Annotated in this window: 47 protein-coding genes; 26 read left to right on the forward strand and 21 right to left on the reverse strand. The window is 61.1% G+C overall.

Annotated features, from left to right (window positions below; genetic code table 11):
- The first annotated feature begins 92 nt into the window (after positions 1-92).
- Together PCS43_RS31545 and PCS43_RS31550 are read left to right on the forward strand one after the other, a co-directional pair.
- The gene (locus tag PCS43_RS31545; protein ID WP_270923208.1) at positions 93-521 is read left to right on the forward strand and encodes a hypothetical protein; all 429 of its coding nucleotides are present in this window, start codon (positions 93-95) and stop codon (positions 519-521) included.
- Between the two features lie 193 nt (positions 522-714).
- On the forward strand, positions 715-960 hold the full coding sequence (locus PCS43_RS31550) for a hypothetical protein (protein ID WP_064075217.1): 246 nt from the start codon (positions 715-717) through the stop codon (positions 958-960).
- 14 nt (positions 961-974) lie between these two features.
- On the opposite strand, the gene PCS43_RS31555 is transcribed toward PCS43_RS31550, so the two are convergent.
- From PCS43_RS31555 to PCS43_RS31575, 5 genes are all read right to left on the reverse strand, one after another.
- Positions 975-2,261, reverse strand: coding sequence for a hypothetical protein (locus PCS43_RS31555; protein ID WP_064075218.1), 1,287 nt, complete (start codon positions 2,259-2,261; stop codon positions 975-977).
- Between the two features lie 427 nt (positions 2,262-2,688).
- Positions 2,689-3,012: a hypothetical protein gene (locus PCS43_RS31560; RefSeq protein ID WP_231915149.1), complete on the reverse strand. Its 324-nt coding sequence runs from the start codon at positions 3,010-3,012 to the stop codon at positions 2,689-2,691.
- Positions 3,009-3,563: a hypothetical protein gene (locus tag PCS43_RS31565; RefSeq protein WP_064075220.1), complete on the reverse strand. Its 555-nt coding sequence runs from the start codon at positions 3,561-3,563 to the stop codon at positions 3,009-3,011. Before PCS43_RS31565 ends, PCS43_RS31560 begins: the two co-directional genes overlap by 4 nt.
- Positions 3,560-3,955, reverse strand: a complete 396-nt coding sequence (locus tag PCS43_RS31570) for a hypothetical protein (RefSeq protein WP_064075221.1) — start codon at positions 3,953-3,955, stop codon at positions 3,560-3,562. Before PCS43_RS31570 ends, PCS43_RS31565 begins: the two co-directional genes overlap by 4 nt.
- Positions 3,952-4,542, reverse strand: a complete 591-nt coding sequence (locus PCS43_RS31575; protein WP_156525075.1) for a hypothetical protein — start codon at positions 4,540-4,542, stop codon at positions 3,952-3,954. Before PCS43_RS31575 ends, PCS43_RS31570 begins: the two co-directional genes overlap by 4 nt.
- A 296-nt stretch (positions 4,543-4,838) precedes the next feature.
- Here PCS43_RS31575 and PCS43_RS31580 point away from each other — a divergent pair, with 296 nt between their 5' ends.
- Both PCS43_RS31580 and PCS43_RS31585 read left to right on the forward strand, forming a co-directional pair.
- Positions 4,839-5,429 (forward strand): helix-turn-helix domain-containing protein, encoded by a 591-nt coding sequence (locus tag PCS43_RS31580; RefSeq protein WP_064075223.1) that lies wholly within the window; start codon positions 4,839-4,841, stop codon positions 5,427-5,429.
- Positions 5,422-5,790: a hypothetical protein gene (locus tag PCS43_RS31585; protein ID WP_033236844.1), complete on the forward strand. Its 369-nt coding sequence runs from the start codon at positions 5,422-5,424 to the stop codon at positions 5,788-5,790. The genes PCS43_RS31580 and PCS43_RS31585 overlap by 8 nt, the downstream gene beginning before the upstream one ends.
- On the opposite strand, the gene PCS43_RS31590 is transcribed toward PCS43_RS31585, so the two are convergent.
- The 10 genes from PCS43_RS31590 to PCS43_RS31635 all read right to left on the reverse strand — a co-directional run bounded on the left by PCS43_RS31590 (position 5,747) and on the right by PCS43_RS31635 (position 17,345).
- Entirely contained in the window at positions 5,747-6,766 is a 1,020-nt protein-coding gene (locus PCS43_RS31590; RefSeq protein ID WP_064075224.1) for a DUF6545 domain-containing protein, read from the reverse strand. The two genes, PCS43_RS31585 and PCS43_RS31590, sit on opposite strands and share 44 nt — an antisense overlap.
- Positions 6,763-7,347 (reverse strand): hypothetical protein, encoded by a 585-nt coding sequence (locus PCS43_RS31595; RefSeq protein ID WP_156525076.1) that lies wholly within the window; start codon positions 7,345-7,347, stop codon positions 6,763-6,765. The genes PCS43_RS31590 and PCS43_RS31595 overlap by 4 nt, the downstream gene beginning before the upstream one ends.
- Positions 7,299-8,192: a nucleoside hydrolase gene (locus tag PCS43_RS31600; RefSeq protein WP_064075225.1), complete on the reverse strand. Its 894-nt coding sequence runs from the start codon at positions 8,190-8,192 to the stop codon at positions 7,299-7,301. Before PCS43_RS31600 ends, PCS43_RS31595 begins: the two co-directional genes overlap by 49 nt.
- 237 nt (positions 8,193-8,429) lie before the next feature.
- Positions 8,430-9,020 carry a hypothetical protein gene (locus PCS43_RS31605; protein WP_064075226.1) on the reverse strand — a complete coding sequence of 197 codons (591 nt, stop codon included), beginning with the start codon at positions 9,018-9,020 and terminating at the stop codon, positions 8,430-8,432.
- Entirely contained in the window at positions 9,017-10,618 is a 1,602-nt protein-coding gene (locus PCS43_RS31610) for a peptidoglycan DD-metalloendopeptidase family protein (RefSeq protein WP_064075245.1), read from the reverse strand. Before PCS43_RS31610 ends, PCS43_RS31605 begins: the two co-directional genes overlap by 4 nt.
- Positions 10,618-11,415, reverse strand: a complete 798-nt coding sequence (locus tag PCS43_RS31615; RefSeq protein WP_064075227.1) for a hypothetical protein — start codon at positions 11,413-11,415, stop codon at positions 10,618-10,620. The genes PCS43_RS31610 and PCS43_RS31615 overlap by 1 nt, the downstream gene beginning before the upstream one ends.
- 1 nt (position 11,416) lies before the next feature.
- A complete protein-coding gene (locus PCS43_RS31620; protein ID WP_231915148.1) occupies positions 11,417-13,552 on the reverse strand; it encodes a hypothetical protein in 2,136 nt (711 codons plus the stop codon).
- Entirely contained in the window at positions 13,549-16,581 is a 3,033-nt protein-coding gene (locus PCS43_RS31625; RefSeq protein WP_064075228.1) for an ATP-binding protein, read from the reverse strand. The genes PCS43_RS31620 and PCS43_RS31625 overlap by 4 nt, the downstream gene beginning before the upstream one ends.
- A complete protein-coding gene (locus tag PCS43_RS31630) occupies positions 16,581-16,985 on the reverse strand; it encodes a hypothetical protein (RefSeq protein ID WP_054801789.1) in 405 nt (134 codons plus the stop codon). Before PCS43_RS31630 ends, PCS43_RS31625 begins: the two co-directional genes overlap by 1 nt.
- A gap of 48 nt (positions 16,986-17,033) precedes the next feature.
- On the reverse strand, positions 17,034-17,345 hold the full coding sequence (locus PCS43_RS31635) for a hypothetical protein (RefSeq protein WP_046380314.1): 312 nt from the start codon (positions 17,343-17,345) through the stop codon (positions 17,034-17,036).
- Between the two features lie 681 nt (positions 17,346-18,026).
- On the opposite strand from PCS43_RS31635, the gene PCS43_RS31640 reads away from it, so the two are divergent.
- The 9 genes from PCS43_RS31640 (at position 18,027) to PCS43_RS31680 (ending at position 27,285) form a co-directional block, all read left to right on the forward strand.
- Positions 18,027-20,102 (forward strand): FtsK/SpoIIIE domain-containing protein, encoded by a 2,076-nt coding sequence (locus PCS43_RS31640; protein ID WP_331712746.1) that lies wholly within the window; start codon positions 18,027-18,029, stop codon positions 20,100-20,102.
- Positions 20,103-20,201: 99 nt separating this feature from the next.
- Complete coding sequence (locus tag PCS43_RS31645) at positions 20,202-20,555, forward strand: hypothetical protein (RefSeq protein WP_064075230.1); 354 nt, start codon at positions 20,202-20,204, stop codon at positions 20,553-20,555.
- On the forward strand, positions 20,555-21,121 hold the full coding sequence (locus PCS43_RS31650; RefSeq protein ID WP_082893277.1) for a hypothetical protein: 567 nt from the start codon (positions 20,555-20,557) through the stop codon (positions 21,119-21,121). Before PCS43_RS31645 ends, PCS43_RS31650 begins: the two co-directional genes overlap by 1 nt.
- A 122-nt stretch (positions 21,122-21,243) precedes the next feature.
- The gene (locus PCS43_RS31655) at positions 21,244-22,608 is read left to right on the forward strand and encodes a hypothetical protein (RefSeq protein ID WP_064075231.1); all 1,365 of its coding nucleotides are present in this window, start codon (positions 21,244-21,246) and stop codon (positions 22,606-22,608) included.
- 78 nt (positions 22,609-22,686) lie between these two features.
- On the forward strand, positions 22,687-23,919 hold the full coding sequence (locus PCS43_RS31660; protein ID WP_064075232.1) for a hypothetical protein: 1,233 nt from the start codon (positions 22,687-22,689) through the stop codon (positions 23,917-23,919).
- A 106-nt stretch (positions 23,920-24,025) separates the two neighbouring features.
- Entirely contained in the window at positions 24,026-24,688 is a 663-nt protein-coding gene (locus PCS43_RS31665) for a hypothetical protein (RefSeq protein ID WP_064075233.1), read from the forward strand.
- A gap of 38 nt (positions 24,689-24,726) precedes the next feature.
- Positions 24,727-25,524 (forward strand): N-formylglutamate amidohydrolase, encoded by a 798-nt coding sequence (locus PCS43_RS31670; protein ID WP_064075248.1) that lies wholly within the window; start codon positions 24,727-24,729, stop codon positions 25,522-25,524.
- Complete coding sequence (locus tag PCS43_RS31675) at positions 25,525-26,649, forward strand: hypothetical protein (RefSeq protein WP_231915238.1); 1,125 nt, start codon at positions 25,525-25,527, stop codon at positions 26,647-26,649.
- A 132-nt stretch (positions 26,650-26,781) separates the two neighbouring features.
- Positions 26,782-27,285: a hypothetical protein gene (locus tag PCS43_RS31680; protein ID WP_152688101.1), complete on the forward strand. Its 504-nt coding sequence runs from the start codon at positions 26,782-26,784 to the stop codon at positions 27,283-27,285.
- Positions 27,286-27,596: 311 nt separating this feature from the next.
- On the opposite strand, the gene PCS43_RS31685 is transcribed toward PCS43_RS31680, so the two are convergent.
- Positions 27,597-27,740: a hypothetical protein gene (locus PCS43_RS31685; RefSeq protein WP_156525077.1), complete on the reverse strand. Its 144-nt coding sequence runs from the start codon at positions 27,738-27,740 to the stop codon at positions 27,597-27,599.
- A 558-nt stretch (positions 27,741-28,298) separates the two neighbouring features.
- Here PCS43_RS31685 and PCS43_RS31690 point away from each other — a divergent pair.
- The 3 genes from PCS43_RS31690 to PCS43_RS31700 all read left to right on the forward strand — a co-directional run bounded on the left by PCS43_RS31690 (position 28,299) and on the right by PCS43_RS31700 (position 29,730).
- Positions 28,299-28,445, forward strand: coding sequence for a hypothetical protein (locus tag PCS43_RS31690; RefSeq protein WP_156525078.1), 147 nt, complete (start codon positions 28,299-28,301; stop codon positions 28,443-28,445).
- Between the two features lie 66 nt (positions 28,446-28,511).
- A complete protein-coding gene (locus PCS43_RS31695) occupies positions 28,512-29,273 on the forward strand; it encodes a hypothetical protein (RefSeq protein ID WP_231915239.1) in 762 nt (253 codons plus the stop codon).
- Positions 29,274-29,370: 97 nt separating this feature from the next.
- Positions 29,371-29,730, forward strand: coding sequence for a histone-like nucleoid-structuring protein Lsr2 (locus tag PCS43_RS31700; protein ID WP_064075235.1), 360 nt, complete (start codon positions 29,371-29,373; stop codon positions 29,728-29,730).
- 88 nt (positions 29,731-29,818) lie between these two features.
- Here PCS43_RS31700 and PCS43_RS31705 read toward each other — a convergent pair whose 3' ends face one another.
- Positions 29,819-30,067, reverse strand: coding sequence for a hypothetical protein (locus PCS43_RS31705; protein ID WP_054801566.1), 249 nt, complete (start codon positions 30,065-30,067; stop codon positions 29,819-29,821).
- 269 nt (positions 30,068-30,336) lie between these two features.
- Between PCS43_RS31705 and PCS43_RS31710 the strand changes: the two genes are divergently transcribed.
- Positions 30,337-30,891: a hypothetical protein gene (locus PCS43_RS31710; protein WP_152688099.1), complete on the forward strand. Its 555-nt coding sequence runs from the start codon at positions 30,337-30,339 to the stop codon at positions 30,889-30,891.
- A gap of 1,139 nt (positions 30,892-32,030) precedes the next feature.
- On the opposite strand, the gene PCS43_RS31715 is transcribed toward PCS43_RS31710, so the two are convergent.
- The 3 genes from PCS43_RS31715 to PCS43_RS31725 all read right to left on the reverse strand — a co-directional run bounded on the left by PCS43_RS31715 (position 32,031) and on the right by PCS43_RS31725 (position 37,077).
- Positions 32,031-33,914 carry an AAA family ATPase gene (locus PCS43_RS31715; RefSeq protein ID WP_064075249.1) on the reverse strand — a complete coding sequence of 628 codons (1,884 nt, stop codon included), beginning with the start codon at positions 33,912-33,914 and terminating at the stop codon, positions 32,031-32,033.
- A gap of 905 nt (positions 33,915-34,819) precedes the next feature.
- Positions 34,820-35,377 (reverse strand): hypothetical protein, encoded by a 558-nt coding sequence (locus PCS43_RS31720; protein WP_064075236.1) that lies wholly within the window; start codon positions 35,375-35,377, stop codon positions 34,820-34,822.
- Positions 35,378-35,472: 95 nt separating this feature from the next.
- Positions 35,473-37,077 (reverse strand): exonuclease domain-containing protein, encoded by a 1,605-nt coding sequence (locus PCS43_RS31725; protein ID WP_064233881.1) that lies wholly within the window; start codon positions 37,075-37,077, stop codon positions 35,473-35,475.
- Between the two features lie 420 nt (positions 37,078-37,497).
- On the opposite strand from PCS43_RS31725, the gene PCS43_RS33575 reads away from it, so the two are divergent.
- From PCS43_RS33575 to PCS43_RS31750, 6 genes are all read left to right on the forward strand, one after another.
- Positions 37,498-37,926, forward strand: a complete 429-nt coding sequence (locus PCS43_RS33575) for an AAA family ATPase (protein WP_082893280.1) — start codon at positions 37,498-37,500, stop codon at positions 37,924-37,926.
- Between the two features lie 107 nt (positions 37,927-38,033).
- Positions 38,034-38,621 (forward strand): hypothetical protein, encoded by a 588-nt coding sequence (locus tag PCS43_RS31730; RefSeq protein ID WP_054801557.1) that lies wholly within the window; start codon positions 38,034-38,036, stop codon positions 38,619-38,621.
- Positions 38,587-40,122, forward strand: a complete 1,536-nt coding sequence (locus PCS43_RS31735; protein WP_064075238.1) for a restriction endonuclease — start codon at positions 38,587-38,589, stop codon at positions 40,120-40,122. Before PCS43_RS31730 ends, PCS43_RS31735 begins: the two co-directional genes overlap by 35 nt.
- Positions 40,123-40,304: 182 nt before the next feature.
- Positions 40,305-41,150: a hypothetical protein gene (locus PCS43_RS31740; protein ID WP_064075239.1), complete on the forward strand. Its 846-nt coding sequence runs from the start codon at positions 40,305-40,307 to the stop codon at positions 41,148-41,150.
- Entirely contained in the window at positions 41,135-44,638 is a 3,504-nt protein-coding gene (locus PCS43_RS31745; RefSeq protein ID WP_064075240.1) for a DEAD/DEAH box helicase, read from the forward strand. Before PCS43_RS31740 ends, PCS43_RS31745 begins: the two co-directional genes overlap by 16 nt.
- Before the next feature lie 642 nt (positions 44,639-45,280).
- Positions 45,281-46,672, forward strand: a complete 1,392-nt coding sequence (locus PCS43_RS31750; RefSeq protein WP_064075241.1) for a hypothetical protein — start codon at positions 45,281-45,283, stop codon at positions 46,670-46,672.
- Positions 46,673-46,823: 151 nt separating this feature from the next.
- Here the strand turns inward: PCS43_RS31750 and PCS43_RS31755 are convergent, their stop codons facing one another.
- On the reverse strand, positions 46,824-47,435 hold the full coding sequence (locus PCS43_RS31755) for a hypothetical protein (RefSeq protein ID WP_156525079.1): 612 nt from the start codon (positions 47,433-47,435) through the stop codon (positions 46,824-46,826).
- 603 nt (positions 47,436-48,038) lie between these two features.
- Between PCS43_RS31755 and PCS43_RS31760 the strand changes: the two genes are divergently transcribed.
- From PCS43_RS31760 to PCS43_RS31770, 3 genes are all read left to right on the forward strand, one after another.
- Positions 48,039-48,473 carry a GNAT family N-acetyltransferase gene (locus PCS43_RS31760; protein WP_064075244.1) on the forward strand — a complete coding sequence of 145 codons (435 nt, stop codon included), beginning with the start codon at positions 48,039-48,041 and terminating at the stop codon, positions 48,471-48,473.
- A 197-nt stretch (positions 48,474-48,670) separates the two neighbouring features.
- On the forward strand, positions 48,671-49,834 hold the full coding sequence (locus PCS43_RS31765) for an IS30 family transposase (protein WP_248671241.1): 1,164 nt from the start codon (positions 48,671-48,673) through the stop codon (positions 49,832-49,834).
- Between the two features lie 15 nt (positions 49,835-49,849).
- The gene (locus PCS43_RS31770) at positions 49,850-50,221 is read left to right on the forward strand and encodes a DUF3024 domain-containing protein (RefSeq protein WP_270923209.1); all 372 of its coding nucleotides are present in this window, start codon (positions 49,850-49,852) and stop codon (positions 50,219-50,221) included.
- The last annotated feature ends 255 nt before the right edge of the window (positions 50,222-50,476 follow it).

The raw sequence follows: 50,476 nt of genomic DNA on the forward strand, positions 1-50,476 counted from the left end.
CACCCGCTGAGCCCGACGAATCAAGCGAAACGGAGGTCGCCTGAAACACCCTCATCCACAGGTCTTGACAATATCTCATCACCGGATTCTTGGTGTGGAAAGCGAATACTGGAGCAACCGATCAGTGTGAGCTGCAGGCTAAACGTGAAGAGTGGTGGCGGCGGTTTCAGTACGCCGCTGAGCTTGCTTTGGACGAGAGTAACGAGCGCCGCGCCAACATCGGTGTTCTGATGGTGCGGGAGATGGTGACCAGCACTCTTGCTGGTCCGGATGAGTTGGCCGCTGCGGACGTCATTCTTGATGAAGTGCTCGCATTGGGCGATACTGACAGTGAAGACTCTCCAGGATCAGTCATGACGGACTCGACACCACAAGGCGCGGCGCATGTAACTGAAGCGCAGATCAATGCGGCGCGGACCAAGTTGTTCATCGACAAGAAGTTGAAGAGGGCGTCGAAGCCTCAGATCAAGCGGTTGGCTCAGCCCAAAACCAGTGGTGAGCGGCGCCTCATCGCCAGCTGACCTCTCAATTCAACGCTCGGCCGGCAATCCGGCCGCATCCTGAAAAGAACCAACGCCGCCCCGGTTCCGGGACGGCGTTGGTGTTGTCTGTAGGGCCTTTGCTCTGACGCCGTCACCGCCTACCACGGTACTTCCGTCGCGAGTGTGTGACGGATGGTGCGCGCGAGTGGGTGTGGTCGGGGAGAATCCGTGAATGAACGAACAGAACGGCCGAACCAATAGCGCGACGGGTGTTGGCTCTCGGGTCAAGGTCACTGTGCCCGGTCCTGACAGCGGCGGCGTGGCATATACCGGTGTGGTGATCGAGGACTACGCGAGCATGGTCATCGATTCGGAGTCGGTGGGGCGCGATTGGGCCCCAGTACATCGGTGGGCGATCGCACTCGATGACGGAAGACTGGTCTTTGCCGATGACGAAGATCTTGCGGCCGCCGACTGATGGATAGCTCGGGCTCATGCGGGCGTTCTCGTCGAGAACTGCTCCCGCAACTGCCGCATGATCTGGGCACGAGTGTGAGCGTGAGCGACATGTGAGTCCCGCTCCCGCGTCTCGCGGTGTCGCGCTGCTTGTTCGGCTAGACGAGTTTGATCGTTTTGACGGGAACGTTCTGTCGGGGAGAGTTTCGACCAGTCGATGTGTGCCAGTCTCCAGCGTAGGAACGCGGTGGGTCGTGTGAGTTGTGTGGGCCATACCCAGCCTCGAGTTTGGGTGTCTGCGGTGAGTTCACGTGCGATGTCGCGACCGGTCCATCGGGCGGGGGCGATGCCAGCTCGGTCGAGGACATCGCAAATCTGGCCCACGTGCCTGCCCGTTTTCAGCGCGGGAATGTGGGCGATCAGTTGGGCTGCGGTGCGTTGCAACTCGATTGGTCGTGGTGTGGAACTTTGTGTGTTCTTCGGCTTGCCCGCTCGCGTGTGCGCGTGCGTTGGTGAGAACTTGAATACAAGAGATGGAAGAACAAATCCCCCAGAGGGGGATAGGGGGCCACGACCGCTCGGGTGTGGAGAAGTCCGCGGCGCTGTGCGGGCGCGGTGCGCGGCGGTGCGAAGTGTTGCGCGAGAGGGCTTTCTGGACTTCTTGAAGGGCGCGGTGATGGTTGTGACAGCAGCGCGAGGGGAGGTCAGTGCCCAGACGGACGCTGCACGGAACTGCCTGTGCCCGTGGTGCGCTTCTGCGGCCGTCGATTCGAGGGTGGTGAGGTAACGGCCTCGTTCTTGTTCGACGGCCATGCCGAGGGCGCCCAGGACGCGCCTGGCTCGTTTGACGACAGTAACGCTGACTCCGGCGCGGTTGGCGATGGTCTCGCGGGAGGCGGTGACGCCGCGCCCGGTCTTTCCCTCTGCCAGGGAGGCATGTGTGACGGCGATAGCGAATGCTGCTTCGGTGCTGATGGTGTTTTTCTTGCAGAGTTCGGTGCCGGTGGGGGAGTTGAGCAGGGTTCGGACTTGGTGCTGCCATTGGGCACGGCTCGTCCAGATGGGGGTTCGGGCATGCTTGCCAGTGGTTACTGGCAGAGCCCAGGAGTTTCCTCGCTGCCCGCTTTCGGCGTTCAGCGTTTCGATGCGGGCGACGTTTTCGGTGGCCTCACGTACTGCTGTGGCCCATGCGTCGGTGTCTTCTGTCGTGCGTCTGGCAGCACTCGTGGCGGCGGCGTTGGTATGCGACGCGCCGAAAGTGCTGTTTTTGTGAACTGTTGTGCCTGGTTCAGGGTGTGCGCTACCCTGAGACAAGACCTGCACGGTTTTGTCCCTTCGGGGATATGCAGTACCGAAGTGGAAGCGGCAAACTTCTTCTTCACCAGTTACGACCGGAGCCCGGCCAGGCTCTCGTTTAGCTCGACGAACTTTGTTTCACAAACCCCCGCAAGGGGGTTTCGTCGTATCTGGGGTGGTACTGCGGCTATGGAGTTAGATATCGAGGTCGTTCACATGCGCGTACTTAGTGGTGTGCAAAAAGCCTTTCGGTAGATGGACATAGCCACCCCACATCACAGCCCGCGCAAGGACCTTTTTCGGGGAGCCACGCGGAGCCGGATTCAGCCGTCGGGGCAGCTCAAACACCGTTCCGGAGATGGTGTAATGCATCGTCATGAGTGAGCCTCGGACAGCGGAAACAGTGCTCCCACAACGCCTACCAGCCCGAGGGCCACAGTGAGAATCAGTGCCGTCATCGTTGACCAACTTCCGCGAGAGCTTCGCGAAGATCGAGGAGTCCTCGCAGCGCGATCGCGACTTCTCTGATCTGGTCGACCGAGGCTGTTTCGGGATCGCTCGCGACGAGGTTGGTGACGTCTGTGAGGGTGCTGTACGCGAGGCCGTCGCGGGAGCCGGCGAGCATGTCGATGGTCTCTCGAATGATGGTTTCGGCGAGTCGCCGGACTTCTTCGGTTTCGTTCCCTGCGGGGGAGTTGATGCTGCTTTCCCTCAACAGTGAGTTCGCGACGGTGGTGATCATGGAGTCGATGACGCGGGAGCGGTAGATGGTGGTCATGATGCAACGCCTAGATATTCTGTTTGGACGGTGATCGTGGGCGGCTGTGCCCAGTGCTCGACAGCGGCTGTGATGGTTGAGCGGGCGGTATTGGCATCCTGGGCGTTGATGATCGCGGTGAAGGCGGATGCGGCGGCCTCACTGCCGGAGACGTCGAGTCCTTCGCAATGGTCGAGTCCATCAGTGATGAGGTCGATGGCAGCGCTGAGTGCTTCCCAATGGCCGGTTGTGCCTGGAGTGTGATCGGCTATCTGTTCTTTCGCGGGCAACTGCTCGGCGGACCACAATTCACGCAAGTTCAGGGGGTGGATTGCATTGGCTGTCAGCTGGCAGAGCCGGGCGACCGGCACACAGACGTCGTCGATGCCGTCGACGATCGCAGCCATTCCCCACGTCGGATGCGTAAGAAGGTCCGCCAACCACAGCCACCGATCGGCCGCCAGACCGGTGGACGCCGGGGAAGTTAGTTCTCCACTGCTCAATCCGAACACGATCTCGGAAAGAGGACGTCTTCCGTCCTCGAGTTCGCACAGCAGTCGGTCGGCACTCATACCAGGGACTCCGATCCGGTGGCACCGACCGCACGGGGTACGAGCCTTGCGCACAGGGGGAGATCGCTGTATCCCAGGTGCAATGGCATAGGGACCGGCGAGTGCGTGGGCTCGACCGTCAAAAGTCCGTGTGCATCGATCAAATCGTGGGCGCTGAGTACGGCTCGGGAATCGACATCGATCAGGCCGTAAATGTCGGGCGAGTCGTTGACCTGTGGAGTATCGCGAACAAACGCACGCCTACTGCGGAGCCGTCCGGTGACTTCCACGAGTACCCACCGACGGTGATAGCGGTCCCGAACGGGTACGTGACCTGCGGAATCTGCAAGCATTAGGTACGCACCCCATACCGCGTCGAAGGTCTCGACGATCAATGTCGGCGTTTTGTTCATGCTGCTGCACCCGACCGCTGAGGCGAGGTCCGCTTGGCTGAGCTGGAGCGACCGTCGCGGCGAGCGATGAACTCTTTGAGGAAATCGATGCGGATTTCAGTTCCGAACTCGTCGTAGGGAATTGCTGCCCAGATCATTGAGCTGGGCGGGCGGCCGGTCGCGAACTCATGAGCTGCAGCGATCTGACACATCGTCAGTAGCGGGCAGGTGGTGCAGGTGCCGATGGCAGCGAGTGCGCCTCGATGAGTGGTTTGATCCATATCCCACAGCGCCGGATTCGCCTGACACGGCCGCTGCTCGCGTGCGATCATCCGCGCGTCGGCGGCGGGGGAAAGTGGGCGCGGGTGGGGTGTGATCGAGAACTCGCCCCGACGATTGAACTCCTTGCGGACACATCGCAATGTGGGGCAGTCGATCAGCTCGTCGGTGTAGACGAATCCACAACGCGCGCAACGCCCGCCACCCGGGACTGGGCAGTGCTGCGCAGCGATACGAAAGAGTTGATCCGATGACGAAGCGTGGAGAACATTCGCCTGACCTCGCGTTTGGATCTTCTTAACGTGCGGAGCGTCAGCTAACCTGGGCATAGCAGAACTCGCTTTCTGCGTAGAGGAAACCGCTGGACGGGCTGTAACCCGTGTGGCTTGGTCCCCTGGCCGTTGGAGCGGCTGGGGGACTCCTTTTCATCTCGTTTCAATCATCTGGCGGGACGGTTGCCTTTGGGCGTTCGACTCGCTGCTAGCACTTACGTAAAGCGCACATATTGATGTTGTGAACATATCTAATGCACATACGTTTACGCAACACTTATATAGTTGAATATGTGATGACGTGTGAAGCGACAGTTTCAAGCAATTGGGTTTTCTTTAAGTACGCTGCTCCCATGCCCGATATGCAGCAGTTCGCCGACGTGGTCCACGTGCGTCGACGACAGTTGGGCCTGAGCCTTGCTGCAGTCGCTGCACAGGGTGGCCCATCTGAACCGACGATGGTGCGGATCGAGAGTGGCGAGTCGCCCCCTCTCCGAATGGCCACGTTCTCCAAACTGGACCGTGTACTGCAGTGGACTGAGGGCAGTGCGGCCACTGCCTACGAAGGTGGCCACCCGACACCGCGCGGATCGGAAGTCGTGGGTGCCCCCGCCGGTGAAGTTGTTATTTCATATTCGGCGTTGGGTGATTTCGTTGAGGTGAGTGCGGAACTTAGGCGATTGGCCGATGAGATCGACAACTCTGAACTTTCGGACGTAGTCGACCGGTTGCGTACTCTCATCTCGCCACATATCGGCAAAGTAGCGTCAGCGATGCTCCGCAGCCAGGGTGAAAGCGGCCATGTCAGCCCCGCCTGGGTTGCCCAAGCGCTTGAGGATTTCTGGGCAGTGCCGCCGGACGACATCACTCCGGCGCGCACGAACGCCAACAAGCGACGTCGCGCATTGGCTCGGGAACTAAGACGGGAGGAGAGCGATGATTGAGGAAGTCACCACCAAGCAGAAAGTCGAGCTTCTGCTGAGTGTGACCGGCTTGAGTAGTGGAGAGGTCGCGCAGGCTCTCGGGTGCTCCGAAGCGCAGCTCCGCGCCGGAGACCTCACGGCCGAACAGCAACAACATTTTGTTGATTTCAGTGAGGTTTTCAAAAGCAGCAGCACGGCCAACGCCACCTATTTCGGGGTTTCTGGAGAAAATGAGGCGTACACAGAGCTGCGGTTATTGCAGGTGCTTGTTGCCGCCGGACCGGAATGCGTGATGTTGCGAGGTTCTGCCAACGCCAGCCAGCGCAAGGCGCTTCTTGTCAGCCTTGAAGGGATTTCGCATCCCACCGCTTCGCAAGATTGAACACGTCACGAGCGCTGATGTGCGTCTCTGCGAGAAGCTCGGATCGGTTGCCGTCGAGATTGCGTTCCAGAAGATCAGAGCGGGTGGCTGTTTCGGGATCAATTCCTAGTTCGTAGATGGCATCGATGCACTCGGTGATCATCCGGACAACCCGGGCGTCAGGCTCGAAGTGCCGCATATCGAACTTCACACCTGGTGCCGCATCAGTGAGGTCTTCCCATAGTCGTCTTAGCTCTGTGACGTTAACGGCGGATCGAACAGACGACCGCTCTGCCGTGCGTCGGATTACGGCGGCAGAACCCACGAGTGCGACAACCAAGGTGAAGTACGCAAACAGGTTGCCATTTGTGTTTCGCTGCAATTGCTCGGCAGGACCGATGTCACCAGTCGCTGCCCGCACGGCGTACCAAAGCAGACTTATTGCATTGAGGCCTGTCGCCAGAAAGAGCGCAGCTGTCGCCGCGGCCGGCGCAAGCAGCCCCGCATGTGGCTTGTCGGTTCGAATGGCAGCGGCGAGGACTATCACTGCGTAGACCTCGAAGACCACGATCGCGCCGGCGTAAATGGTGAAGTAGGACAGCGAGAACACCTCAGGATCGACGGATTCGATGACCTGCGCCCGATTGCCGGCAAAAGCATCAAGAGATGCCAGACCGACTGTCGCGGCAACGAGGCCGAAGATCAGAAGCCCTGGCCGAAGCCGTCCTACCGCGCTGGCAGCCGCCCATGCAGCGGCGGCCGCGGCCGCTACACAGAGAATGTGAGCTATCAGTCGGACGGCCCGGGCGTCTATCGCTGAGGTCAGTACATCGTTGATCGGTCCGAACTTCAGAGTGTTCACTGCGGTGAAGCACAGAATCAATACGGTGACAATCTGCGCATGCCGTGTGCGTACCAGCACAAATCGAGCGGAAACAACGAGCCAGGCAAAGACAAGGATGGCAAGATCAATCGAAAGTGGGAGGTGGTTTCTCATCGGCTTCCATACGCTTGAATCATGTTGTTGGCACAAATTACCTGTACCGAGCTGCGCAGAGCCTCGAAGTCGAGATCATCGAAAAGCGTCAAGAGTAGGAGCTTTGTCGCCAGATACTCGGCACCATGTTCTGTGGTCGTGTCGTAGTCAGTGCGTTTGAGGGCGTTTTTCAACAGTGCCGGTGACAATGACGGAAACCATGCGCTGAGCATCTGGTCGTCTAAGACTTCGGTCATTGCACAGCTGTGATCGAGAAGGATGTGCGCGAGTTCGTGACAGATGATCAATGTCGCGCGCCAGGATCCCGTCCTGTGGTCGTAGAACACATAGTCGACATTGTTGCGAGCGCGGAGCAGGAATCCGGAAGGGCGATCTTCTACTTCGGTGACCGGGAACGGAACTAGAACGACGGTTCTGCCAGTGCGATCGAAACAAAACTGACGCAGGTCGTCGATGGTGACGACTTGCCGTTTCATTGCTTGAGCAACGATCCGACGGGCCTTCAGTCGGGTGAGTTGCTTTCTTATTCCTGTCATGTCGCACTCCTGAGCATTGCGCGGACGGAGTCCGGGGCTATCCATTCCGCGACCTCATGCGGTCCGGTACCCACCCTGCGTAGCACCGGGCCTTGGCCTTCGTCGAGGACAGTCATGCGGCCGGTAACGGTCGACAGGCCTGCCCTGAGAGGGTCGACTAGGCAGGCAGCGGTGACGCCGTCGTGTGCCGGGACTTTCCACAGCACCTGAGCGTTGTATCCGTACGTACCGCCTCGTTGGACCCCATATGCGTGGTGGATACGGCGCAGCGAGCCGCCGAGAGTGCCTTCACCGAAATCTCCGTCCTCGAGGAGGACTGCGCGGGTGACGTCGATTCCCACCCAGACCACCGGAAGCGCAGAATCCGCGACAGTCTGCGTAGCTCGAGGATTGTGGCGGGTATTGGTATCTCCTACCTCGTTCAGCCAATCGTCGCGGTTCTGTCCGTGGCCGGCCATGACCACCACACGGGCCAATAACTCGGGTAGCTGAGGTTCGAGCGTGAGTGCAGCTGCCAAATTGGTCAGTGGGCCGATACACAGCACTTCCGCCTCGCCGGCATGGTCTCTGGCGAATTGCACAATCCTCTCAGCTGCACCTTGCGGGCCAGTCCAGGAAGGCCGAGGCTGCTCGGTGTCACCGAGCCCGTCAGAGCCGTGCGCATCACCGCGCTGCCACGAAGCCTTCGGAGGGGAACCGGCGACAACAGGAATGTCGATCGCGCCGGCCATATCCAAGATGTACTTCGCATTGGATGCGGCTTCGGTCGCTGTGCAGTTGCCCCACGTGGATACCACGCAAGCGAGAACAATGTCCGCGGTGTGCGCGACGTAACCGAGCGCAAGTGCGTCGTCGACGCCACAGTCGGTATCGACAAGAACGTATCGCAAACTGACCCCGCATCGTTTGAGCTGTCTCTGTGCTTGCTTATCGCTAACGTAGTCGTGCTACGTGTCCATGTTTTTGTGTGATCGGGTCAGAATATCGGACATATGGGATCCCGTCGTAGTCCCGGACTGACCCGCGGGTCAGTACAACCGGGCCGTCTCGACAACCTTCCACGCGATGCATCATGAAGAACTAACGAAGAAACCCCTGGTCATACTCGCCGTCGAGCATTGCACTGATCAGTACCGGATGTTGTCGATGAGCCACTCTCCACCATGTTTGGTGAGGGTGATCCATACGGTGGTTTCCGTTGTGAGCGTGGTGGTCTCGTCGTCGGCAATTGCGGTTTGGTGGATGCTGGCCACGCGGTGAATGAGGATGTCGGTATCGGGTGGGCAGCCCGAGCACCCCACGCTCACGTCAGCGACAATTTTTGCGTTGTCCGACGCCCACTGACTCCATTGTGCGCCGGGGCCACGCCCGGCATCGACGTCGACGAGCAGCGAGGCGGCCAGGGGCTCGGTGAACCACTTCCGTGCGCGTGCATAGGCATCGGTGGGGCTGCTATCGGTAGCCGGATACCACGTGAACGCGACGGAGAGTGCTTGACGCACAGTGTCTTCCGCTGCATCGGTATCCGGATTCGACGAGACATCGACGACTGCGGGCGATGTCACCGTTGTTGTCGTGACCGTGGACGGTGTCGCCGAGGTATGTCTGGGTGCCGCGGTGCCAGTGTCCTTGCCGCCGAAGTCGGAGAACAAGAACACCATCCCTACAATGATTGCTGCGGCTACGCCCAGAAGAGCAAATGTGCGTGTGTTGCTCATATGACCCTCCGGGCTTTCATATCGTTCTGCAGCGGAGCTTGTTTGACGATGTCCCCGGTGGTGGGGGCGTGGATCATCTGGCCGTTTCCGATCGCGATTCCGACGTGGCCGGGTCCAGATCCTGACCATGCGCCGAATACCAGGTCGCCGGGTTGTGCTTGGCTGATGGGGATCTCGACTCCGACGGACCATTGCTGCTCCGACGTGCGAGGCAAGGTGACCGTGTTCCCGCTGCCTGTGTAGATGGCGTAGCTGGTTAGTCCGGAGCAGTCGAAGCCGCCGCCGGTCGGTCCTCCGGTTCCGCCGCCGCCCCAGACGTACGGGGTACCGAGGTATTGGCGTGCAGCCTCGACGACCTGCGCACCGGAAGCAGAGCCAGGGGAGACGACCAACTCTCCGCTACCTCCAGGTGCCGCAAATTCCGCTTCGTAGGCAAGAACTTTCGCGACGTACGGCTGTGTCTGGGTGGTGTAGTCACCGCCGCTGGGCATGCCGCCGGCGTTCTTGACCGCGCCTTCACCCGCGTTATATGAGGCGATGTAGAGCGATTTCGGATCGCCTGTGACGGATCCGTCGGCGAGCCACCCGTCGACCTGCGCTGCGATGGCGCAGAAATACCGGCCTTGAGCCATGATCGCGTCCCCGTCGTCCCAGATCGAGGTCGTGCCGTTGCCGTCGTCGTCCCGGCCGTAGGAGGCGAACGTAGGGTCCATGAACTGCGTGATGCCCTTCGCGCCGCTCTTGGAGGTCCGACCACGCACGAGCCCGGATTCTGCCTTCGCATCCGCAGCTAACAGCGACGGTGTGATCTGCGGGCACAGCGACCCGGCTTTGCGGAACCACGGTTCCATCTCGGGAGGAACCGATCCGGCCTTGAGGTCACCGCCACCTGCCACACCGAAGCCGGCGCAGTCGATAGACCATGACGATGCCGCCAGCTCAATAGCAGGCGCGCTGCTGCCCGTTTCATCTGCGGGAGAGGGCGCGCCGCCGAGTTTGGTCATCGGATCGACGGCTGTTCCGCCCTGCAACCGTCCACCTTCCCAGTACTCGAAATGCAGGTGCGCGCCAGTGGATTGGCCGTTGTTTCCGATGTTCGCGATGTGATCACCGGCTGTGACCTGCTGGCCTTCCTTGACGAGGACGCCGTCGTCGAACATGTGGCCGTAGACCGTGCTCACGGGCTTGCCGTCGACGAGCGAATCGAGCACGATCCAGTTCCCGAACCCGGAGGCAGGCCCGCCCTTGACGGCGACGCCGTCAAGGGCAGCGTAGATCGGTGTCCCGACGGGCCCGGCGAAGTCGACCCCCTTGTGTTCGGTTCCCCAGCGAGGCCCGAATCCGGAAGTAAACGTCGTCGTGCCGTCCTTGGTGGGCTGGGTGATCGGCCCCGATGCTTTCAGTTCCGTAGTGCCCGGCAGAGTTGCCGGACTTCGATCGGATGTCGACGATGTCCCGCAGCGTGATTTCTTGATCACCGGTTGTGCCGCGAAACCGCCACAAGCAGTGAGCGCGAGCGTGGTTGCGGCGGTGAGCAGGGACAGAACGATCCTCGTGCGAGTGGCGAAAAGGGGCTGTCGGGTACGCGTTTTCGTCATCACATCGCCCCCGGCAACGGGGTATCCAGATTGGGAATCGGGATCGGGCCGGGTGCCGGGATGGGAAGAAGTTCTTGCGAGGTCGACGGCGGCTGCGATGTGGTTGGCGCGGGGTTCTGAGGGTCCCGCGTGGGCGTCGTTGTGCTGTTCGGTTCCGTCGTAGTCGGGGTAGCGGTCGCGTTGAGTTCCGAATTATCGGAACTGGTATCGAGGGTCGGCAGAGGTGTGGTCACGACCCAGGGCCGCGTCCCGGATTCGCTCTGCACGAGGTGGATCTTCAATGCTCCGGCGGACGTGGGCACAGTCACTGTCGTCGCGTTGGGCCCGTCTGCAGGCGCTGGTGCCGTGTGTGTCGGGCCGGTGATCGCTACGGCAACGGTTGGGCGGGCGGCGCGAAAGTTCGGTGTCAGTGCGCCGTCAGGGACCAGCACTGCGAGTGCGGAAGCCCAGGCGTCGGCAGTTGCGGCGTGATCGGTGTAGAGGTGCGCGTATGTCATCGCTGTCGCTTGCGCGCTCGACGCGACGTCGGCGTTCGACATCGCAGCGGTGTGCGCTTGCGTGACTTCCTCGCTTGCATCCGGCGCACTCGGAGGCTGGGTGGTGTCCGTGATCTCGAGGCTGGACGCTGCGGTTGACGGTGATTCGGCAGTCCTCGTCGTTTCCGGTGTTCCGGGGATCTGGCCGAGTACGACGAGTCCGGCGAAGACACCGACGATGGAGATTGCAAGATTCGTTCGTGAGTAGAGGGCCCACCGACGAATCGGGGTCAGGATTGGGTTTTGGCCGATTGCGGGCATTTTAGTTCGACCTCTCCCGATCGACGGCAGGCCGCGCCGGCGGAGTCCACACTGATGAGGTGGGTGGGCGCGCACTTCTTCGAGATGAATCGCTGGAGCCGGACATGCCTCCGGTAGTCGCGGCTTCGGGGGCTCTGTGTTCGCTCGACATGGGGGTGGGTGTGAATACCTTCATCGGCGCGATGACCGAGCTGGTTCCGCCGTTCCATTCCTCGTCGACCGACGGACGTTGTGGAGCCGGCCTGAGTCCTCGGCTGCGCTCTTCATGGAGGTCGGCCTCGGTACGGGAATGTCCGTCGTGGCCGCGACGGCGCGGCCAATCAGTGCCGTCATCTGCGGTGTTGTCGGAATCGGTACCGATTCCAACAGAGGAGATCCCAGCTTTGGGTCGCAGTGCTGCCGCACCTGATGCGGCAGCGAGCCCGGCGATACGTGCATCGCGCTCGCTTTCGCGTCCGAGGGAGGTGCCCGGTATTCGGTCGGAGGCGGTACGGGCGGCAGCGCGGGCATTGTCGGAGTCTTGCTGACGTCGGGCGATGAGTCCGCGGCCTTCGGGGCGCACCAGGGTGGTCTCGTCGTCGCCGTCGTTGTTGTCGCTGCTGCGGTGGAACGCTCCGACTGTCTTTTTCGCCATCGTCGTGGCAGGTCCACCGACGGCAAACGATGCGGCATCGAACGCTTTGTGTTTGATCGACGATTTCGCGCGGACAGCTTTGCGGTTGAGTGCACCGGCGGAGTTTTGTCGGAAGGTGCTCGAGATCCGTTTGAACGGGCGCATGATGAACCAGCAGATCAACGACAGAATCACCATGAACCACAGGCGCCACGAACCGTCGACCGAGCCGTTGTCGACGTAGTAGAGCTTGACGAGGGCAACGAGATACAGCGCCACGATCGTCGCTCCTGCGACACCCCAGAGGTAGGCGGTGCCGATCATCCGCATGACACGTTCGAGGAATCCTCCGGAGAGTACGACGAACGGAACCCACATCGGAGCGAACAGGATCGCGAATCGGATAGAAAGCAGCGCAACAATTTTCAGGATTGAGGCGCCGGACCACAGAAGTGATGGCAAACCGACCTTCATCATGGCCAGGAACCCGGTCGAGGTTCGGCCACTGTCCTTTCCTTGAAACTGGGTGTATGAAAGGTTCTGTGCGGAAAGGGGTTTGATGATCTCGTCCTGGAACCGCGCTGCTTTCGAATCGGCGAGTTCGTTCGCGGCCTCGGTGTCTCCCTTGACCCGTTCTTGCTCGTCGTAGGTGAAGGCGAGTGTGTCGCGGAGTTTGGGTTGGAGTTGCTGATCCGGCGGTACGCCGGATTCGTCGAAGTTCGGCCCGAACCAGCCTTTGGAGATGTCCGGCAGGAGAATTTTGTCCATGAGGATGTTGCGCGGATCGGTTTCCAGACCCGCCGCCTCGAACACTTCACCTTGGGTGCCGGTGATCAACTGCCCAAACGTTTCGTCCGCGACACTCATCGCCTTCTGTGGCGCTCCGACCATCAGCGCTCCCAATGTCACACCGGCGGCGGCGAGCATCACCGTCTTGGTGACAGCAGCCGCGTTGGACTTGAGCGCGTTCCACAAGATGACTGTTGCCCCGCACATCAATGCCAGGCCGATCCATTTTCCGTAGACACCGGATGTGCCAGTGGCGATGGAGGCGACGATCGTGTCGAACTGATCGAGCGCGGGAGTGATTCCGGATTGGGCTGCTTCGGTCCCGGACTTCGTTTGATCGTCGAGCCAGAACGCGATCGCGGCCAACGACTGCCCGACCATCAGAAACGCGTTGCCGGTGCTCGTGTCCGCGACAGCGCCGGGTGCGCGGACCAAGTCTTCACCGCATCCGAGGTCGTAGGTGTACCAACGTAATCCGGCCCACCCGTAGGTCTGGTAACCGGTGGGGTTGCCGTTGTGGGGTGGCTCGGTGGCGCTGTGGGAGTCGAAGACCGTGGGAAAGACTGCGTTCGGGAACTGCGGCGAGGGAGCTTCTTTGCAGTCGAAACCGCCCGCGTGCGCCATGCCCAACTGTGGGCCTACCAGTGAGATCACCACGATCGTGAATACTGCGAACAACCGGATGAGCTTTGCGGGCACGCCCAATGTCGGGACGTTCGGCGCAGCGTCGTTCACGGCGCACCACCGGACTTGATGGTTGCGCCTGCTCGTGGACGGGAGTCGAGGGCTTGAAAGACGTGCGCGAGGTGGGTGAAATTGGTCCAATCGCAGCGGACGATCTCGATGTCGTCGGCCATCTTCATCATGAACCGCCTAGCTTGGTCGACGTGCGAGGTGTCCGTGTCCGGGTCCAACGTGTCTTCGCCGCCGCCCCCGAGGTCGGCCAATGTCGCCTCGTATCCCTGCCCGGCCGGCAGGTTCAGCAACTTCAATGCGCCCTCGATAGCGTGTTCGTTCCCGCCGAGGTCTCCGATGATGACTTCGTATGTCAGCGCAGACTTGTCGTCGGTGCCGTCGACGCCGAGGTAGTCGTCGGGTAGCTGCGAGCACACCAGGGCACGCACGTTGAATTTGCGGCTGTCACGTGCGATCCGGAGATTCAGAGTGCGCCCCGCGCCGGTTTGTTCGAGGTACTTGTTTTCGTCGAGGAACAGGATTTTGCGGGCCTGTCGCGGCTTGTCGTAGATGAGCCGGTTGGCTTGCCACGCAGCCATATGCATCAGCGGCGCGGCCATCCGTTGTTGCGGTGTCCACTGCGAGGATGGGACTCCCTCTGGAGGGAGCTGCAAGCCGGGCATCGTCAGGATGGTCAGGCGCTCGTCGAAGGTAGTGTCGGCGTCGAAGCCGCCGAGTGTGCCGGGCTTGGGGAACAGCACCCGAGCTTCAGCGAGTTGGGACATCATGTGCAGTTTCTGATGAATGCTGCGGGCAGTCGTCTTGACCTCTGTGTCCTGTTCGTTTTCCGCCATTGCGGCGAGTTGATCGAGAACCTGACCGAGGTGATGTTCGGCGTCGCCGCCGACGTTGTGTGCTGCCGTGTGGAGGACACTTTCCGTCCATCGCTGCTCGACGTCCTTGTCGGTGAGCATCATTTTCAGCACCGACACAGCGCATTCCATGCGTTCTGCGGCAGCTGCACGCAGGTCCGCTTGGTACTGATCTTCCGCTGCTGCGGCCGGATCGGGATCGAGTGCGTAGTGCGAATGTGTGGGGGAGTATTCGGGGTCGTCGGGGTCCGGGTCGGCGATCACGCGGTACGGGTTGAGTGCGCCCGGACGTGAGCGCCCGGTCAATGCGTAGACCCTCGTGAACGGTGCCAGTTCCGGCAGTGTGGCAAGCCGGGCGAGCGGACCGGAGGGGTCGAGGATCACTCCGTAGGCGCCGGCGCGGACAGCTTGGTAGACCGTCATTCCGGCCAGGAACGTCTTGCCCGAACCGGGGACGGCGACGATCGGGGTGAGGCCGGATTTGTCTTTGTTCTCCGGGCCGGCGAAGCAGTTCCACACAGCTGGCCTCGGTGCGATCGACGCAGTCTGTCCGACGATCAGTCCTGTCCGGTCACCGATACGGTCTCCGACCGCCGCCATGCCGGCGGAGGCGTCGTAGACGCTCATGCGGCGCGCGTGTGCGATGTTCGCTTGCCGCTGGCCGGGAATGAACTCGCGGAGTAGTTGGTACTGCCCGTGTTCGTGCTCGAGGATGATGTGCGGGGAGTACATCTCCTGCAGGGTCGAGACCTTGCGGCGTACCTCGTCGGCGTTTGCTCCCACGACCGCCATCCGCCACCACCCCTTGACCCGGGTCGAGAGCCCCGAATGATCGTGTTCGAGATGCGTTTTGATCTTCTGCGCCGCCGCATGTTGTTCCTGCAATTCCGTCGGCGGGCTTTCGTCGTGTTCGACCGTGTAGTGCTTGAACTGGTTGGTGATCTTGTCGGTCACGAAGCGCATCGCGCGGGCGGTCGCGGTCTTCTCTTCGAGCGTGATGCGTTCGGACCATTCGAGAGGCTCGCCGGATCCGTCGCCGATCACCTGCCACGGCAACATTTGCTCCGGGATCGGCATTGGCGCCATCCGGCCGATCGTCAAGACGATCACGGCAGCGCTGTATCGGCGCCCGTCGACGAGACCGGAGACGGTGGTGAAGCCGTCGCCCGGGGTGAGCGAGAGATCGGCGAGGTCTTCGAGGGATGCGATGTCGGTGTCGGTCCAATCGCCGCCGCCTGAGATCACGCCGTCGATGTCGAGCGGGAGACCGATCGCCGCGGAGCGCCGCAACAGGTAGTCCATCTGCCCTGCGGTGGCCGGGCGTGCATCGGCTCCGCGGGCGGCCATGATCCGGGCCAGGGTCGCCAGATGCTCATCGAGCATGGTTGTTTCGCGGTCGAACGACTCGTCCGCCCACCGCGTTACGGCTGCGCCGATCTTGCCGAATCCGGACAGCCACAGGGCGAGGTAGTCGAGGCCCCTGCTCGACATCGAGCGCGGGGGTAATTCGATGCCCCAGTATCGGCCCTTGATCGTCGGTTCGGACCAGAGCATGCCGTGCTGCTGACCGCGCAGGTAGTCGTTCCACGAGAGCGCGCCGTCGACGTCGGGTAGGGGTGTGGCCCACTCGTGATGCGAGCGTGCCCATGCTCGGACCGGCCACGGCGCGCGGGTGAGCCGACGGTGCAGGTGTTCGACGCCCGCCTCGCGCAGGTTGGCCAGGATCAGCGCTTCGTCGCGTATGTAGCGTCGCTGCTTGGGTGTCGGGCGCATGTTCCACGGCCCGGGTGGCTGCACGAACCATGCGGTCGCAGTCCTCGGTGTGCGGGTGATGTGTCCTGCTGTGCCGCACAGTTCCAACTTCACGCTCTTGCGGTCTTTCGCGACGGTGCGGGCAGCACGTTCCTGGTCCTTGACGGTCTCGGACTTTTTCGTGCGGGCGGACTTACCGCTCCTGCCGCGCCCACGTCGTCGAACGCGACCTTTGTCGGGGATCTCGTCGGCGGTTGTGATGCTCGCGGCGTCGTCTGTCTCGACCGGTTCGGGCCCGGCCCACACATCGGGGGTGTGCGGCGGGTCAGGCTCATGACGATCCGGTGGCGCGGCGGTGCGCCCCGCCGCCCAGGACGGAGGCAGAGCGCCGGGCGGAACGACGGGAATGTGGCCGGTGCTGCGTGGGTCGAACAGAGACGCGACGTCGTTCTCGTGCGTGGTCATCAGATGTTCGCCTCACCGGTGGTAGCGCAATGGTTGTGGCCGCCAACGCCACGGCGAGTCCGATCCGGTGGTGGAAGGGTGATGTAGATGCTTTCGCCGGCCTTGGGTGGGCGCGGAGAGGTGAGGTCGTTATAGGCGGCTGTGATCACCGAGCGCAACGGCCGGTCCGCGCTGATGTACTTGGTGATCCGGCTCGACACCGCCACCGTCGAGACGACAAGAATCAGAAACGTGCCGTAGCTCAAGGAGAGGTGGAGGACGGATCGGGCGATGATGAACAGTACGAAGAACGTGCTCAGGCCCACGCCCACCGCCGAGTAGCGGATCGGCACAGGAAGTGTCTTGCCGGTCGGGCCCAGGTAGTGGTTGTCGACGCGGTAGATCAGGTCGTCGGTTTCGATCACGGGTGCTCCTCGGCGGTGAACTCTGATGCGGTTGGCGGTCAAGGATTTTCAGATGCCGAGCAACCCCAACGCCCACTGACCGAGGGCGTCTTGAGCGGATTGATTGGCTGCCAGCGCAACGAACAGCAGTCCGACCACCGAGAGTCCGCCGATCGTGACGACCTTCGAGACATTGCCCTTGAGTGCACCGAGGAGAAGCGCGCAGGCGATGATCGCGATGATGGTGACCGCACCGTTCGATCTGATCCAGCCGGTCAACCCCTCGGTGCTCGGCTCGGCGAGATAGGTGACCGTGGATTGGTGGACGGGCCGATAGGCGCTCTGTGCGATTGTGCTGACGGCGTGTGCGAGGGCAATCATCTTCGTCTCCAACGTGTGTGATTCTGCGGCGTCCCGCATGGGCGGGATGAGTGCAGACGGTAGGTAGCGCGGGCCCGGTTTCCAAAGTGACTGTGGATAACTCGCGCCACCGACCAAAATGGCGGTCGCCGAACATCGGATACGGCGGCGGCAGCGGAGCGATCGAACAGGTGCGGTGAGCGAGTTGTGTCTGTGGGTCGGCGAATTCACCTCGAACAAGCTGATCGAATGCTGCCGTGCGGGCGCGCCGAGCGTGTCGAGGGATCGCGGTACGAACAGCGCTCACAATGGCGGGCTGGGTGTACGCGGGACGGGGCGGGTGGGGCAGGCGTCCGAACGAGCGCCCCTGGCGGGGGTCACTCCCCCCTCCGTTCCTCCGGGGGGAGTGTACTTGCTGAAATTGCGTCGCGCACAGTCAGTTTCGAGGGTGCTCGAGTATTGCCAGATCAGACGCTACGGCGAGCGATCTCGCACTCACTGACCTGGCCGCTTCTGCGAGCGGTACGGCTTGGCTCGTTGACCGTTCGGAAGAGTGCTCTCCGAACGCCTTTGAGAGCGCTCCGACATGCGCTTCGAAAAATAGTTATCCACAGTCACATTGCATGGAATTTTCGCCCCTCGTAGCGTCTGCCCTGACACCCCGCGAACGTCGCGGTAGCGGTGAACAGAAGGGGGAGAATGATGGCGGAACCAGATCCGATCCGCGACTTCATCGCTGACCTGTTCGTCGACGTGTTCGCTGGCGACAAGAAACGTCCGACCGTCGACGGCATCGACGACCTGACAGCGCGCCGCTTCCGCCCCGTCTCCCCATTCTTCGCCGCCCTGGCCGCACTGGCCTACATCGCACCGGATCTCGCTACACAACTCCCAGTCGAGAGCTTCGCGAAGATCGTTGCCGTACTCGATCGCGTGCACAGCGCCGCAGGCCCGCTGATCGCGATCACCATCGCCGCGGCCGTGCTCGACACCGGCCGGTTCCACTCACACCGCCACCGCGTCACCGTGGCCGCCCAACTGCGCCAAACCACCGGGCACAGCGCACTCGCGGTGCGCGTGCCGATGCTCTCGCGGCGCTCAGCGATCAAGTCCGCACGCATCAAGCTCCCGGTCGGCGCGGTCATCCGCCCGAAGCAGATGGAAGAGTTCACAGCGGCAGTGGCGAATAGTGTTCGCGGTTCGAAGTGGACGATGAACATCTCGCACGAAGCACACAAGAATCGGCTGATGATCGCGAGAGCGTTGACCGTGGCAGATCAGCGCAGCGTCCGACACAAGGCACTCGCCGGTTCACTCGAAGGCGCCTCGATCCTCAAAGACGCGAAGGTGAGCGTGCATTCGTACGGCGACGACGGAGTCGAGACCGGATACCGCATCGGGTTCACTCCCAACCTCAACAGCGGATCGGGGGCGTTTCAGTACCGCGTCAACGAAGCCCTGATCGCCATCGCCGGCGAACACGAATCCGGACAGAACTGGGACGTGCAATGGTCACCCGACGCGGGAGAATTGCTGCTGACCCTCAAAGCGCCTCTACCCACACGGGTATCGCACCCCGCACCCAGCGAGCTGACGTCGATCGCCAACCGCTATCTGCCGTACGCAACCGGGGCGGCCGGCACGGTGGCCTACTGGGACGTCTCGACCAAATCGAACAAGCCGCACTGCCTGATCGTCGGCCCGACCGGAGGCGGCAAAACCTCCGCCATCCGCACGATCTTGACCGAAGCATCCTTACGCGGAATCCCGTTCATCGGCGTCGACCCGAAAATGATCGAACTCGACGGCCTCGAGGGCTACCCCGGCTGCGGCGCGATCGTCTACGACCCAATCCGGGCAGCGATCTTCATCCGCGCGTTGCACGCGGAAATGATGGCGCGCAACCAGTACGTCCACGTGAAGAAAATCGAACCGTCCCAACTTCCGCTGTTGATCGCGGTCCTCGACGAGTTCTTCATCCTCTCCGCTGCGTGGACACGCCTGAAAAAAGATCCCGACGAGGAAACTCGTACCCTGATCGCCACGTTGGACCCCCTCGGAGCGTGGGCGGAACTGTCCGTGCTCGCTCGATCTTCCGGAATCCGTCTCCTCCTGGGGGTGCAGCGTCCGGACGCGTCGTTGTTCGGTGGGGCCTCGGGAAACGCGCGCGACAACTTCGGCACTCGCCTCTCGCTGGCGAACCTCTCCCAGGACGGTGCACAGATGGTGTGGGGTGACGCGCACCAAGGCCGCAGCATCGACACCTCGATCCCCGGCCGCGCCATGGCCACCGGCCCTGACGGAACACCGATGGAAGCGCAGGTGTGGTGGACACCGAATGTCGACCGCCACCCGAACAAGTGGAACCAACTCTCGGCCGCGGATATCGCGATCATCGACGCACTGCAACCCAGTAGAGCACCGGAATTCATGTGCTACTCACGAGAACTGCGCGAATTCCTCGAAACGGAAAGCGCGCTGGCGACGAAGAAACGCGAGCACGGAAGCGTGGCAGAACCCGTCCTCCTCGGCGATGTCCCGGTCGCCGATATCGCCGATGCGATACCCGCCCACGCACTCAAGCCGGGGACCACGATCTTGCTCACGGACGAGCACGGTGGCTCGGACATCGTCACCGTTGCCTCCGTCGACGCCAAACCCACCGGAACCACCATCACCATCGACACCGGTGGCCGTACCCGGGCCAAGGTGACTTTCGATCCGGGCGAAATCGTGCTTCTCGCGGGCGCCGATCATGACGCCGACTTCGCTGTGTAACCCGGCACAGCCAACTAGCCGAATTCGCGCCCAACCCCCCGCATCGACGCCGCGAACTGACCACAAACACCGATCTGTCCCACCGAGAGGAAACCAAACATGGCCAGCCGCCGAATCTCCCAGTCCATCAGCCCCACATCCACCGATGTCGAGGCACTCCGTGGACCGTTCGTGGCCAAAGGGGCCAACGATCCCGTCATCCTCGAACTGCGTACCGCCCTGAAAGAGGGAACGCCGGAGTGGCTGCCCAAGCTCGACGAGAAGGTAGAACTTACGGTCGAGCGCCTGGCCCAGATCAAGGAATCGGCAGGTTTTCGGCGCGCGATCATCGAAGCGTTACCCGCAGGAGCAGCCCGCGACAACGCCCTCACGCAGCTGGTTCGGACCGAGGAAACAATCGACGAAATGTTGAGCGAACTGGGCGCCGTCGGCGCGTTCGGAGCGGGTTCCTGATGAACACCAGCCTCACGCCGCACACGGAGATCACCGGAGCGTCATGGCCTCGTCAACGCCGCAGCATCCCCGCGGCCGGCGTCGTGCTGATCGGTGCAACACTGATGCTCAGCGGATGTGGCGGCGACGGAGGTCGAGACGCGAAAAGCGTTTCCGCCACCAACACCGGGCAGATCGTCAGCCAGTCCAGGAACGACTACGACAGCATCATCATCGGCTGGGGCGAGAAGCACTCGCCCGCCGAAATCACCACGCCCTCGCCCGACGACGTCACCGCACGGTGCTTCGGGAACGGCGATGACCTCTCCGCCGTGATCACCGCTCCCTACGGATGGAAGATTTCCGTCTCCCACCCCTCCGAAGTCCTGAGCGTTGAGAACACCGAACAAGACCTCACCGCGGAGCTGGACACCTCGAACCAGTACTACCCGGATCTGCGGGAAATCGACTGGTCCACCCCTGACCATGTCGACATCGCCGCCGCACCCCGAGTGCCCGACGACTGGTATTCGCCCTACGGCGCGAACCAGCAGATGTACGTCTCCCTCCACGTCGACTGCACCTGACCGAACTCACGTCCAAACCCCCTGTATCGCATCCGAAACGAAAGGACCATCATGAGGACCGACCAGATCGTCGCCACAACGGACAACGACCGGTCCGCCGCCGCATCAACTGGGGTGAACACGTGACGGCGGGGCTGTCTGTTGAGGTCACCTCGGAGACGACCGCACGCGTGAGCGGTGGATCAGGAACTGCGGACATAGAACTGGCAGCCGAGGACGAAAATGCACTCTTTCACGCGATCGAAGAATTCGCCAAGACGGAAGCTGCCGATTCCGGCGAGTCCGTCGAGGTATCGGTGAGCGGGTTCGGCGCCACCACACGGTTGACCGTCACCCCCGAAGGGCACGTCGCGGTCTCCGGGCCACCACCCGCCCCGGTAGCCGTACCCGTACCCGCGCCCACAGTCGACGAACCGGTGAGCGTGCGCGCCGCCGCCGTGAACCCGCAACGCCCGCCAGTCCCGACGCAGGATCAGCGCCGCGAGCCCCCACACCTCCACCACGCCGACACCGGGCAGCGCCCGACGACATCGGTACTGGCAGCCCCACAGATCAACTCAGGGTCAAACGAGCCCGCCCGCATAGGAATCCGCGGCCGACTCAATGCCGTCCTCAACTTACAAATGGCGCCGAAAGCTGGGTCCGCCGAATTGCGTCACCGCGCCGCCGTCGCCGCGATCACCGGCCCGATCCCGGACTTCTCGGTAATAACTCTCGCCAATCCCAAGGGCGGCGTCGGTAAAACCCCGCTTGCTGCGGGACTAGCGGCCGTCATCGCAGAGCACCGAGGAGCGGGAACGCTCGTCTGCGCCGATCTCGCCGAGATCGGTGGCAGCCTCGCCGACCGCGTCGCCGTGCCGCCCCACCAAGAACAGGACGTCTCCGCACTTCTCACCGCCGCCGCAACCGCAGGGGGCAGTATCCGTCCATCGACACTCTCGCGGTACCTCGTCCGCCAGCCCAGCGGAGAGGACATCATCGCCGGAACCCAGACAAACACCGCCGCCGCACTGGGATACGACGACGGCACGAGCCTGGCGAATGTTCTGGCCCAGCACCGCGAGATCCTCATCGCCGACACCGGCAACAGCAGCCTCGCCGGAAGTTGGCAATGGGCCGCCGCGGCCGCGAACGTACTTGTTGTTCCTGTTCCGCTACGCCGCGACGCTGCCGCAGCAGCGCACCGCATGCTCCTCGACATCATCGCCACTGCTGGCCCGCACGTACTCGCCTACACCGTCGTCGTCATCACGGACGGGCCTGGGGATGCGCCGATGGTCGAAACCGAAGCTGTCGACGCGTTCATCGAACTCGGTGTGCGCGCGGTTCTGCGGATGCCGTTCGAGCCGCTGTTCGCCTCCGGCGAGCGGATCGCCGCGAACCAGCTGCGCCGCAACACCACTGACGCTTTGACCGTTCTCGCGGCCACGGTCATCGGCCTGATCGCGGCCACGGTCATCGGCCTGATCGCGGGCGCGCCGGACTGAACAACTCCGCGCAGCGAAGCTCTGTTTCGCGCACTACGTTCACACAACTCGAATCCCGCTCTCACGAAAGGCTTCACCATGAATGTCGACATCACCGCAGGCAACCGAGCAACGCGCCGCGCACAGCAGGGAGGCCGCCGTCGCGGACAGACAGCAGGCCGTCACGCCGCCGTCGCCGTGCTTGCAGCGGCGGCAGTGGCCGCAGGTATTGCCCTCGCACCGCCAGCGATCGCAGCCCCCGGCCAAGCAGGGATCACCGACGGCGGGGGACAGGCCGGCATCAGTGCCGGTGGCGGCGGCCAGTCCGGTGTGACCACCGAACCCGCCCCACCCCCTGCTGCGAGTGCGCCGGTTCAAACCGAGCCGATTTACTGGGTCGCCCCGCCCCCGCAGTACCAGAACATCACCTATCAGCCGCTACAAAACTGGGACTACGACGCCAATACCTACACAGCACCGAACAACACCGATGACGCCACATCGATCGACTACAGCCAGCTCCACCTCCCCGGCCCGGTCGAGATTATTGCGCCGATCATCGCTCCGCGTGACACCCTCCGCTTCGGTACATTCCACATGGCGCAGCCGAACTGGGTTTCCGACGCCGACCTCGAGCGGACCAACAACACCACTGCCGTTGTCGAGTCGATGGTTGCGACGGGTTGGCATTCACTCGGTGTTCCCGTGGACAAGGCAAGCCGTGAGTCCGCGGCGCAGGTCGCCGGCGCCGCCGGTGGCGCATTGACCGGCGGATTAGCGCTTGCAGCGCCGTTCGCGATGGGTGGCGCGTTGATCGGCGGCACCATCGGCGGCAATATCGGAATGGGCCTGGGTAACGTCTTCGTCCCCGGCATCGGCTGGGTGGCAGGAGGATTGGCCGGCACCGGCGCAGGCGCGGGTATCGGCGCACTGGCATTAGGCGCTCCAGCGTTCATCGCGGGTGCGCTCGGCGGGGGAGCAGCTGGCTTTGTCGCCGCAACGGCCTACGGGGCCGGCGAACTCGGAGAACCCGTCGACATCGAGATCCCCGACGTCGACCGGCCCGCAGTGACCACCCAGACCCAGCAGATCCTCACCGAGTGGGAGAACTCCGGACCTGTCGGCGGCGCCGTCGCCGCCACTGTTCGAGACACCGTTGCCGCCGCTCCTGCGATCGATGCGCAGGTCCGAGGTTTCGTCGCCGCACAACCCGGAGGTGAGCAGATCATCGAGCAAGTCGATTCCGCACTGACGGACTTCTTCACCACTGCCACTCCTGGCCTGGCTTCCTCGCTGATCAGCGACGCAGTCGGAGCAGGCATTCCGGCGTAAGCCCGTTCGATCAGAGACATTCGGGGCGGGTGGCAACTTGCCGCCCGCCCCGAACCTTTCCTCCACTACCGCAGAACCAGGCTCGACCACTGAAAGGGCAACAGCGATGAAGAACACGAGCCGGCACCCCGCAGTGATCGACCTACTCGCCAGCGAGCCCTTGCCCACACGCACCGGCACGCCCTCAGGTGTCACCTCGCCCCAACCGGACAAAGTGTCGAAACCGCCGCGCCAGAAGCGTTCTCGATCACCTCACCTGCGCTACGTAGCTGCCCTGATCGTGGTGGGCGCGCTGCTCGGGTGGTTCCTCCTGCGCATCCTCTCCGGCCAGGGCGACACCGTGCCGGCGCACCTCGTAGAGGGGTCAGGCGCATCGAATCAACCCGTGGACACCGCTCCGCAGACACTCGTGGCCGAACCCACCTCCGAGGCAGATCCCGGCGCCTGCCGCACGGACCGCGGTGACCAGAAGAGTGGCCCCGGAGTCATCGCAGCATTCGAGTACGCCTACTACATCACCCGCTCCGGAGCAGCGGTCCGCGCACTCACCACCCCCGACACCTCACTGCCGCCGGCAGAGAAAATCCAAGCCGGAATCGACACAGTCCCAACAGGAACAACCCACTGCGTACGGATCACCCCAATCACGACCGATGTCTACTCCGTCGCACTTGCAGAGATGCGCCCCGGAGCCGAGCCTGCACAGTTCCCACAGACCATCACCACCAAAAACATCGACGGCCGGTGGTTCGTCGACGTCATCAGCTAGAAACCCACACCACTTCCGCACACGGACAAGGAGATTTCGTGAACCCCAGAACACTGATAGCAGGCGATTCATCCTCGCCCGTCATCTTGCATGTCCCGCACGCCTCCCGCACAATTCCCGGCGAGGTCCGCTCGTCACTGACCGTGACCGATGCTCAACTCACCGCAGAGCTGGACGAGATCACCGATGCCTACACTGACGTCATCGCGCAGCACGCCGCCCGATCCACCGGTGTCCCACCGTGGATCTTGCGCAACGACCTCTCCCGTTTGGTGATCGATCCTGAACGATTCCCCGACGACCGCGAAGAACTCAATGCCGTCGGGCGCGGTGCGGTCTACACCCGAACCTGCAACGGAGCCGTCCTCCGCAACGAGGATGATGACGCACGAACTGCGCTGCTCGATACCTACTTTCACCCGTACGCTGCCGCGATGTCCGATCTCGTCACCGATCGGATCGCTGCCACAGGCCGTGCCGTGATCATCGATGTCCACTCTTACCCGACCCTGCCGTCGGCGTACGAGCTGCACACCGACGGGCCCCGCCCAACGCTGTGCATCGGCACCGACCCACACCACACCCCACAATGGCTCACCGACGCTGCCCACGCCGCGTTCTACCCCCTGACCGACATCGGCAGAAACACCCCATTCGGTGGTACGTACGTACCACTCGACCACTACCGCACAGATCCCCTCGTGTACTCGGTGATGATCGAACTACGCCGCGACCAATACCTCACCGAGAACGGCGAACTCGTCGACATCGCCGCCGAAAAACTCGGAGCCATGCTCGGTCGCCTCGTCGATGCGGCGGATCGGGGGAGGCGGTAGATGTGCCAGAAATACCCCGGCCCCCGCTGCACCCCACACGTGCGAGCACGCCTCGACAGCGCCCACCGGCGACTCGATTCCGCCCAGGCATCGTTCGACGCGAACCCGGCGATCACCCGCAACCGACAACGATTGGACGCCGCGAAAGCGAACCTCGACGCCAGATCCGCCGAATACGACGCCACCCCCGGCGGACAAACCGAGTTGCGCAACCAACTCGGCACAGAGGACGATCCAGGTAAGCGAGAAAAGCTGCAGCGTCGCCTCCAAGTGAGCAAAGCGCTACGCGAGCAGCAGATTAGAGCAGCATCAGGTTTCATCCACGACGACCCGAAGGACAACAACGATGGCGACGAACGAGATATCGACTCTGACGCAGGAAGAGCGCGAAGCGTTCTGGCGTCGGTGGGGATGGAGTCCGGAGTTGCCGAAAGTCGAGCGCTTGGCGATCGAGAAGGAGTGGCACGACACGGCAATCGAACTGGCGAAGTTCCACGGCTTCTGATCGACGACCGGCACATCACGCCGGTCGCAGTGCATCGACTGCAGGACAAACGCGCCCGGCATCTTCGCAGTCTGGGGGAAAGCACACCGGAGCTGTACGAGCTGCACCCGCGGGATGCTGAGACATACCGACGCCAAATGGAAACACTGCGTGATGGCAACAGGTTCGCAGCTTCCGTCTATGTCTACAGCGACTATGAGTACGCAGGTATGCGGCTACTCGTGACCGACGACGGCAGATCCGGTATAGCGCTCAAAGACGACGAAATCGTCTCCCTCTACGCCCACCGAGACAGCAACCATCCCGGCGCCGCGAACTCGATGCTCGAAACAGCCGTCGCCGCAGGCGGGCGGCGGCTGGACTGCTTCGACACCGTTCTACCTGCCATCTACGCGAAGTCGGGATTCGTCCCCGTCGCACGATTGAAATGGAACGACGACTACGCCCCCGACGGCTGGGACTACAACACATACGCGGCGTTCAATGGTGGTCGCCCTGACGTGGTCTTCATGGCCCATGACCCGGCATCGGCGGGTTCGCGCTACCAGCGCGGATCCGGTCGCTACGTCAACTCGTACGATGACGGAATCGACGCGGTCCGCGCCCGGCTCGGACTATGAGAGATGGGCCGGCAAAGCGCGCGAGTCCGCCCATTGGTCCTGCGAATTGCGATAACGATCTGAAGTGAAAAGTTTGTCTAGTCGACCAGGGTCGAGTACTCAAAAATTGCCGGACCGCTAAGATTGGATGCAATGACCAGCGATGCCGAACAACAAGCAACAGCAGCCGGAAAGTCGCCGACCACAGGGACTTACGTGCACAGTTGCAGTGCCGGCAAACAGTCCACGGAGTTTACGAATAATCTTCCAAAACTGATGGGGGAGACCTACCAGCATTACGGCGCGCGTGGATCTGAACCAGCTCGAGAAGCACGAATTCGAGTCGAAGCCTTCATTGCCAACCACCAAACCTGCGGTGACCTCGTCTTCGAAAAACGCGTCGCCACAGCTCTGATCACTGAAGACTTCCTCGTAGCGCTCCACACGGAAGTTACGGCTCTCTGGGAAACACTCGAATCACACACCGATTCCATCACCGCGACGCCGTCCTGCGTCATCGGCGAGGACAGAAGGTACGTTTTCGCCGTCACACCCATTCGGAGCCGAGGCTTCTTTCGCCGAAACCGCCACCAGGCCAACACTATCAAGTTAGTCGGCGCTAGCGGATTTACACTCATCGCTGCAGGAAGCGCTTGAGGAATGGCGTTATCCCTGTCCGCTGTCCTCGGGTTGATTCCAACCCGCCCTGTGAACGAGGGCGCTAGATAAACCGCCCGGGAACTGTTGAAGGTGCGGCGCCAACCGCATAGCGGTGTTTACATGTATGGTCGAAGTGTAAGCCTTGATGCCGCTGTCGGCGTCTTCCCGGTCTCGTCGGTCCCCTATCTTGTGTGGCCGTCGAGACCGGCCCGGCTTAAACGACAAGCGCAACGTTGCGTCTTCCCTGCTGGTTCCCGGTGAGAGGGCGATGTCTTGCGCCCGGCAGCTGGCCTGCAAGAATTGCGGCTTCAGAACGCGTCCATCACGGCGACACCCCGGTCCATTGCCTGCAATTGCGGGGGTATGTGGTTCTCGGTCGTCAGCGGAAAGCTCACCGGCGCAAGCGTGTGAATGCGGAACGCCGGTGAGCGGAGCGCACCGAAACTGATCACGGTGCACCTTCTCCTTCTGCCACCCTCCGGCCGTAGCGGTCGGTTGGTGGGTCAGCGCGGCAGCCTCACGCCCGCGAAAATGCCGCCCGCACCTTGTATGCCCAAACAGTGAAAACCTGAATCCCAACAGGCGAATGTCGCTGACGAAACCGTTGGGGAATAACTGCTGGGATCTGTCGCCGCGACGCTGTGAACTCTCGGGGCTTTTCACATCTTCGATCAGCCTTGCGGCGAGTGCATGCACGGCTGCGCGCATCCGTGCTTGCGTAGATGCGAGCATGCACGGATGCGTGTGTGGAAGGTGGTAGTCCGCGTGATCGGATCGAAGCCCAAGTCATCGATGCATTCGACGCCGCATCTTGAAAAGCATTGAACAGCATCTTTTTTCACTGACGCCCGACAAATAGCACGTCAAGTCCGGTGGCTCTTGTGGGTGAGAGAAAGGGAAGTTGAGGCGAGTTCGAGGCCACCCTCGGCGGTGAAGACCAGGCGGCCGTCGTCGAGGGCGATCACCTACTGCTGCACCGGCGCCCGGTCCGCCGTAGTTCGGAATTGTCGATGACGGACTCGGCGAAGTCCTCGACCACAACACGGTCCAGTGGTTGGGGATTGCTGGACCTCGATCCGGCGCCGCCGCCGTCGGGAACCGGTTGCACGTATGCGGGCGGGGCGATCGTCATCGATCTGCACTCGTGTGGGCAATGACAACGAGAGAAACGAGAGGAGGGAACACGGTGGACGAACCGATGACGCAGGAACGCCGCGAGAAGTTTGGAGGCAGTACGGCTGGAGTCCGGAACTGCCGGAGGCCAAGCGCAAGGCGATCGAAGCGCGCTTTCCGGACTGGGGGATCGAGGAAGCCGAAGCCTTCGGCTTCTGATAGGCGACCGCCAGATCCAACCGGTCACCGACCACACCCTCTCCGCTGAGGAACGCGCACGTTTCGCTGCGCGCGGATTGTCCGCTCCCACGCTCTACGAACTGGACCCCGCCGACGCGAGTGTCTACCGCGAGCAGATGCTCGAGCTCACTCGAAAAAATCCCTATGCGGCGTCGGTCCACGTCTACGAGGAAACCGAGTACCGGCAGGTGCGATTGTTGGTCACCGACGATGGAAAGGCCGGCGTCGCACTCAAAGACGACGAAATCGTCTCGGCCTTCGGGCACAAGGACTGCGCGCACCCGAAGGCGGTGCAGTCGATGATCCGGCAGGCCACCCGGCTGGGAGGTCATCGTCTGGACTGCTTCGATACCGTCCTGCCGACGCTGTATGCCGATGCCGGGTTCGTCCCGGTTGCGCGCCTGGCGTGGAACGATGATTACGCACCCGACGGTTGGGACTATCAACAGTTCGGCCGATTCAACGGCGGTCGGCCCGACGTGGTGTTCATGGCGTATGTCCCCGATCGCGTCGGAGGCATGTACACGCCCGGGGACGGGGGAGTACGTCGACGACTACGACATCGGTATCGCCCGCGCCCAGGCGTACCAACCCGGCACGTCGAAAACATGAGGGGCGCAAGCACTAAGTAACGACATGCCCGGGGACAACAGGAGTGTCCTGGATTATCAGATACTGCAGATAACATGAACGCCATATTCATTCAGCAATACAACGAAGAGGATTCCTGTGGCCGAAATCATTATTCGCCAACTCATCGACGATCTCGACGGAAAACCCATCGACACCGGATTGGGACACGAAGTCACCTTCTCCTACCAGGGAGCTGATTACCGGATCGATCTACGCCCGGCCAATGCCGACAAGATCGAAGCGGTGTTCGCTCCGTACATCAAGGTCGCTGAGAAGATCTCCTCTACCGGCAAGCCCCGTACGAAAACGCCGACCGCGGCCAAGGCGTCGGGTTCCGGTCGATCCGCCGAGCAACTCAAAGCAATCCGCGACTGGGCCGGCAACAACGGCTTCGAGGTCTCTCCGCGCGGGCGGATCAAAGCCGAGGTCATCGATGCGTTCGACGCCGCACACTGAAAGCTAGTGAACAGCATCTTCTCGCACTGACGCCTACTAGTCGCGCCCCTAATATCCCGTGATCTCCTTTGATGAGATACGGAAGGATTCAGGCGGGCTCGAGACCACCCTCGGCGGCGAAAACCAGACGGCCGTCGTCGAGGGCGATCGCCCACCGCAGCACCGGCGCCCAGTCCCGACCCAGATCAGAGGTGTCGATCACGGTATCGGCGTAGTCGTCGACCACGACCCCGACCTGCGGTTCGGTTACGCCGGTCCGTGATCCGGGTGTCGGGATTACGGTGACCCGAGAACCGACCGCAATCGGGCGGGTGCGTTGAGCGTCAGAATCGGTCATGGAGCTGATTGTGACAGAGCCCGATAACTGCGATGGAATTTAGCTAACCCGCCCTGAGTGTTGCGAACTTGCGCCCGTGCCGACGGCGACTTTGTGCGGCAGGGAAGAATAAACGCATCGAGGTCCTTCCTGCACGGCGCAACTGGCAGCGGACCGCAATTGGCAGCGGACCAGCGACTGTACGGTATTGTGCAGTCTGATTGCAGTTGAATTTGCAATCAGAATCGACCAACGCTCAATTTGGTGAGCACCATTCACTAAGGACGACCGTGATCAAGTTCAGCCATCTAGTAGCTCTCGCTTGTGCCGGTATGTTGCTGACTGCGTGCTCGGCCGAAAGTTCCAATGCGATACCAGAGGCCTCGAGTAGTACGAAAAATACGAGCACTTCAACTCCCGCGAAAGTGTCGACCGAATCGCAAGTTGACCGGCTCGTATGCATCGGTGACGAAGGCCTGGAACGCTGGGGGCTGGGTATCTATGCGACGTACAAAGACCTTCTCCAGGGGAGAGATTCCTCGATGACCGCAGTTACCCTCGCTCGACAATTAACTGATCTAACAATGATAGCGTCGAACGGCGAAAATGAAGACGGATCGAAAATCATCAACGAAGCCAGTTCAGAAATCCGTCTAGCAATTACAAAGATGATTCAAGACGCGGATCGTAAGGCGCAGCATTTTGCTGACGCCGCTGACAAAAGATTTGCTCCCGATAATGATGTGACTGATGCAATGACCTCCTACACTCAAGCGCTCGCCGCGTGCACGACCGCTGGATATCAACCGTCATGGTTCAATATCGAGGAATTAACCGGAAATTAGCTTCAATCTTTCAGGTTCGCTTTTCGCGTACCTCGAGTCTTCATCGGTTCTTACCGAAGGAGTGCGACAGTGACGCGGCTGAGCCAGAATTTGCTCTGCGCCAGCCGAATTCGTCGAATGTGATACGTTCGCCGTACGTCAATGTCGCCATCACCATCGTGTTCCTGCCGCCGCAAGCATCGCGATGCGCTGGGCATGGGTGTGGGTGTGGTCATGCTGCGGCCAAACTTGTCGGCAAAATCCGACCCACACAAGTGGATGCATCGCAACGGCTAGAACGCCGGGCGAATGTCGCGATCGTCTGCGACGAGCCCACACTGATGCCCATTGCTGCGGCGATCAGGCGTATATCGTTGCCTGGCCAACGTGATTGGAGTTTTTCAGTTCTTTCCCCATGAGATATGGGTCCAGGTCGGGATGCGCGGTGGGGCACGGCGATGATCCAAGCGGTTGCTGGTGTGTGCTGTGCAGGTCGCACGCGAGTTTCCAGGCTAGGTCCGCGGTCACGCCAAGTGTGTTCGGCCCGAAGCCTGATGGGGGGCTTCAGGCCGACACAGTGAATTGTGGAAACACCGGGTCAGGTAGCGACGCGATCAAAGGGACCGACCGACGTGTTCAGGCCGGTGCCACCGAACGGGGGGTCGGCATTGGCAGTGGCACCTAAGTTGTCGGTACTGGCCCCGAATCAGATCCCGCAGGGCATCTATCAGGCAACGGCGACACCCGCTCAACTGATCAAGGGCGGCTATTGGGTTGGTGGAAAACTTTTCGCACCCCCCGAAGTCCGAGATCTCGGCCGCGAAGTTCGACCGTGCGTTACGCCTGCGGGATGGCTAGTCACAGCGCCTGCGGGCGCAACTGCGCTTCCGTTCCAACAGTGACCGTGCTCGCAGGTATCTATCTGGGTTTGATACTCGCAGCATTCCGACGGGTCGCACCAGCAGTGCCGTACTTTTCAGCAGAACGTGGGCGTAACCGCCCTGTGTGGCTCCGTGGTCGTCCTTGACGGTGTGAAGACGGATGATCGTCCAGTCGCTTGAGATGGTTGCCTCATCCGAGTTTACATAAACGACTTATGTTTCGGGCATGAACTGTTTCAGCATGTCAATCGAGTCCTAGTGAGGTATTTTTCGTTTACGCTAGATGAGTGAGCGTGCTGCTGTAATCACATTGAGAATGATTCCGGTAGGGTCGTGGGAACAGCTCTGGGCTGCAATCGAATATGTGAGCGAGTTCTTCCCGTCCACGCCTTGGCCGTTGTCGACGATTTTCTGGCGTTCGATCTCGAATTCCGGCCACTCGTTTGTGAGAACACTTTCGAGTGTGTCCGGGATTGCTACGACATGTGGTGCTAGGAGGCCAATAGGGTGGTCTTCCTCAACTAATCCGAGATATCGGAGTAAATTTCGATTTCCCTTTTTATTTTTCTCTGTCGTTGCCCTAATGTCTGACGGTTTCTTCTTTCCCGACCGCATGCGCTCATCGGATCCTGAATCGTTATCGAACACGGTGAGGACCGGTATTCCAAGTGTGGAGAGTATTGCATGTGGTAGATATAAATGATCTTTGCTTTGCGCTGCTGCGATCGTAATTCCGTCTATCGATAGATGGGTGGTTCGTGCAGCTATTCCTTCGAAAATTGCCCGATCATTGTTTCCTTCGACAAGGATAGTGGCGTTCGAAAAAAATGCCTCCGCGAGTTGGCTTGTGCACACGAGTTTCCAGCGAGAATTAACTACGTCTTCTTTCACATAGCCATTCAGTTTGGATACAACTGACTCCAGTGTGGCATGGCGAATTTGCACCTGTGCATGGGCACTATCCGTATCCGTCGTCCGCTGCACGCGTCGAACTTGATCGAAATACCGCTCGTCGACGAAGTACGGACTGTGAGTGGCGTAGGTGACCTGAAGGTTGTTCTCGGGGTGAGACGCTAACTCCCGAAGGACCGTGGCGAATGCTCTTGCTTGCGTCGGATGCTGGAACAATTCCGGTTCCTCGATAGCGAGGCAAATTACGCTCTTGCTCCCGTCTTGGGTACCGTGATCTGCTAGCAATTTGAGACTTGAGATAAGGAGTGCGCGCTGGAATCCGTGCCCTTGACGCTCGACGTCGGTCTCCGTCAGATGGTCTTGAATTGAAACCTTGATCTTAGTCAACTGCGGTTTCAGCTCAGGCTCGACTGTTTGTAGATTGACGGATCGACCGCGAGTGAACGAACCAACCTCGGCGCTGAGTTTCTTCGCCAGATCTGCCAGCTGACCCGTGAGGTGTTCCGCATTGATGGCCGCTTGTTTCCCCGCGATCTCATCCGCGAGTTTCGCGAATTCGGCGTCGGCCTCTCCACGATCGATGGTCCTTTCCAGGATTCGACCGATGATGGTGCCACGTCCATCGCTGCTCTCTTCGCTCGCGCGCAAGTCTGCAGTGACTAAAACGAAATCGAAGAGTCCTGACAGCTTGTTCTGTCCGTTAAACCCAAATAGGTGCGTACCACCGGATTCGGTATCGGAAAGACGATCAGGATGGTCACGCTCCCAAACATCCATCACCGCATCAACATTGCCGGCCGACGTCCATTTCGGCAGGTTAAGATCCTCACGTTCATCACGGAGCGCGTTGTACTCTGTCTTCTTTGTAGCCGCCGAAGTCGCGGACCGAATCACTTCGAACGGAGGAAACGAGACGGCGCGACCGCTCATCTTGTCTTCGCCGGACTCCCAAGTCCGCCACGCAGTGAACGTAGATGCTGTGGCTGGAGCGTACCGGGGGCCCAACGCCTCCCGATCCTGGTCCGTCAGATCAGTGAATGTGACGCGGACGCGAATTTTCGGCGATCCGATATGGCCGGACCATACGTCGCGCTCGTCGAGTTTGCCGCCATTGAAAAACCAATCCAGCGCGCGGAGAACGGAGCTCTTGCCAGCCCCATTCGGTCCAATGAACGTTGTAATCTCCGAGAAATCAACCTCAACGTTATCGAGGCACCGAAAATTGACGATGCCAACAGATTTGATGCGCAACACATTCTCCTGGATAGTTTTGTTGAACTGCACTTCTCGCGGCGGCTGGCTATTGGGCTGTGGTGGGATGCACGAAGGTTCGATGGGGAATAGGGGATGGTTAACGGCCAACAGATTCTGACAGCGAGCTCAAGACTAGAACAGCTCGCCGGCCCATCCGCGCGGGCACCCCATTTCTGTTACGTGGTTCGTTTTATCACTGCGATTCCAGATTGACTGTGGCTGGTGACGCTCAAAGCGACAGGTTTGATCGAGGGCGTTCACTTCCACCTCCCGCGTGAGAGCAGTGGGAGCAATCAGATGTGCCCCGCCGTCCAGGAATGCGTCATAGCAGGGTATGTTTGGGGACCTTACCGAGGAGTGGCCATGGACTTCGAGTCAGCGATTCATAACCGACAGTTGATTTCTTTTGCATATGACGGGTTGCCTCGCATAGTGCAGCCAGCCACATTTGGTCATACAACCACAGGCAAGCTTTCGCTTCGCGCGTGCCAGATCGACGGCAGTAGTCGTCGGAACACTCCACCCTGCTGGGAACTGTATAGCGTGTCGAAGATAGTTAATCCGGTCTTGCATGGCACCATGTTTTCGAACTTCGCACAGCCTGGCTATACACGACTCGATTCTGCATTCACTGCAATTATCGCCGAACACTAGTTTATCGGCGATAGTGACTTCGGTCTAAACGAACCGCGTCTCCACACCTTCAAAGGTGCATGTTTGTGGTGCGGTACGGGCCGTCCGGTGGGTGGTGTTCCGTTTATGGTCGACCCGTGCGGCGAATCAGTCGCCTCGTTGACCGGCAAGCGGCTAAGTGCAACCGGACGCCGATTTTCGCAAATCTGCCGTGTGCACGGCACGTCGTGATCGATGAGGTTCTGCGAGTGCCGACAGCGCAGCAGTCGTTATCGCAGGACCAGGGGCAATGGTCGCGGATTCGGGCCGACGGGTTCGATGAGGAAAGGCCGTGCCAGTCGCTGTTTCTCGAGTTGCGTCCACGCTTGGGCGAGTACGTTCAATCCTCGGGCCAGCGGGAACGAGTCTCCGGTTTGCTCGATGATGTTCTCGGTGCGGGGGACAGCAGCGGCGATTTGCTTCGGATGTACGATTTCCGGCCACGTCGGCGGCACGAGAGTCTTGCGTGTCGCGGCGTGGGAGTTGAAGCGGGCCTGCAAAGCATCACGTTCAGCAATGACGGCGTCGACGGTTGCGTCGATGTCGACTTTTCCTGCGGTGGTGATGTTTTCGCGTGTGAGGATGTCGGTGTCGTTGGACAACACGACGTGCCGGCCCCGGATCAGGTTGACGATGGTGTCGGAGTCGTCAGGTTCGAGTACCCATGCTCCGGAGAGGCGGGATAGTCCGACGTCCGGCCCGACGTCGATGTGCCAGATACATATTTTCCCGGAGGCTTCGTCGATCACCGCGAGGGGAAGTAGATAAGTGTGTGGTGCGGTGGTCACAGGAACTCCTACGAGAAGGGATTAGGCAGTGGCGGTCTCACTCTAGGTGAGGGCCGTCACTGTCACTGCCATGGTGTGGGGCGCTGTCGGAAGTGTTAGTTGCGGGGTTTGCAGGTCGAGCAACCGAATGAAATATCGCCGAGGCGTTCGGCGCTGATCCGTCCGCATCGACGGCAGCGTACGTGGTGCGGGTCGTCGGGCAGCGACGGCGCCGTCAGCGGTCCGAGGTACTCGTACCCGTGTTCTTCCGCAACGGATTTGGCCTTTTCGTACGGAACGGGTTCCACCTTGGCCCACGCGCCGTGCATTTCTCTGGACTGCGCCGCCCACCCTCGCCAGAAGCAGGCACGGCACGTCGGTTCGTCGTATTTGTTCTTGTCGAGGGTGTATTCGAACCGGTAGTGCGCTTGGATGGTGCAGGTCAGGCATTCGGTCAGTTGCCAGTCGTCGGGGTGAGTGAACGATTCCAACGGCGAAATTCCGCCGCGGCGTTGTTGCTCGATGATGTGCTGCTCGCACCAGGTCGGTTTCGTTCGGGTTTTGAATGCCGCGGTGGTGGTGCAGTTGTCGATGGAGCATCTCTGGGTGGTCGGAATTGGTGTTCGGCGAAGCTGCCTGGGCGGTTTCGGGGGCTTTGGTTGTTTCGGCGGTTGGGGTTTCGGGCGTAGAGCCATCGGGACCATGCGGAGGCGACTGGGAATGGGTGCAGGTGCAACGGCATCGTCGATGCCCTCGTTCGAGAGCAAAATTTCGGGTTCGTCGAGGGGCTTCCCGCCCAGGCAGCGAAGAAAATCATCTTCCGTCATCACTTCGATGTCTTGGCCCTTTTCCTGGAGTTCGAACGCTTTCCGGGCTTTGCCGGTGATATTCGAGCCAGGCTGAAGGACCGCAGGGTTGATGTCGCCGACGACAAGTACGTTGGTCCGCTTGGTTGTCGATTCGTTGGTGATGGCGCCGACGCGTGCGCATTCTTCCCACGCGATCTGCCGTGTCATCGACATCAGCGCTCCGGTGAACACCACCACTCGGCCGTAGAGATAGCCGTCGGGATCGGCGTTCGGGTTGAGGTCGGGCTGAACGAGAGGGGAAGAACCGCCTGTGCTGGGGGAGGCCGCGACGCTGCCTTTGTATATGCCGCTGGCTATTCGGCCGATGCTGACACCGACCGTGGCGGCGAGCGCGTCGAGGTCCGATACGTCTTGGGCGGTTGCGAGTCCGCGAACGACATCGACGACGGCGCGAGCGTCGGCGAGCGCGTCGTGGTGGTCGACGATGACCCCTCCGAGCGCTTCGAGGACGTACGGCAGCCGGTAGGTCGGTAGCGACAGTGCACGACGCGCAAGCACCATCGTGCACAGGAACTGGATCTCCGGCCATTCGATGTTGTCGACGGCGCAGGCGTAGCGGATGACGCCGATATCGAATCCGGCGTTGTGCGCGACTACGACGTCGCCCGCGATGAAATCGACGATGGCCGGTAGTACGTCTTTCCATCGGGGTGCGGTGGCCACCATTTCTGGGGTGATGCCGTGCAGTGCGATGTTGAAGTGGTCGAAATGGTCGACCTGTTCCGGCGGTCGTATCAACCAGTGGCATTCCTCGACAGGAATTCCGTCGCGGACACGGACCAGACCGACCGAGCATGGTGAGCCGCGGTACGAATTCGCTGTCTCGAAGTCAATGGCCGTGTAGTCAAGCATCATTCGACCTGCTCTGTTTCTGTTCGGGCCGCTAACTCCCAGAGGGAATTCGGCGAGCATCTGGCTTCCTGATGTCGCTGACATATCGAAATCCGGTTGCGCGTTCAATCAGCGTAGTCGGAGATTTCGTTTATGTTGCGTTTTTGGTGGAAGCTAGTTGCTGTAAATGACCGGCCAGAACAGGTTTCGACCGTCGTAGACTTTGAAGGGTATGGAATCGCCTCGTTCCAGGTGCAACGGTGCTGCTTTCTTCGCGGGTGATGGAGAGGGACACACAATGCGTGTGCTGCCGCGATCTGGCCGGCGGAAGCTTATCGGGTATCGCCTCAAGGTTCGTGAACTGTTGCCATAGGATGACGCCAGTCAGCATGAGCAGGCGCATTATTGAGACCGCAGCAACTCAACAATCTGGAGACCACCATGCGCATCAAATGTTTCCGGGTTGAGAACTTCAGGCGTCTGAAAAACGCGCGGGTAGACCTCGAAACCGATCGTACGATCTTTGTTGGCGCAAATAATTGTGGCAAGACATCCGCGACCCACCTCTTCCAAATGTTTCTAAGGTCAGACGGGCATGCAAACCCCATCGCATTCGGTGGCAACTGCGACATCTACCGTTGCTGCCCTGTGAAGTTTCGCGCGGGGGACATCGTGTCGTTGCAAAGCGCAACGTGTGGTCCACGGATCACGGTATGCGGGGTGAGAGGATCTGAAATGCGCTCATACGATCGCTGTCGAGGACATCTGTATGTACCCTGTTTTCCTCTGACGCGTACGCAGAGTACTAAGCTGAGACTTCCGGTGCAGACAAGGGTTTCTAAGAACGGGCTGTTTGCCATGCATTTGTAGGGAGGGACAGTGCGCTTTATCGGCGATGCAAGGATCCCTCAATTCAACGCGATCTTCAATGCGGTTGTCAGTGCCCGTTAACGACCCCAAGCCACCCAGGAGATTCCGTGATTCAAGCGACGCCGGAGCTGAAACTGGCTGTCAACCAATTCGTCCAGCAGGCTATTAATTCGATCATGGGCGCATCGAATCTCCTGATAAGCACCCTAGGCGGTGGTGGCCCACTCCCGGAAGGGGTTTCACAGAAGGTCGTCGTGCAAGCAGGCGGCACCTCGGTGATCAGCCCCACAGTTCTGCTTCAGCATGAGGCAGAACTTCCATCCGATCGGTTGCGGCAAGGCAACCTGGACGCGATGCACGAGTTCATCTTTGAGACCGCGGAGTCATACGCGAACCAATTTGCAGAACCGCTCAATACGCACTTTGACGAAGCCTTGGCCGCCGTCGGAAACAGTATCCAACTAAAAAAGGATGATTTTTCCTGGGACACCATTCTCGACGCCCTGGAAAAGGTCGATTGGCTGCCAATTGACGGGACGGTACGTCAACCAGCCATGCATATCGGGTCGGATCTCAGAGCAGTACTTGAGGCCCAGGGCGAACCCACCGACGCACACCAGGAACGCCTGGAGGGAATTTTTCAACGAAAGCAGGAAGAGCATGTTTCTCGCAGACGCAGTCGCCGGCTATATTGAAACGCTCAACGAACGAGACTTCGATGCACCCTTCATCGCATTGCTGTACAGCCAGGGGTTCACGAACGTCCACCTGACACACGGGCCGTTGGAATTCGGCAAGGATTTCATCGCTCGACGAACGGAACAGGGCATCGAGACCCAATACGTCTTCCAATCGAAGGCTGGAAAAATAAGCCTCAGCGAGTGGCGAGAAGTGCGCGGACAGATTGACTCAATGCGCTACGGCAATGTAGTACATCCCGACTTCGACCCCGACCTGAGTCGCCGTTTGGTATTGGTAACCACCGGTCGGCTCACCGGTACCGCACTGGTCGAATTCCAAGAGTACAACCAGCACTGCGAGGCACGTGGACACGAAGCTGCTGAACTCTGGGATATCGATGTCTTGCTGCCCCAACTGACAGAAGTACTGATTGCCGGCGTTCCGGTCCACCAACGAGCGCGGACGGTGGAACTCTGGGGGCGCCTCGGATCAGGGGAAGGAACATGGGCTGAAATCCGCGCCTACTCACGAGACTGGTTCAAGCCAGGCCTAAGCACACGAGAGCGGTGGGAACAGACCCTGACTGGTGCGATGTTGACGAAAGCAGCTCAAAAAGCGGGCCGCGAGGACCTTGCCGCATGCCTCGCCCTCCTCCTCATTCGGCGCGAATGGGAGAACCCCCCAGAGGGCGGAACGCAGGCCAACGGAAGCCCACTCCGAGCAGCCCGCCGCCTCTTTCTCGCGACGGCCCTTGAGTTTTGGGAAACCGCTCGCGCCGAGGAATCAAATTACGAAGCGATCGATCTCATCGTCACCCACCCTGTCCGAACCGCTCGGGCGAACGAAATACTCTCGTTGCTCGGAATCTACCTTCTGAACTACAGCGAAGAATCAGAAAACCCCGATAAGGTTGTTGCAGAAATCGCACAGCACATCGATTCAGCATTCAAGAAGGATGAGGCAGCGGCACACCTGGTCTCAGACGATTACGCCATTTCTCTCCTCGCCACATGCACATTTCTCGCTGCTTGCGGACACGATGCCGCTATTCCGCCGATTCTCCGCGCCGCAGCTGTGTGGATCTTCGACCGCGCGGACGAGGGGCACGGCATCGCCCCTGTGGGAAGTTCCGCGTCAGAAGTAGTCAATCGGTTGCTGGGTACACCGTACGAGCATGTAAAAAGTGCAGGCAACGGACGATCCTCCTATGCGATCACCGTCATCGCAGATCTTTCGTTGCTGCTTGGTCACCAAGAGCTCTACGCCGACGTTTGCAACGATATCTGGGCACTCGACCTGATACCACAGTTAGTTCTTCCCACCGAGGTAGAACAGGCAGATCTTATTGCACGAGTGGAGTATTCGAGGGATGGTAGTACAGCACCCGAGCATCACTCGGCGAGCGCCAAGCATCTGCCTTCGTACTCTGATGGTGCGCTGTTCGATTGCATAGCAGGTTGGACCACACTCAGGGACCGCCACCACCCGGTGGTCATTGCCGCAGTCACCTCATAACGACCGCACGTTGCGCGGGCGTACTGCCCGAACTCGATGCGGATGCCCGGGTGGGTCTGCGGCAGCCGTACATGCACCCGGCGGTCCGGCACATGTGCTGCTGCCAGTAAGCAGCAGGCAACGCAGGCCGGGGCAATCGCGAATAATGATCGACAGTCTTGAGAAGGGTAGAAGTACCGACAATGACCGCGCCGCCCCTTCTGACGTCCATGCTGGCCCTTGTAGACAGCCCGGCCACATCGGAAGTGGAATACGTGGTCGGTGGTAGTGCGCTTACTGGGTCCACGCGTGAGGACGCAGCCCAGCTTCTTGCCGAAGAGTCGATGACGATCGCGTGTGGCCGTGCGCCTGCTCTTGACTGGTGGCGGACTCGCCGCGACGGAGGCCCTGCACAGGTTGGGAACAAGCTGAAGGCCCTGGAGTCGATTGTGGAGGTTGCGTTCGGTCTTCCTCGGAAGCTGAAGAACGTCGATCATGTCCAAGGGCACGTGGCGGAACTGCTGTGGAACCGCTTGGTGAACGAGCGGACAGTGTGCCGTGACGGCCGGCAGCTCGTTCGTGCGCATCCGATCAAGATGGATGCGCTTGAGCCTGGTGGTGATGGATTGGTGGTCTATCAGGATTCTCATGGCACGCTGGTGTATCGGTTGTGGGAGATCAAGAAGCACGATGCGAAGGCCGGGATTTCGTCCACGATCAACACGGCGAGTAAGCAGCTTCGTGATCGTGGGGATCAGTATCTCTCCAAGCTTGCAGGTCCGGAGACGTTGACGGAGGACCTTGTGCTCGGTGACTTGTATGCCAACATGATCGAATGGTGGTGGGACCGCAGCCATCGTGCGGGGGTTGGTGTGTCGGTGGGTACTTCGGACCGCCACGCGCCGACACGGCCGACCACGTTTGGATCCATAAGGACACAGTTCCCAGAGTTCACCGAGGCGAGTCAGACCGAGAGCATCGTGGTAGCGGTTCCCGACTTCCCGGGTTTCGCTGATCGAGTGAAGGAGATCGTGTGGAGCGGTCTCTAGACCTGGGGTTGCTCAATGGCGCCCTCGGCGGGCGGACGGGTCTGCCGACAGCCGAGGAACTCCAGCAGTTGATGGCCGACGTCGAGGTCCGTCTCATCCTCCGCCAGCCAGAGATTGACACTCAACTGTTCGATACTGCTTGGTACTTGCACGGTGTCGCCTCGGTGGACGTAGCTCGCCAGCGCTACACCCTCGCGAGGCAGCGACAGGCGTTTCAAGTCAGCGCCCACATCTTCGACCTGGCCCTTGATCAAGCAGAATGGACGGCCGAACAACGCCTTTCATATGGATTTGCTGCAGCGATCGGATACCGCCGCGGCGGCCGGGACCCGAACGCGACTGCGATCATGAACCGGCTTCGCAGTGACATCGACATCGATTCCGCCGTCACCGACCACATCAGCACACTGTCGTTGGAAGCCGGACTCGCATTCCTCGGGTTCGAGACCAAGACGCTGTTCCGTTGGTTGGCACGGTGGCGCCGTCAGTTCGAGACGATAGGCCGAGGTTTCGAGATACCTGACCTCACGACGACCGTATTCGGCCCTACTCAGATGGTGGTTCTCGGTGCTGAAGACCTACTTCACTACTTTGCCCGAGGAAATTCTGCTCGCCTCGAACGCGGCCGCACGCGGCTCCGTGCGGTGGCCGCAGGAGAGGCAGGTCCGGGGGACCTCAATTCGCGGTGGGTTGCGGCTCATCTATTGCGCTTCTCCGACGAAGCGGAAGAGGGTTCACTGTGGAATCCCGCTGTTTTGCCGCCATCGGTACCTGCCCTGGTCCGCGAAGCATTCACCGTAGGTAATCCCCCAATCCTGACGCTGTGGGAGCCGCAGCGTGACCTACTCAATGGTTCGCCGTCACCGTTCGATCCGGATATCAGACGAACGGTCCTCGCTGTACCGACCAGCGGAGGTAAGACCCTTGTCGCGCAGATGCTCGCCGTCGAGCACCTCGTCCGCACCGATCGAAGCGTCTGTTACATCGCACCCACCCGCAGCCTCGGCCGCGAAGTCCGGCGAGCGATGGCCAGCCGCGTTCGGATCCTCCAGAAGGAAACAGGTAGCGACCAACCCGACTATCCAATGACATTCCTCGACAACCTCTTTGAGATCTATGCGCCGGAGCCCGCCGATGTCGAAGTCATGACACCAGAGCGGCTCGGACACCTCTTGCGTCACGACGTCGATACCGTCCTCGACCGGTTTGGCATGTTCATCTTCGACGAGGCGCAACTGATCAAGGAGTCGGGCCGAGGGTTTGTTCTGGAGTCGGTCATTGCACTGCTGGATTACCTGACCAAGGGAACGGACCATCAGATCACCTTGATCTCCGCCGCGATGGGCAACGCGGGCGCCATCGCGCAGTGGCTCAGCCCAGACGATCGATACCTGCTGCAAGAATCTCAATGGAGGGGACCACGCCGCCTTCACGCCGCTTTCACCACGGAGGCGAAATGGGATACCACCCAGATCGAGGGTAGTGCGGGCACGAGATGGAAGTACCGGCACACTACCGACCTCGGTGGACTGATTCGCCTTCGAATGACCGACGGCAGTTTTCGTGAGCTCTCAACTCAGGGCGACACCGGCTGGCGGTTGGTCTTCAAATCCGAGGACGGTGGCCGCTATTCGGAAAAGGTGAGAGATCAGGGTCGGTCGACGGCGAACTATGTCATCGCTAGCGAGATGATTACCGCACTCGGCCACGCCGGATCGGTCCTCGTCGTCGCCACTAGGCGTGCCGAGGCTCAGCAACTGGCGACAGCCCTGGCCGCCGGGCGCGACGAACAACCGTCACTGGCACCGCTGGTCGATTTCGTACGTCAACAGATCGGAGACAATCATCCGTTGGTCAGTGTGCTGCGCCGCGGAGTGGGATTCCATCACGCCGGCCTTCCTATCGAGATCCTGGAAGAGTTAGAGGAGGCGATGCGCAGCGACCTCCTGCCGTACCTGGCGTGCACTTCGACTCTCACTGATGGCGTCAATCTGCCTGTCCGCACCGTCGTCATCTATGACCAGCCCTTTCCCGGCCAACACGAGGACAGCAGACTCAGCGGTGCCCGTCTGGTCAACGCGATGGGGCGAGCAGGGAGAGCCGGCAAGGAGACCGAAGGTTGGATCGTCCTGGTGCGTGGAGCAAACCCCACGCCGAAGGACTTTCACGATCTCAACCCAGAGCCGGACGCCCTGGCGGTCACTTCCTCACTGACCACCGAAGCGGCATTGGAAGCATTCGCCCAGCTAGAAGCCGATCTCCGAGAGGATGAGAGTGCTCTCTACTCGGCGACTGATGCGCCGGCCGACTTCATCAGCTTCGTCTGGTTGATGTTGGCGGTAGAAGAGGGACGCGGCGTCGTACCGGAGTCCGCCGATATCGACAGGATCGTCGGATCAATGCTCGCGGCCCGCCAGTCGGACATTGCCCACCCTGTTTACACCCGGATTGCGGAGGTTGTCCGTCGCCGCTACGTGATAAGTGATCCGGAAGCGCGGCGTCGGTGGCCGCGCACAGGAACTTCGATCGGATCGGCCCGGGTCATCGACGACCTCGCCGGACGTATCACTGATGCGATATTCCAGGCAGAAGCCGACGGCAAACTACCTGATCTCCGCAGCCCCGCGAAGGCAATTCACGCACTGGCGTGGATGTTTGACGAACTCCTCAAACTTCCCGAAGCCCCTCGATGGCGGTTCCGCAATACCCGTCGTGGAGCTGACATAGAGGTCCGGCCCAGAGATCTGCTGAAGGGATGGGTTTCTGGCCGATCGCTACCCGATCTTGCTGACACGTACCTCTCCGCAGCCCCGGATGCGGCCTGGCGGATCGAGCAAATGGTGGACGCCGTCACTGAACAGTTCCAGCACTATCTGGCGTGGACCGTGGGTGCGGTGGTGGAACTGGTCAACATGCGACTCGACGAGGAGAATACCGAGATCCGGCTCTGCGCGGAACTTGGAGGGTACATCCGCTACGGCGTGAACACCGCTCACGCGTTGCTGCTCATGACGTCGGGCATACGGTCAAGACGTTTGGCGCACGCCATCAACAACTCGGTCCCGGTGGATATTGAGCCTACATACGAGGACCTCCGCTTCTGGCTGGCCGGGATGACTATTGCCGATTGGCGAGCAGGCTACGACTCCACATCCTCCGAGATTCTCGATCTGCTCGACTTCACGCGAGTCCGCAGCCGAAGCCTCCTAAAGACGATGCTGGAATCTGGAAGCGTCACTGTCGAGTTGCGGAGTGCTGATCGTGGCGTGCTGGGATTCGGGCATCGCCCGTTGTTAGAGCCGGCACGCGGTGAGCCCGACCCGAAGCCGTTGGCTGTGTACGCCGACGAGGAACTCGTCGCAATCATCGCGTCCCAGGACCACGCGGACGTGCAGGCGATTCTCGATACCGGCTTGGACGTTGTTCTCTCGATCGACGACGTCGCCGACCCGCCGATGTTGTTGATTTCACTGCCGCTCGGTGGCTAGGACTTTGGACCGGACGGGATCCGTTAGGGCCTTCCGAGGTGTCTTGCATCTGGTCGATCGGCCCTGGCGGAACAGGGTCTCCAGAAATAGTTGCGAGATACGGAAATCTCCCTAACCTACATGTTTGCGGGTCCGACACAAGGTCGGGGAACCTGCACAATGAAGGGCGGCACCATGTCGGCTCACCTCTGCGATACCCACGGACATACCTGGACGGCAAGGGGAACCTGTACTCAGTGCCCGGCCGTACGCCCCCTCCCCGAGGTGCCGCGGCCTGCGCACTGACCCGGGACACGACGCCCGGCCTACCTGCTCGGAACGGGTGGGCCGGATTCGGTTCGTGATGCTATCCGCACCGCATCGCAGTTCATTTCATCGGTCGGTCCGGTAACCGGGTGAGGGCCGGGCTTGGTCCCGATGCTGAGGTGCACACGAGTCGCGGTCCGTCGTCGACGATCTCGTGAGCGCGCCGCGCAGATCCGGTGATTGCGGAACATCCGGGCTCGGTAGACCGTTGAGATGGAGGGTCCTCACCTGGTCGAATAGCCAATAGATGTGAACTGCATCCCACTGTTGTCGTTTTGGCTGATCGACGGAACTAGTAGGTAGAAACCAGTTCCACCGAAGGCCAGGAGGGCCGAGATGAGTATTGATCACAGTGACCGTTTGACCGCCGAGCAGCGGCAGCGCATTCGCCAGGTTCAGCAGTATGTCGAGGACCACGCGGCGGAGGTCGATGCCGCAGCGCGTGTCGACGACCCCGCGGTCGACACGCTCCAGACGTCGCTGCCGGCGACTGCTCGGACGGGAGCACTTGCCGCGGTGCGTGCCGCTCTCGTGGAGAAGACGGCGGCCAGCCTGTCGCCGACTGTTTCGGCAATCCGTGAGGCCAGCGCCGCCAGCAGGCTCGGCATGCAGGCCGCCGACATGGTCAAGCCCCTGGATCTGAAGAAGCTCGGCTTCGTGCAGCCGCCGTTGCTCCCTTCCTCCGTGACGCTCCCGAACTGGGCGTTCGACCTGCCAACGTTGAAGGTCGACCTGCCCAATCCTCTGCTGAATGCGCTGAATGCGCTGAAGGTGTCGTCCCCGTTGTCGGATCTGTCGTCGGTGCTGCCGACGGTGGACCTGACAACGCTGATCCTGCCACTGCCGTCCGTGGTGCCGGATCTGGGGATGACCGCGGGGTTCGGCCTCGACAAGGGCGTGATGCCGGGGATTCTCGATCAGGTCCGGGGATTTGATCCGTCGATCACCATGCCGGTGCTCGACGCGCTGAAGGCGACGTCGAAGTGGGAGTCCGTACTTCCCCGGATCGACCTGTCGTCCTTTGCCCGTGTGCAGCAGATCTCTGAGGCGGTGACGAGCCTGGTCAATCAAGTGGCGCCGGTGATCAGGATCGTGGAAGACATGCGGAGCATGATCGGCGCGCTCCTGGATGGCTGGCAGACCCTCGCCGGGGTTGGGCATCGCATTGCCCGGTCGGGGTTAGTCGCGGCTGTCAAGGCACGTGAGGCGGTCCTGAGCGGCGACCATGATGCTGTCGACTGGTTCGCACGCACGTGGCTCGGCATCAAGGGCATCACCGTGGACGTTCTCGATGCGGTGATCGGGGCGCTGTTGGACTGGAGTGTCGAGGGTGACAGCGAGGCCATCGAGGAGATCAAGGCACTCGTCTGGAAGAACCACGCGAACATCAGGCCCATCGGTGAAACCCAGTGGAGAGGCAGGAGGGTTACGTCGCTGAATCGGCGGGTCATCCAGCCTGGTGGCGGCGAGGTCGAGCTGGGCACCCTGGTGCCGGGTCCGGATGTCGATTGCACTGGAATCGAGTTCAACGATCCGCGGGCGGTGGCACTGTTCGCCAAGCTCGACCCGGTCGAGAAGCAGATCGTGGCGGCACGATTCGCCACCACCGATCGGGGTATCACCTGGGCAGACGCTGCGGAGGATTGCGGGTATCCGGCGGCGATGGGAGAGGCGGTCCGGCGGAAGGTCCGCGGGCTGAAGCGCCGGATCGCGCCCGAGGCCAGCTAACCGATGCCGACGGGGCGGTATCGGGGACGGTGACCCTGCGACATGGCAGGGTCACCGTCCCCGTCCGAAGCCAGTCCGGCGGTCATCGAGCCTTCGTTGTTAACTCGCCGACGCACGCGGTGTGGCGCCTGAGCGATCACCGAACGGGCCTTCAGTAGGCCCGGACGATTTCGTAGGCGCGCGGCTCGAATACGAACTCGTCGATGTACTGGGGATTGGTCGGATTTCCGGACTTTGTCTCCGTGTGGAAGTGCGCGAGCAGCCGATCCGGGTCGACGTTGTCGACCCTCCAGAGATGTCCGTGTCGTCGCTCGAGGCTGTAGCCGGTCTCGAAGTACTCGGCGTTCGCCGGAGTAGCGGTCCAGGACCACCCGGCCTCGCTGCCGTCCTCGGCGAACCGGTAGAGCGTCGTGGGCTTCGCGCATCCCGGCCCGTCGAATCCGTCGCCGGTGTCGTTCTGCTCGATGGGGAAGTAGCCTCCGGCGGCCGCGAACAGGTTGTTCCATTCGGCGGGTGTCAGTCGTTGGTGCAGCTCGGCAGTGAGCTTGGGGATTCCCGGAAGGTCAAGGAGCCCCGCCGGTCCCGCATGGTGGACCCAGATGCAGTGGATGGCTCGCTGAAGTGTCTCGGGATCCACCAGCCGGTCTCGGAGGTTCCACAGGAACACTCGCGGAACCTCGGCAGGGTCGTAGCCGCCGATGTAGTCGCAGAGCCATCCCTCCCACGTGTTGTAGTTGAGTTCTGCCGGTGGCGGAGTCTGCATCGAGCGATCGTATTCCGTCGATCCGTGTTCGACACCCGCCTGCCATCCTTGCATCGTCGGCAGGGTGCTGCTGCGCCTCGATTCGCGCCTGGACGATACCCTGAACTGCGTAAACGCTCTTGTACTTGACGGATGCGTCGAGGATGTCGAGCAGGTACATGGTGACGGTGAGCGCGTCGGCGTAGTCGGGCCGCCCGAACGCATCGGCGATGTGGGAGAAGAAGTCGGCGGTCTGCGCGGCCGCGGTGATGATGAAATGGGTCGTACTGAGCATGGGCGCCCCCTCGGATGGGGCCCGGGTTTTTCCGGACCTATCCGTTGGCGTGAGCTGGCCCGAAAACAGGAGTACGGCGGTAGGCGACCCGCGCCTCTCGGTCTGGTGGCCGAGTTGGGACGCCGATCACGCGGACGTCGCCCCGGCGTGCGACATGCGGAGGCCGCGTACCGCGTGCTCCGCATCGAGCTGATCATGGCAGTCAAGGAGGGGACGGCCCGCAGCACTCGGGCCAGAGGGGATGTCCTATATGGCGGGGTCCGATATGGCGTCCTGCCTAGCGGTACACCGCGCATCGGGGAATGCCTGAGGGGCCTCAGACTGATGTCATGACGTTGGAGCTGATCGACCATTTCGGCGCGGACCGCTGGTGGCGCCCGCCGTTCGACCGCGAGGTTGCGTACGAGAGGGAGGACTGGTGGAACAAGCCGATTCGCCGCGGTGGCGCCTGGTATGTGCAGGTGCTGGAGGGCGATGCGGAGGTGGCGCGTGTCGAGCTGGATGATCTTGGGGGCATCGGCTCGGATTACGTGGGGGTGCCGGAGCTGGGCGGTGAGCGGTTGGAGATCCAGCTCTTTGAGGTGGCTCGGGCGGCCCGTTGCCGTGGTATCGGCAAAGCGGTGGTGCACGCTCTGGAGGATCGGCACGCGGATCGGCGGCTCTTCGTGTACAGCGATGCAGACGGTTTCTGGGGTTCGTTGGAGTGGGATCGGTTCGATCCCCCACGGGGTGCGACGTTGTTCGTTCAGCCGGCCCGGGGGTGAGCCCTAGTAGCCGGTCTCCGTTCCCGTCGTGGGGGCGGCCCCTGCCCCCCTCGGGCGTGGGGGGCGTTCGTGTGTCCGGGGTGTGTGGGGGGTTGGCTCGGTTGTTGCGGGGTGGGTTGGGGACCGGTTTTGGAGCTTGGTCTCAACAGGTCAACGCATCACTACTGGTGAGATGATGCGTGACCGTGGAGGCATGGATGGGCAGTAAGGCGCTCGGATTCACCGTGGAGCAGGAGAACCTGATCTGGGATCTCCACCGCCGTGGAGAATCGATTCGAGAAATCGAGCGGGTTCTCGGAGTAACGATGCCTCGAATTCGTCGTTTCCTACGTGAGTCTGGCGGTATCCCACCGGTTCCACGGGCACGGCGAATCGGGCACATCACCGCAGTCGAGCGCGAAGAGATTTCCCGCGGAATCGCCGCAGGTGAGAGTGCTCGGGCGATCGCCGAGAAGCTCGGAAGATCCCCGTCCACGATTGCACGTGAGATCGCCCGCAACGGCGGGCGCGAGGAGTACCGGGCGATGGACGCCGATACAGCTGCCTATGTCCGTGCTCGCCGCCCCAAAATGTCAATCCTGTGTGCCCGGCCGATTTTGCGGACCGTCATCACGGACAAGCTCCATGAGCAGTGGTCACCGCAACAGATCTCCGTCTGGCTTAGGCGCGAGTACCCGGACGATCCACAGATGTGGGTCTCGCACGAGACGATCTACCGCTGCATTTACATACCGTCACGGAAAGTGTTCGGTAGTAACGTATTTCACGAACTGCGTACCGATCGGCCGATTCGTCGACCTCGCGGGAAGAAACGCTCCCACGGTCGTGGGCGGATACGAAACATGGTCTCGATCGATCTTCGAGGAGCTGCGGCAAACGATCGTAGTGAGCCCGGGCATCTGGAAGGTGATCTTGTGTTCGGTGCGAGGCCGTCAGCAGTCGCGACGCTGGTAGATCGGCAATCCCGCGCCGTGCATGTTGTGGCTTTGCCTGACGGGTATCGGGCCGAGACGGTTGCCGATGCGTTGATCACCTATCTGGGCAGGTTGCCGGCGCATCTGCGTCGGTCGTTGACCTGGGATCGGGGACGGGAAATGGCCGAACACGAGCGCATCACCGCAGCCCTCGACATGCCTGTCTACTTTTGCGCGCCGCATCATCCGTGGCAACGAGGGACGAACGAAAACGCGAACGGGTTGCTGCGTCAGTACCTGCGCAAGAACGCTGACCTGCGCAGTTTCGCCCAGGATGACCTGAATAAGGTCGCGGCGAGACTCAACGATCGGCCTCGGCGGGTGCTCGATTGGGACAGTCCACGACAACGAGAAGAACGAGTGCTCGATTCCTGCGCAACCGGATAGGAAAGTCGGCCGCAGATGGCGGTTGGCATGATGGTGGGCATGGCTGCCACCGGTCTTCCCGAGCTCGATGTCGCGCGGGTCGTGAAGTATTGCGCCAGTCGAGTGCCGGAACAGTATCGGCATGAGATCCGGGTCGAATGTGACATCGCGCCCCGTCATGTGACGATCTGCGAATGCCGGCCGCCGTGGCGTGAGGACTTCGGCCCGGAGTGGACGCGATTTCCGATCGCCCGCCTGTACTACACGAAGAAAACCGGGTTGTGGACGTTGTATTGGCGGGATCGCCACCTCAAATTTCACCGCTACCAGTTTTTGGATCCGAGCCCTCATATTCAGGATTTACTCGATCACATCGAAAACGGTGGCGATCCGATCTTCTGGGGTTGATCCGTTATCGTCGGTGATGCGTTGACTTGTTGAGACCAAGAGTGTTTTTGAATGTTGTTGTGTGGCATAAACTTTGGGTGTTCGGTTGGTGCAGTGCTGGTTTCGGTTGTTGTGCACATGGATGTTTTGTTCGAGACTCGAATATTGTTGTGGTGCTTAGTTTTTCAGTGTTTTATGGGTTGCGACCAACCCGTCGGTCAACCAGGTCAAGCAGGCTCTGGGTCTGTAGACCTTCTCCGGCTGCTACTTGACCCA

It is taken from the genome of Rhodococcus sp. C-2 (genome assembly GCF_027854095.1).
Lineage (GTDB): Bacteria > Actinomycetota > Actinomycetes > Mycobacteriales > Mycobacteriaceae > Rhodococcus_F > Rhodococcus_F qingshengii.

Coding starts and splice junctions, on each gene's coding strand:
- PCS43_RS31550 (WP_064075217.1), top strand. CDS start 715: ATGAACGAACAGAACGGCCGAACCAATAGCGCGACGGGTGTTGGCTCT.
- PCS43_RS31560 (WP_231915149.1), bottom strand. CDS start 3,012: ATGACCACCATCTACCGCTCCCGCGTCATCGACTCCATGATCACCACC.
- PCS43_RS31565 (WP_064075220.1), bottom strand. CDS start 3,563: ATGAGTGCCGACCGACTGCTGTGCGAACTCGAGGACGGAAGACGTCCT.
- PCS43_RS31570 (WP_064075221.1), bottom strand. CDS start 3,955: ATGAACAAAACGCCGACATTGATCGTCGAGACCTTCGACGCGGTATGG.
- PCS43_RS31575 (WP_156525075.1), bottom strand. CDS start 4,542: ATGCCCAGGTTAGCTGACGCTCCGCACGTTAAGAAGATCCAAACGCGA.
- PCS43_RS31580 (WP_064075223.1), top strand. CDS start 4,839: ATGCCCGATATGCAGCAGTTCGCCGACGTGGTCCACGTGCGTCGACGA.
- PCS43_RS31585 (WP_033236844.1), top strand. CDS start 5,422: ATGATTGAGGAAGTCACCACCAAGCAGAAAGTCGAGCTTCTGCTGAGT.
- PCS43_RS31590 (WP_064075224.1), bottom strand. CDS start 6,766: ATGAGAAACCACCTCCCACTTTCGATTGATCTTGCCATCCTTGTCTTT.
- PCS43_RS31595 (WP_156525076.1), bottom strand. CDS start 7,347: ATGGATAGCCCCGGACTCCGTCCGCGCAATGCTCAGGAGTGCGACATG.
- PCS43_RS31605 (WP_064075226.1), bottom strand. CDS start 9,020: ATGAGCAACACACGCACATTTGCTCTTCTGGGCGTAGCCGCAGCAATC.
- PCS43_RS31610 (WP_064075245.1), bottom strand. CDS start 10,618: ATGACGAAAACGCGTACCCGACAGCCCCTTTTCGCCACTCGCACGAGG.
- PCS43_RS31615 (WP_064075227.1), bottom strand. CDS start 11,415: ATGCCCGCAATCGGCCAAAACCCAATCCTGACCCCGATTCGTCGGTGG.
- PCS43_RS31625 (WP_064075228.1), bottom strand. CDS start 16,581: ATGACCACGCACGAGAACGACGTCGCGTCTCTGTTCGACCCACGCAGC.
- PCS43_RS31635 (WP_046380314.1), bottom strand. CDS start 17,345: ATGATTGCCCTCGCACACGCCGTCAGCACAATCGCACAGAGCGCCTAT.
- PCS43_RS31640 (WP_331712746.1), top strand. CDS start 18,027: ATGGCGGAACCAGATCCGATCCGCGACTTCATCGCTGACCTGTTCGTC.
- PCS43_RS31645 (WP_064075230.1), top strand. CDS start 20,202: ATGGCCAGCCGCCGAATCTCCCAGTCCATCAGCCCCACATCCACCGAT.
- PCS43_RS31650 (WP_082893277.1), top strand. CDS start 20,555: ATGAACACCAGCCTCACGCCGCACACGGAGATCACCGGAGCGTCATGG.
- PCS43_RS31660 (WP_064075232.1), top strand. CDS start 22,687: ATGAATGTCGACATCACCGCAGGCAACCGAGCAACGCGCCGCGCACAG.
- PCS43_RS31665 (WP_064075233.1), top strand. CDS start 24,026: ATGAAGAACACGAGCCGGCACCCCGCAGTGATCGACCTACTCGCCAGC.
- PCS43_RS31675 (WP_231915238.1), top strand. CDS start 25,525: ATGTGCCAGAAATACCCCGGCCCCCGCTGCACCCCACACGTGCGAGCA.
- PCS43_RS31680 (WP_152688101.1), top strand. CDS start 26,782: ATGACCAGCGATGCCGAACAACAAGCAACAGCAGCCGGAAAGTCGCCG.
- PCS43_RS31690 (WP_156525078.1), top strand. CDS start 28,299: ATGACGGACTCGGCGAAGTCCTCGACCACAACACGGTCCAGTGGTTGG.
- PCS43_RS31705 (WP_054801566.1), bottom strand. CDS start 30,067: ATGACCGATTCTGACGCTCAACGCACCCGCCCGATTGCGGTCGGTTCT.
- PCS43_RS31725 (WP_064233881.1), bottom strand. CDS start 37,077: ATGCTTGACTACACGGCCATTGACTTCGAGACAGCGAATTCGTACCGC.
- PCS43_RS33575 (WP_082893280.1), top strand. CDS start 37,498: ATGCGCATCAAATGTTTCCGGGTTGAGAACTTCAGGCGTCTGAAAAAC.
- PCS43_RS31735 (WP_064075238.1), top strand. CDS start 38,587: ATGTTTCTCGCAGACGCAGTCGCCGGCTATATTGAAACGCTCAACGAA.
- PCS43_RS31740 (WP_064075239.1), top strand. CDS start 40,305: ATGACCGCGCCGCCCCTTCTGACGTCCATGCTGGCCCTTGTAGACAGC.
- PCS43_RS31750 (WP_064075241.1), top strand. CDS start 45,281: ATGAGTATTGATCACAGTGACCGTTTGACCGCCGAGCAGCGGCAGCGC.
- PCS43_RS31755 (WP_156525079.1), bottom strand. CDS start 47,435: ATGCAGACTCCGCCACCGGCAGAACTCAACTACAACACGTGGGAGGGA.
- PCS43_RS31760 (WP_064075244.1), top strand. CDS start 48,039: ATGACGTTGGAGCTGATCGACCATTTCGGCGCGGACCGCTGGTGGCGC.
- PCS43_RS31765 (WP_248671241.1), top strand. CDS start 48,671: ATGGGCAGTAAGGCGCTCGGATTCACCGTGGAGCAGGAGAACCTGATC.
- PCS43_RS31770 (WP_270923209.1), top strand. CDS start 49,850: ATGGCGGTTGGCATGATGGTGGGCATGGCTGCCACCGGTCTTCCCGAG.